We start from the raw sequence: 55,508 nt of genomic DNA, 5'->3' as shown, positions 1-55,508 counted from the left end.
AAATTCGCGATCGATATCAAGGGCGGTGGCCAAGAAAGGGCCGCGCGCATCGTCCTGGCGACCGGCATCAGAGACACGCTGCCCGAGATCCCCGGCCTGCGGGACCGATGGGGCCGTTCCGTGCTGCACTGCCCCTATTGCCATGGTTATGAGGTGAGCGGCGGCAAGCTCGGTGTTCTCGCAAGCCATCCGCATTCGGCACATGCGGCCATGCTGATTCCCGACTGGGGAGAGACAACCTATTTTACCCAAGCGCTGTTCGAGCCCGACGAAGAGCAACTCACACGGCTGACCGCTCGCGGTGTACGGATCGAACGCAGCCCTGTCGTGGAATTGTTGGGCGATAGTCCCAGGCTCGAGGCCGTTCGCCTCGCCGATGGCCGGGTCGTGCGGCTGGATGCCGTGTTCATCGCTCCGAAAACCGCGATGGCCAGTCCGATCGCCGAACAACTCGGCTGTGTCTTCGACGATGGCCCGTTTGGCCCTGTCATCCGAACCTGCGATAACAAGGAAACGTCCGTCAAGGGCGTCTTTGCTGCCGGTGATGCGGCGAGCGCCATGCATAATGCCACGCTTGCCTCTGCCTCAGGCGTGCTTGCTGGCGTGCACTGCCATCAATCGCTGGCGATGCAGTCAGCCGGATAGCACTTTTTCGGTCTAAGGCAGGAATAGCACGTCATACTGATTGAATTCGCCCGGCAGATCACGGACTTTCATCTCCTTCTCGTGGTCCTCGAAGATCACGAGGCAATCCTCGTAGAAGCCGGCGAGCGTGCGAATGAAGGCTTTCGTGCCCTCGGGGCCGTAAAAGAGCGGCGTGAATTCCATATAGAGAGGCGCGCGGCGGGCAAGCAAAGGCAGCATCGAGCGGCAGGCAACCGGCTCGTAACCCTCGATATCCATCCAGACGAGGCCGATGGCCGCTTGGTCGATGCCGAGACCATCGAGGATGCCGATCACAGACCGCACCGGAACGCTGATCTTCTGATCGCTGGCGCTTTGACGAATGGCGCTGCTCTTGCCATGATTGGCGCTGTTTAGAAAGAAATCGATCTTGCCTTCGCCTTCGCCGGCGGCGCAGTTGACGAGGCGCACGGCATCCGTAAGTCCATTCTGACGTATATTCTGTTCCAGAAGGCGGAAATTGCGCGGGTCCGGTTCGACGCTGACGATCCCGGCAAAGGCCCGGGCGAGCGCAAAATAGACGGTCTGCGTGCCGATATTGCCGCCGATCTCCAGCAGCATGCTGTCCTTCTTCAGCAGGCCGCGCTGGCGCAGGATCACGAGCAGCCGGTCGACGGCCTCGCGTTCGAAATGGCCCTTCCGGAAGATCTTGCGGCCGATATAGTCGGCCGGCGAAAAACTCATCAGGTGATCGCCGGCATCGACCGTCATGGAGGTGACGCGCGGCCCGATATTTTCGATCAGCAGCCGGCGGCCAAAGCGGGTATCGAAGAAACGCGTGGCCAGCGCATTGCGCGCCTTGCGCAAACGGCGCTTCCAATATTTGCCAGTAAGCCATGCTTGGCCGGACATTATTGTTTTTCCTTGAGCGGTTCGGCCGCTTTCTCTCTCGGAACGACATAGACTTTCAAGGGGAGTGCCCGGCCGCGCACATTGATTTCGCAGCTTTCGACCGTTTCCGCATCGATGCCAGCGCGCATCGCGACCGGCTCGGAAATGACGATAGCGGCATTGAGTTCCTTGGCCGCGGTTTCCAGGCGGCTTGCCACATTGACCGTATCGCCGACGGCAGTCAGGCTGCGCACGCGCCCATAGCCCATCGTGCCGACGACGGCCGGGCCGGCATGGATGCCGATGACGATCTGCAGCGGCAGAGGCAGTTCGTCGGAAAGTTCGGCAGCGAGCTTCTCTACCTCGGCAACAATCGCGGTTGCGGCTGCTACCGCCTGCCGGCAGGCTTCCTCAGGCGTGGTGTTGAGGCCGAAGAGTGCCATGGCGCCGTCGCCGATGAATTTGTCGAGCCGTCCGCCGGCCTGTTCCACCGCCTTGCCGACGATCCCGAAATAGCGGTTGAGCAGGAAGACGACGTCGAAGGGCAGGCGGGTTTCGGTCAGCGTGGTGAAATGGCGCATGTCGCAGAAGAGCACGGCGATCTCGTGCTCGCGGCCGGGGCTGGTTTCCTGGCTGTTGGCGGGAAGGGAAGCCTCTGTCTGCGGCACGAGCAGCGGCGCGACGGTCAAGTCCTTATCCGGGCGGAGCTGACAGGCGAGGCGCACGTCGGATGCCGCATTGATACGCTTCAGCGTCGTCTGCTCCAGCTTGTCGGGTGGCGGCAGGGTCCAATAATCGTCGAGGATCTGCACACGGCAGGTGGAGCACTGGCCCTTGCCGCCGCAGACCGAATAATGCGGCAGGCCGCCAAGCCTGCTTGCTTCGAGCACAGTGAAGCCGCGTGGCACGCGCACCGTCTCGCCGCCGGGATAGTGAACCGCAACCTGGTTCGCCCGCTCTTTCAGCCTGCGGCGCGCCCGTGCCAGAATGACGAGGGCCAGCGTTGCCGAGAAGCTGCCGTACAGCACGGCGCGAATCGTCGCGATTTGCTCGCGCGCCTCGGGATCATCGTAATAGCGGGTATTGATCGTTTCTTCGTAGTGGCCGGATTCTTGCTCGATATAGGAGGGATCGGACAGCGTGCGGCCCATCTCGACGAAACCGAGCAGCGCCAGCACCGGCAGAAGGATTGCGATCGCCAGAAGCAGCGATGAGGAATTGTCGTACCAGGGCCGATAGCGCAGCCAGAAATGTATGCCGATACAGCCGTGGATCCAGACGGCGAGCAGCGCGAAAGTCTGGCGCACGCCGTTATCAGGTGCGTTGATCCAGAGCGTGCGAACGATCGTCTCGTAATTGTCGGTATAGTTGTAAAGTGCATGGACGATACGCGTGCCGACGACATGGTCGATGAGCAGCAGCGGGATCAAAAGGCCGAGAACGATCTGCGCCATCTCGTTCTTCGGCATGACGAGGCTGCGGCGCATATAGAGCCCGCGCAGCACCAGCGTCATATGGACAAGGACTGAGCCATAGAAGAGGATCGTGCCGACCGGATTGCGCCAGATCACCAGAAACAACCGACGTGCATCATCGGCTGCCGTCAGCGAAACGAGCCCCAATGCATGGTTCGACATATGCAGGATGATGAAGACGAACATGACGAGGCCGGAACCGAGCCTGGCCTTCCTGATCATCCGCTCCGAAAAAATCCCTGTGGCCCAGACCGTCGTCATCAATTCCTGTTCTTGAAGCTCAAATCGCAAATGCACTAGAGAAGACGAAAAAGGGCGGAATTATCGTCTCGTCTAATCACGATCGCTTCGGTATGCCTGCCTGTATCGTTCAAGGATAGTGACAATAGCGGAAATTTTCGCTTACGGCGCGAGCGCCGATGGGAAACACACTGTCGTCAGCGGAGTGTCGCGATGCGGATCGCTTTTTACGCGCCGATGAAATCGCCTGATCATCCGGTGCCCTCGGGCGACCGGCTGATGGCGCGGCTGTTGATCCGGGCGCTGCAGATGGCTGGCCATTCTGTCGAGGTCGTGTCCGAATTCCGTGTCCATGCCGGCTCGCCGGAGGCGGCGGCTGAGGTTCTGGCGAAGGCGGATGGCGAACTCGAGCGGCTGCGGCGCAAATGGCGGGCGGAGCCGAGGCCGGAACTCTGGTTCTGCTATCATCCTTATTACAAATCCCCCGATCTCCTCGGCGCCGCGATCGCGGAGCAATTCGCCATTCCCTATGTCACGGCCGAAGCCTCCTACTCGCGCAAACGTGATGGGCTGGGCTGGGCGTTCTTCCAGAAACCGGTGGGGGACGCGATCCGTCAGGCGGCGGTCAATATCGCTTTCACCGAACGCGACCGGAAAGGACTGGAAGACGTCTTTCCCGAAGCGCGTATCGCCGGAATAAAGCCCTTCATCGACACAGCGCTCTTCGAGGCGATAACGCCCGCCCCCGATCCGCAACGCTTGATGACCGTGGCCATGATGCGGGCCGGCGACAAGATGGAGAGCTACAAGATGCTCGCCACGGCACTCTCCATGATCGCGGAGCGTCCATGGACACTCGGCATCATCGGTGACGGTCCGCTGCGGGCTGAGGTGGAGGCGCTGTTTGCCGGTTTTGCGCCCGGCCGTATCGACTGGCTCGGCCAAAGGGAGCCGGACGAGATTGCCGTACTGTTGGCGAAGGGCAGCATCTATGTCTGGCCGGGTTGCGGCGAAGCCTATGGACTTGCCTATCTCGAAGCGCAGGCGGCGGGCCTTCCTGTTGTGGCGCAGAAGACCGCCGGCGTGCCTGCCGTGGTGGAGGCCGATATGACCGGCCTATTGACGCCTGATGGCGATATGAAAGCCTATGCGCGGGCCGTTGCCGGACTGCTGGATGACCGGGGGCTCCGTGACGCTATGGCATCCGCGGCCCGCCGCTTCGTCATCGATGAGCGTTCGCTTGCCGGCGCGGCGAAAGAACTGGATTTGATCCTATGCAATCATGCGGGAGCAGCAGATGATCGATAGCACCATCCACGAGCCGTTGTATCGGGAACTGGAGCGCTGGCGCGCCGCTGGCCGCGTGGCGCGGCTTTGGCTGCGGGATGACGATGCGACCGAGCCGACGGCGGCGCTGGAGCGGCTGCTCTCCGAAACGAAAAGCCACGGCATCCCCGTCACGCTTGCGGTCATCCCGGCTTTTACCGGCGCGCCGCTGGCTCAGCGGCTAGCGGGCGAGGCGCATGTCAGCGTGGCGGTTCACGGCTGGTCGCATCACAATCATGCTGGACCCCACGACAAGAAGCAGGAGCTCGGCGGAGCGCGTCTGGAAGAAACCATTCTCGGTGAGCTCTACGAAGGCCTCCTGAAGCTGAAGGGCCTTTACCCGACGCGCTTTCTGGCCATGCTGGTTCCGCCCTGGAACCGCATCGACAAGGGTCTCATACCCAAGCTGCCGGCGCTCGGTTTCGAATCCCTTTCGACTTACGGACGCGTCAAGGGGGAAAGCCCGCTTGCCATCGTCAATTCCCATGTCGACCTCATGGACTGGCACGGTACACGCGGCGGCCGGCCGATGGCAGACCTGATCGGTGAACTGGTCGCCGAATTGCAGGACAGGTTCGCGGGCAGCAGCGAACCGATAGGCGTGCTCGCGCATCACCTGGTGCATGATGCGGCGGCGTGGGATTTCCTTGCCGAGCTCTTCGAGGCGACGTCCGGCCATCCCGCGGTGGAATGGGTCTCGGCAGCCGCACTCGTACAGGATCAGATGTCGATGACCTGATTGTCACGGGCGGCGAAGGCGCCGGCAAAGGCGGCCTGCGCCTGGCTTTCCATGACAGCGAGCTGTTCATCGGTGCGCGAGGGCGCATGATGGAACAGGGCGAAGCGCTTCGCGCCCGCCATTTTTGCAAGTTCGGTACCGTGCTGCCACGTGGAATGGCCAAACCCTTTGAAGCGCTGCATCTCGTCTTCATTATAGGTGCAGTCATAGACGACGAGATCGGCGTTCTTCATCATCTCCAGCGCCACCGGATCGTAGCTACCCGGCGTGTGCTCGATGTCGTAGATCAGCGATATGATGCGCCCTTTCCAATGGATGCGATAGCCGATCGCACCACCGGGATGGTTCAGCATATAGGTCTGCATCTCCACGCCATCATGCGGGGTCAGCGTCTGGCCGGCATGGAAATCACGGAAATTCATCGTCGCCTGACAGATGTCGGTCTTCACAGGGAACCAGGGCGGGCTGATGAACTGCTCGACCATCTCGCGCGTGCTCATCTTGCCGTCCAGATGGCCGGACCAGATGTTGACGTTGATCGACGGGTAGTAGATCGCCTTGAAGAAGGGCAGGCCGATGATGTGATCATAGTGGCAGTGGCTGAAGAAGAGATCGACATCGTGGACATCATCAGCGATGAGCGACAGGCCGGCTTCACGCAGGCCCGAGCCCGCGTCAAACAGCATCCGGTGCTCGCCGCAGCGGATTTCAATGCAGGAGGTGTTGCCTCCATAGCGGTCGAATTCCGGGCCTGACACGGGAATGCTTCCCCGTACGCCCCAAAATTTTACCTGAAACAGATCGTTACTCATCTTCCTTCAAACCAGCTTTCCCGCTCCGCCATCGTAGTCACCATCGATCCCGATTCGAAGCTGCAGAATTCCACGGGTTTGCCTATATCCCCTCGCACTCTTCCAACGGCTAGCCGAAGAAGAAGTAGATTTTCCTAAGCAATCGGCTTTTGGCTCAGAATGCAAGCCGGTATGGTTCGTTTTCTGTAAACGTTCCGGCATGAGCGAGGTCGCGACATTTCCGCGGATCATGCATCCTAAATGGTTGCGCGCGACCGAAAATGCAAATCTCCCTGCTTTTGACGGTGCTCAAGGCGAGGCGGCAAGAAAAACGTGTCGGAAATAGCCGGCGGCGAAGCACGCGCCGGGAGCGCATGCTTATCTTCGTCATAGATCACAATAGGAAACACCAGCGTCTTCGTGCGTGTGCGGTTTTGTCACAAAACTGAAATATATGTGTCGCAATCCTGTCATCCAGGATGCCTAAATGTCGCCATACTTTCTTTAAAGCGACATTTGGTCTGCCCATGAACGCCCCCTCGATCCGTTCGTCCTCTGCCGTTGCCGCGGCGGGTCCGGAATTGAGTTACGGGTCGACACGGATCCTCAAGGGCATTGATTTTTCTCTGCAAAGGGGCAAGACGCTGGCGCTGCTTGGTCCTTCGGGCTGTGGCAAGACCACGCTTCTGCGGCTGGTTGCCGGCCTGCTTGCGCCGACCAAGGGTTCCGTATCGATCGCCGGCACGACAGTTGCCGACGGTGCGACCGGCGCTTTCGTGCCGCCCGAGCGGCGCGCGCTCGGCATGGTGTTTCAGGACTACGCGCTGTGGCCGCATCTGCCGGTCGGTGGCAATGTCTCTTTCCCGCTCGAAATGCGTGGGGTCGGCAAGGCTGAGCGCCAGGCCCGGACGATGCGCGCCCTGGAGCGCGTCGGTCTTTCAGCCTATGCCGATCGGCGTGCGAGCGATCTCTCTGGCGGCCAGCAGCAGCGTGTGGCGATTGCCCGCGCGATCGTCGCCGAACCACAGCTTATCCTTTTCGATGAGCCGCTTTCCAACCTCGACCGTGAACTGCGCGAAAACATGGTGGGCGAGCTCGCCGAGCTTATCTCCACGCTCGGCCTGACCGCGATCTACGTGACGCATGACCATAGCGAAGCTTTGACGCTTGCCGATGAAGTCGCGGTTATGCGTTCCGGTCTGATCGAGCAGCTTGCCTCGCCCGACGATCTGATCGAGCGGCCGGCGACCCCCGAGGTTGCCGACTTCCTGCGGCTTGGTTGCCTTGCCGATATCGAGCGGCGCGGCCCGGCCTGGCATTTCAAGGGCAGCAATATCGTGCTCACTGAAGCCGACGGCATAGCCGGTGACCGCGCCCGCGTGCTGATCCCCGTCGGCTCCATCTCGGCCGGCGAAACCTCACCTGATCGGCTCGCAGCCACCGTCCTGCGTTCGCAGTTCCGCGGCGATGGGCATCTGGCAAGTGTTTCGCTGTCCGGCTTGCCGGGCATGCAATTGCAGCTTCTGAGCCACACGAGGCTGCGTCCCGGCGAAACGATCGGCCTTGCGATCGACGCTGCACAGATCCGCTGGTTTCAAGAGAAAAGACCCCAAGTCATAGAGGAGAAATTGGAACATGTTTAAGTCATTGAAGAGCATCACTTTTGGCGTTATCGCCACCGCCCTTATGGCCGGCGTCGCCCATGCCGACGTCACCGTTTACACCGCCGGCCCGCAGAGTCTGATCGACAAACTGTCGACCGGCTTCACCAAGCAGAGCGGCATCAAGGTCAATGTTTTCCAGGCAACGACCGGAAAGGTCATGGCCCGTATCGAAGCAGAGGCCGCCAATCCGGTCGTCGACGTCGTCATCTCGGCGTCCTGGGATACGGCAAACGACTTCGCCAAGCGCGGCTGGCTCGTCAATTATGCGAGCCCGAACGCAGCCAAGGTTCCGGACTTCCTCAAGTCCGAAGGCGCCGTTGCACAGGGCATCTCGGCTCTCGGCATCGTCTGGAACAGCAAGAGCGGCACGCCGAAGCCGGCGGAATGGGCCGACCTGACGAAGCCGGAATACAAGGACCTCGTCAATATTCCAGACCCGGCGCAGTCCGGCTCCTCCTTCGAACTGACCGCCGCTCTCGCCGTCCAGGACGACTGGAAGCTCTTCAAGGGCCTGCAGGCCAACGGCGCCATCATCGCCGGCGCCAATGCTGACGCCTTGAACCCGGTTCTGCAGGGTGCAAAGGCTGTCGTCTTCGGTGCTGTCGATTACATCGCTCTCGCGGCCCAGAAGAAGGGCGAGACCGTCGAAGTCGTGTTCCCGAAGTCCGGTACGGTTATCGCGCCGCGCCCGGCCATGATCATGAGCTGGTCCAAGAACCAGGACGACGCCAAGAAGTTCATCGACTACATGCTCTCCGACGAAGGTCAGGCGCTGGTTGCCGGTGAAATGCTGATGCCGTCGCGCACCGACGTTGCCGCCAGCCGTCCGGTGATCAGCGACCTGACGCTGTTGAAGTATGACACGGCTGCGGTCTACGGTAAGCGCAAGGAAACGCTGAAGACCTTCGCCGAGCTCTTCGGCGGCAAGTAAGGTCTAGCCATATGAGAAGAAACGGCATCGGCGGCACGGCTCCGGCCGCATGGCTGGCAACAGCAGGTCTTGTTGTCGTCGTTGCCGTTCCCTTCATCGCAGTGGTGCTACAAGGCATCTTCCCAGAACTCGGACAGGGCTCTTTCGCGAGCCCTTTCTCCTCGCTCTACGCGACGCTCGCCGACAGCTCGCTGATCCGCATGGGCGGCAATACGATCCTGCTCGGCTGCTGCGTGGTGCTCGCTTCGGCCCTGGTCGCCGTGCCGCTGGGCGTCTTCCGCGCCCTTTACAGAATTCCCTTTGCGCCGCTCTGGGACGTGCTGCTGCTCGTGCCCTTCATGATCCCGCCCTATATCGCCACACTCGGCTGGATCATGACCCTGCAGCCGCGCGGTTATCTGCAGCAACTCGCGGGCTTCAATCTGGCGCCCTTCCTGTTTTCGATTTTTGGCATGACGCTGGTCATGGCCTTCAACACCTTCCCGGTCGTCTATTTCGCCGTATCGCGAACGGTCGAGGCCGTCGGCGCACGTTATGCCGATGTCGGCCGCGTCTTCGGTGCCTCGCCGGTCCGCGCCTTCTGGCGCATCACGCTGCCGCTCTCGGCGCCGGGCCTGACGGCAAGCCTGATGCTGGTCTTTGCCGCTGCCATCGAGGAATACGGCACGCCGGCAGCGCTCGGCCGTCGAGCTGGCTTCCAGGTGCTGGTGACGGGCATCGACCTTCGCGTCACCGACTGGCCGATCGATCTGCCGGGTGCGGCCATTCTGTCGCTGGTGCTGGTCGCCATGTCGCTCGGCACTTTCCTGCTGCAGCGTTGGATTCTCGCGCGCCGCTCCTACCAGACGGTGGGTGGCAAGCCGACGGCCAAGGACAAGCGACCGCTCGGCGCGTTGAAGGTTCCGGTGATGATCGCGTTTACCGTCGTCGCCTTCCTTGCGACCGGTGTACCGCTGCTTGCAATCCTCGCAACAGCGCTGGCGCGCACGATCTCCGGCGGCCTCGCCTTCGACAATGTCAGCCTCGACAATTTCATGGCTGTCTTCGGCAACAGCGCCGGCGCCGTAACGGCGCTGGTCAACAGCTTCTCGCTTGGCATCGGCACGGCGCTGATAACAGGCCTGATCGGCGTGACGGCCGCCTACACTGTGGTGAAGACGAAGATGTCCGGCCGCACGGCGATCGATGTCATGACCATCCTGCCGAACGCCCTGCCGGGCATCGTCGTTGCCGTTGGCCTCATCCTCGCCTGGAACATGCCGGGTCTGCCCATCACGCCCTACAACACCGCTTTCATCCTGCTGCTTGCCTATTGCTGCATCCTGCTGCCGCAGCCGGTGCGCTATACCACCGCAGCTTTCCAACAGATCGGCGACAATCTGGAGGCGGCTGCCCGCGTTTGCGGTGCCAATGGCATCACCGCCTTCCGCCGCATCCTGCTGCCGCTCATCTTTCCCAGCCTCGCCTCTTCCATGCTGCTTGTTTTCGCGCTTGCTTCGCGTGAGCTTGTCGCTTCCGTCGTCGTTGCACCCGTCGGCATGCAGACGATCGCGACCTTCATCTGGCGGCAGTTCGAGCAGGGTTCGATCGGCCTTGGCATGGCAATGGCCTTCATCGCCATCTGCATCACGACCTTGCTGCCACTGATTCTGATGGGGCTGATGCGACGTGGCAATATCGTTGCGGATTGAGGCGTGCGCGATATTGAGATGTTCTTGTTTCTCGCGGAAATCGCTGAGATTATTTCCTTGCGCAACCTTTGGAGTGAACATGTCTCCAGTCACGGAGATCCTGATAGGCCTCGCGGTCGTTTCCATCCTCATCGTCGCATTTGCCGCAGGGCGTCTCGTTCCCGGCCAAGCTGACGGTGGCCTCGAAGCGAGTGTTGATTGCGACGATGGAGGTGACGGCGGTGGTGACGGTGGAGGCGATTAACCTCAGAGCGACGCCGTAATCCCTCCGTCGACCATCAGCATATGGCCGTTGACGAAGGACGATGCATCCGACGCCAGGAAGACGGCCGCACCCACCAATTCTTCCACATTGCCCCAGCGGCCAGCCGGTGTCCGGGTTTCAAGCCACGCGGAGAATTTCGGATCGTCGACAAGCGCCTGATTGAGCGGCGTCTTGAAATAGCCGGGCGCAATGGCGTTGACCTGTAGGCCGTGTTTCGCCCAGTCGGTTGCCATGCCGCGGGTGAGATTGCGGATGGCACCCTTGGTTGCCGTATAGGGCGCGATACCCGGCCGGGCGAGCTCGGCCTGCACCGAGGCGATGTTGACGATCTTGCCGCGGCCGCGGCTGATCATCGCCTGCGCGACCGGTTGGCTAACGTAGAAGACGCTGGAGACATTGGTGCGAAAGAGTTCGTCCCACTTCTCGACCGGAAAATTCTCCAGAGGCGTGCGGAACTGCATGCCGGCATTGTTGATGAGGATATCGATCGGGCCAATCTCGGCCTCGATATAGGTAATCGCCGAGCGACAGGCATCGGCATCGGTCACGTCGAAGGCAGCGCTGACGGCGTGGCGCTTCTGCTCGCGGATCGTCTCGGCAGCAGCCTCCGCCTTCTGGGCGTTGCGGCCGTTGATGATGATGCAGGCGCCGTGTTCGGCAAGACCGAGTGCCAGCGCATAACCAATGCCCTGGCTGGAGCCCGTCACGAGCGCGCGGCGGCCGGAAAGATCGAAGAGGGGAAAGGTCACGGGATCACTCCTGAAATCGACGCCTCTGCATAGCCGGTTTTACCGCGTTCATGCAAAGGCGATCAGCCTGTCCCCAGACGCTTGATATTGCCGACAAGCTCCGCCGCCAGCCGCAGCGAGACGGCGGTTGCCATGACCATCTGTGGCAGCACCAGCCATTCGAGTGTCCAGGCCGCCCCGGAGCGCTCCTGTTCATGAACGAGGGAATGATGGATGGCCGAGAGCTGCGTTGCGTTGAAGCGGGCGAGCGCAACCAGCGTTTCGGCGGCGACCGGATTCTGCTTATGGGCCATGGCCGAGGAAGCGCCGCCACCCGCAAGCTCGATCTCGCCGCCGGCTTCGGCGAGCAATGCGATATCCTGCCCGAATTTACCGAGGCTGCCGGAGATCAGCGAATAGAGATTGGCGAGATCGGCAATGCGGCTGCGGCGGCTCTGCCATTGCGGCTCATCGCTCAATCCCAGCTCCTGCGCCAGCGAGGCGCGCACGACGGATGCCTCGGCCCCGAGCTTTTCGAGTGTACCGGCAGCACCGCCGAATTGCACGGGGAAGGTCTGCTCCGTCAGCCGGTCGCGATAGGTCGTGAGTGGCATCCGCCAGGCGGCGATGCGGTCGGCGACGGTAATCGGGATTGCGGCCTGCATGCGGGTATGACCCATCAGGCGGCTGGCGCCGAACTGCCGTTCGAGCGCTGCCAGTTTCGTCGCGACGGCATGCAGCCTTCCGCCGAACAGGAAGGTGATGGACTTCAGCCGCAGCATCAGGCTGGTGTCGATGGCATCCTGACTGGTCGCACCGAAATGAACATGTTCGGCGGCCTCGCTGCCGACCGCCTTCCTGAGCTGTTTGACGAGGTCCGGAATGACGACACCGTCGCGAGCCGTTGCAGCCTTCAGGCTTTGCACATCTGCGGTAAAGCCAGCGCAGATCTCGCCGATCGTTCGCGCGGCTTCCGCCGGAATGATGCCATGCCTCGCTTCTGCGCGTGCAAGTGCCGCTTCGAAGGAGAGCATCGCCCTGATATCAGCCTCGGCTGAGAAGTAGGCGGCGATTTCAGTGTCTCCGAGCAGGCCGGAAAGGAAGGGATGGTCGAAAGGGGATGTCGTCATGTGGCAGCTCGTTTCATCGCAATCCCGGTCTGCCTGTCGGCTTATCTCGACCCAGATAGGGCAGGGCGAAGCCGACGCTACTTGCCCGACGGATCGCGGGCAAGTAGCCAGTCGAGATAGCTTAAATGTCCAGGAACACCGTTTCCTTCGGACCCTGCAGATAGATGTCGAAGCTCAGCTTCGCGCCATCGCGGGAAGCAATCAGCGTTGCCACGCGCTCGCGGTGCTCGATACGCGCCAGAATCGGGTCCGCCGCATTGGCATCCTGCTCTTCCGGGAAATACATGCGCGTGTGCAAGCCGATGTTGATGCCGCGGGCGACGATCCAGAACGTAATGTGCGGGGCCATCTTGCGGCCATCCTTGAAGGGCACCTTGCCGGGCTTGATGGTGTCGAAACTATAGACGCCGTCTTCGGCGCGGGTGGGGCAGCGGCCCCAGCCGGTGAAGTTCGGGTCTGCCGTGCCACGCATTTCCGAGGGGCTGTTGTAGAGGCCGGCGCTGTCTGCCTGCCAGATTTCAATGACGGCGTCGCGAACGAGTGCTCCGCCACCGTCGAAGATGCGGCCGCTGACGGTGATACGCTCGCCGAGCGTCTTGTCATTGACCATCTGCGTGCCGAGGTCACTGTCGAAAACGCCGGTGATATCGCAGAAGTTCGGCGTCAGGCCGATATGCACATAGGGGCCGGCGGTCTGGGACGGGGTTTCCTTGAGATAGCCGAGTTCCTGCATGTCAGTTCCCCTCCAGCTTGTTTTCGAACATGGTCGAACGGCGGCCACGCAGCACGATATCGAACTTGTAGGCGCGGCTGTCCATCGGGATCGTATTGCCCCAATCCATCGGGGCGATGAGTTGTTCGATCGCCGCCTTGTCCGGGATGGTGCCGACGATCGGACATTTCCAGATCATCGGATCGCCTTCGAAATACATCTGCGTGATCAAGCGTTGCGAGAAGCCGTGGCCGAAGATCGAAAAATGGATATGTGCCGGGCGCCAGTCGTTGACGCCGTTCGGCCAGGGATAGGCGCCGGGACGCACGGTGCGGAAGAAATAACGGCCTTCCTCGTCGGTGACGAACCGGCCGCAGCCGCCGAAATTCGGGTCGATGGCGGCGAGATAGGTTTCTTTTTTATGACGGTAGCGGCCGCCGGCATTGGCCTGCCAGAACTCCACGAGAACACCAGCCTGCGGACGACCGCGTTCATCGAGCACCCGGCCGTGGACGATGATGCGTTCGCCGATGGCGCTCTCGCCGGGTCGCGCGAAATTATGGATCAGGTCGTTATCCATCTCGCCGATCATCGAATGGCCGAAGACCGGGCCGGTGATTTCCGAAATCGTGCCATCGAGAGAAAGCAGCGCGCGTTGCGGTGAACGGAGGAGCGAGGTCTTGTAGCCCGGCGCATAGGCCGGCGGATGCCAGGCACGGTCGCGGGCGAAGAAGGCTCCGGTTTCTGGCTTGCGGTTCGGTAAGTCGGACATTCTCTCCCCCTCAGGCTGCCTTGCCGGCGTCCATCTGCTCGAAAACCTGTTTTGCGATCTTGATCGCATGATTAGCCGCCGGCACACCGGCATAGATTGCCACATGCAGCAGCGCCTCGCGAATATCCTCCCGGGAGGCACCGGTATTGGCGGTGGCGCGGACATGCATCGCCACCTCTTCATCCTGGCCAAGGGCTGCAAGCAGCGCGATCGTGATCATCGAGCGCTCGCGTTTCGTCAGCTCCGGCCGGGACCAGACATGGCCCCAGGCGGCTTCCGTGATCAGTTCCTGGAACGGCTTGTCGAATTCCGTCGCAGTGGCTTGCGCACGGTCGACATGGGCATCGCCGAGAACGGAACGGCGGGTCGCCATGCCCTGATGATAGCGTTCGGACGCGATGTCGCTCATGGGCTCTTGTCTCCAATGGATCAGAGGAACGCGCGGATGATTGCGGTGAGCGCCTCCGGCTGCTCGACCGGCGGAATATGGGCGCAGTCCTTGATGACCTCGTAGCGCGCGTTAGGGATCAGCTTTGCTGTCGAGAGCACCAGATCCGGCGGCGTCGAACCATCCTGATCACCAACGACGCAAATGGTTGGTGCTTTGATCTTGGCCGCAGCCTCGGTAAAATCGGCGTCACGGATCGCAGCGCATGTGGCGACATAACCTTCCACCGGCTGGCGGATCAGCATGTTGCAGTAGCCGGCATAGGCGATGTTTTCAGGTCGGCGGAACGCCGGCGTGAACCAGCGCTCCATGACCATGTCGACGATGCTGGCAATGCCGCTCTTCTCGACGGCGGCGATACGGCTGTCCCAGCTCTCGGCCGTGCCGATCTTGTGGGCGGTATCGCAAAGGATCAGCGCCTTCACCAGATCCGGGCGGCGCTGGTAGAGCGACTGGGCGATCAGGCCACCGACCGAGAGACCGCAGATGACGGCATCCTTGACCGAAAGCAGATCAAGCAGGCCGGCGAGATCGGTGGCATGGTCCTCCATGGCGTAGGGCACCTGGCCGACATCGGAAAGCCCATGGCCGCGCATGTCATAGAGGATGATGGCAAAATCGCCGGCAAGACGCACGACCACATCGCGCCAGATGCGGAAGTCCGTGCCGAGCGAATTGGCAAAGACGATAACCGGCCTGTCAGCCGGCGCGCCGATGAGCTGGTAATGGATCGTGACGTCGTTGATACTGGCGAACTGCACTTTAAATCTCCTCCATGTTCAATTTGATGAGTTGAACCGGTTAAGTAAAATGATATTTTCCAGCTTTCCGATAACCCGTGAGTTATGAAAGCAATGATCGATAGCCGCATCAAGTTTCGTCATCTGCAGACTTTTGTCGAGGTGGCGCGGCAGAAGAGCGTCATGAAGGCGGCCGAACTTCTGCATGTCAGTCAGCCGGCAGTGACGAAGACGATCCGCGAGCTGGAGCAGGCGCTCGGCGTCGGGGTCTTCGAGCGGGAAGGACGCGGCATCCGCATCACCCGGTACGGCGAGGTCTTCCTGCGCCATGCAGGTGCTGCGCTGACAGCACTCCGGCAGGGGTTCGATTCCGTCTCGCAGGAGCAGTTCGGCGATGCCCCGCCGATCCGTATCGGCGCTCTGCCGACGGTCTCGACACGCATCATGCCGCGGGCGATGGACCTGTTTCTGAAGGAAAATACCTGGAGCCGGGTGAAGATCGTCACCGGCGACAATACCGTGCTTCTGGAGCAGCTGCGTGTTGGTGATCTCGATCTTGTCGTCGGTCGTCTCGCGGGAGCGGAAAGGATGGCAGGCTTTTCCTTCGAGCATCTCTATTCCGAACAGGTGGTCTTTGCCGTACGCCCCGGCCACCCTCTGCTCGGCACCAGAAAATCGCTCTTTGCCGAACTCGGCCGCTATACGCTGCTAATGCCGACCCGCGGTTCGATCATCCGGCCGGTGGTCGAGAATTTCCTGATCACCAACGGTGTCGCCAGTCTGCCGAACCAGATCGAAACGGTTTCCGATGCCTTCGGCCGTGCCTTCGTGCGCGACAGCGACGCGATCTGGATCATTTCCAATGGTGTGGTGGCGCGCGATATCGCCGATGGCGTGCTGGCCGCCCTGCCGATCGAAACGGGCGAGACGAAGGGACCGGTGGGACTGACGATGCGTACCGACTCCATTCCTTCGCTTCCGCTGTCGATCCTCATGCAGACGATCCGCGAGGCGGCACTGGAGATTTCCGGCCAGCCTGCGCCTGAGCACTAACCTTCAAGACAAACATCTCGTTTGCTCGTAAACTTCCCGCTTCGGACACCCAGAGAGGCGGCGACAATGAAAACGGGCTTCATCGGTCTCGGCGTGATGGGCACGCCGATGGCACTCAATCTCGTACGGGCAGGCACCAATCTCATCGTCTGGAACCGTTCGCCGAAAAGCGCGGAGACGCTGCGAGCGGGCGGCGCCGAGGTGGCAGCCGATGTCGACGAGGTGTTCGGCAAGGCAAGCACCGTGATCCTCATGCTTGCGACGGACGTGGTGATCGATACGGTTCTCGGGCGCGGCACGCCAGCCTTTGCGGAACGGGTTTCCAGGCATGTCGTCATCCATATGGGTACGACGACACCGGCCTATTCGAAAGCGCTGGAAGCGGATATCCAAGCGGCGGGCGGTCGTTATGTCGAGGCGCCCGTTTCGGGTTCGCGCCGACCGGCGGAGGAGGGGCAGCTCGTGGCAATGCTGGCGGGAGAGGCGGATATTGTCGAAAAGGTCCGTCCACTGTTGGCGCCCATGTGCCGGGAGGCGGTCGTCTGCGGTGCGGTGCCGAATGCGCTTCTGATGAAGCTTGCCGTCAATATCTTCCTGATCACTTCGGTGACGGGGCTTGTGGAGGCCGCCCATTTCGCAGATCGGCAAGGGCTGGACATGGCGCTTTTCAAGGCCGTGGTCGATGCCGGCCAGATGGCGAGCGGCATATCGCGCATCAAGAGCGGCAAGTTGGTGGAACGCGATTTCTCCGTTCAGGCGGCGATATCGGACGTGTTGAAAAACAACCGGCTGGTGGCCGAAGCGGCCCGTCAGGCGGGCATCGCCTCGCCGCTGCTCGATGCTTGCCACGCGCTTTATGCCGAAACCGAAAGCCTGGGTTTCGGCCGTGAAGACATGGCGGCTGTCACCCGTGCTCTTGAAGCGCGGACCGAGGCGCTTGGCCTGCCTTTCGGCGATTGAACGTCAGGGCGCTCTGGCAATTTTCGTCATGCTGACGCAATCTTGCCTGTGCAGAGAGCGGCTTTTGAAGTTGGACGGTTAGATGCGCGTCTTGCTGGCGGAAGATGAACCGGAAATGGCCGCTGTGCTTGTCGCGGCGCTTCGCAACAACAATATCATCACGGACCACGTTTCTACCATCGAGGCGGCCGAGGAGGCCGTGCGGTTGAACAGTTATGATGCCCTGCTGCTCGACCGCAGCCTGCCTGACGGCGACGGGCTGGAACTGATCGCCGGAGCCCGCCGCATCCAGCCGGCCGTTCCCGTCATCATGCTGACGGCGCGCGGCGATCTGAAAGACCGGATCGAGGGGCTCGATCTCGGCGCCGACGATTATCTCGCCAAGCCCTTCGCCGTCGAGGAACTGATGGCGCGTTTGAGAGCGATCCTGCGCCGTCCGGGCAATATCGAGATCGAAAGCCTATGCCTCGGCCGGCTGCATTTCGACTTGCGCAATCGCGAGGCACGTGTCGGCGATGTGGCGCTCGAATTGCCGCGCCGCGAATTGCTGGTGCTGGAAGCGCTGATGCGCCGCGCCGGCCGCACCGTGGAGCGCTCCAGCCTCGAGGAGGCGGTCTACGGCATGGATGACGAGATCCAGTCCAATGCGCTCGATGCGCATGTCTCGCGCGTGCGTCGCAAGCTTGATGCGGCATGTGCCGGGGTCGAGATCCATACGATCCGTGGGGTGGGTTATCTGATCCGGCAGGCCCGGCCATGAAGAAGATGAAGTTCTATTCGCTGAAATGGCGGCTGATCCGTCGGCTGGTGGCGCTGCAGGCAGCAACCCTGGTGCTGATCGCGATCGCCTTTGCCTTCGTCTTCTGGATCTCGGGCATGAGCGGGATTTTCGCTCCCGACGAGCATGCAATCGATGCGGTGACGGACTCGATCGCCTGGAATCCCGATGGTTCGATGCGCATCGCCAGCACGGACGCACTGGACTACCAGCGCGATAAGGCAGCCGATTTCTGGTTCCTGGTGCGTGATCAGCAGGGACACATGCTGACCGACGGGAATGTGCCGGCGCAATATTTCGCCATTGCGAACTCGGGTACGGATATCGCCGAGGCGCGTTTCAACGGGGATGAGGACAACCCGGCGACAATTGCCGCACGCCTGCAAAAGGTGAAGACCAGTCACGGTGATCTCCTCGTTATCGTCGGACGTCAGGGCAGTCTTTCGGCCGGCAAACTTCTGGTCGTCTTCGTGGCGATCGCCTCCGGCGTCGTGCTGCCGGTCATCTTGCTGACAGGCCTGATAACACTGGCGGTCACGCCCTTCGTTGCGCGCGGCATCCACCGCGGATTGAATGAGGTGGCGCAGGCTGCACAGGGCATCGATGGCACCACACGAGGCTATCGCCTGCCGCTCGAGAACGTGCCGGAGGAAGTCGCGCCACTGGTGATCGCCATGAACGAGACCCTGCAGCGCCTCGACGACGATCACAACAAGCAGCGGCGTTTCATGCTGGCCGCCGCCCATGAATTGCGCACGCCAATCGCCATATTGCAGAACCGGCTGGAAACCATGCCGCCGACCGAAGCAACCAACCGGCTGCTGGAGGATGTCGCACGTCTTTCGACGCTGGCCCAGCAGTTGCTCGACCTGCAGCGGCTCAATCAGGAGCCGGTGCCGGATCGCTCCGTCGACCTTGCGACGGTCGCCAGACGGCAGGCCGCAGAACTTGCGCCGCTGATCATCGCCGCCGGCTATCAGGCCAATTTCGAGCTGCGCTCGATGCCCGAACGCATTCTCGGCGACGAGACCGCGCTGGAGCGGGCACTCGCCAATCTGGTGCAGAATGCCATCCAGCATGGCGGCAGGAGCGGCACGATCACCATCGCCGTGGAGCGCCCCGCACAGATTTCCGTCAGCGATGAAGGCCGCGGTATCGCGCCTGAGGACCGGGAGCGGATTTTCGAGCCCTTCCAGCGCGCCAACGGGCGCAGCCAGGGCATCGGGCTCGGCCTCCACCTCGTGCGCGAGATCGTCAAGCTGCACCGCGGGCGCGTATGGGTGTCGGATGCGGAGGGTGGCGGCGCGAGCTTCAACATGAGCTTCGAGCCGACGGTCCAGACTGCATGAATCTTTCCGATGCTGCGAGTGCACGTCATGCTCGCATCATTTGAAAGGGGAATACCGGAATTGGATAATCGATGCCGGAGACCCGCATGCAACAGCCGCCACTGGCCGCCTTCTTTGGTGCGCTTCTCGCCGAGCCCAGGAAAATCGGCGCGATCGTGCCCTCGGGAGGGCGGCTGGCGCGGTTGATGACCAGCGAGATCGGGCCTTCGGCCGGCAAGGTGCTGGAGCTTGGCCCCGGCACCGGGGTTTTCACCGAGGCGCTTCTCAAACGCGGCCTACCGGCGCGAGACCTGACCCTGGTGGAGCTCGAAACCCGCTTCATCGCTCCACTGCGGCAGCGCTATCCTGACGTGACGATCCTCCAGCGAGACGCGTGCGAGCTTTCTGCCTGCAGGGCCGAGCTCGGGCCGCAGGCGGCAATCGTCAGCGGCCTGCCTTTTCGCAACATGCCCATCGAGGTCATCACCGCCATCGTCGTCGGCGGCTTCAGCCTGCTGGGACGTGGCGGCGCCTTCTACCAGTTCACCTACGGCCAATCCTGTTCCGTTCCACCAGATGTGCTTGCGGAATTGGGCCTGCGGGCGGAGAGGCTCGGCCGGGTGCGCCTGAATATTCCGCCCGCCAGCGTCTTTCGCATTTCGCGCCGGCCGGAGTGACGGCTCACCGCTTTGCCGAATTTCGTAAGCGCTGCCCTGCATCTGCAAAATTCGTAAGCGCGCTTGCCGAACAAAATCAGCACCTTAACGACCGCGCTTACGAACTTACGAAATTTCGGCCTGTCTCAAACTCTCATGGGTATGGCCAACAGCCCCGGAATACCGGCTGTCGCCTCACCTGAGTTCACCATTGTCTTCGTAAGTCCGTAAGTGAAGAAACAAGTCATTGAAACCATTATTGAAATGCGCTTACGAAATTTGCGTAGGCAATCGTAAGCGCCGTAAGCAACTCCGCAGGCCGGCCAGCAACCCGAGCCGGCGCTTTCTTTTTCTCACGAGAAGCGGGGATAGTCGTGAGACGAGCGTGTCGCAATCTCTCAATTGCGCTCGCCACGCCTTCGGTTTTGTTCGACGCATGTCATTATCGCGAAACTGCTGCGCACTTTTGCGCGACATGCTTTAGCGCAGCACGGTGCGCAGTGTCGTTTGCGTTTCCTTGAGTAGCGGCAGGTAGCGCGCGACCATCTCGGCCGCCGGCACATGGGCGGCCGGTGCGCCGATATTGATCGCGGCTACGGTCTGACCGCGATCGTTCTCGACCGGTACGGCGATGGAGCAGAGGCCGATTTCAAGCTCCTGGTCGATGAGAGCATAGCCCTGTGCGCGAACCTTGCGGAACTCGGCCATCAGTTCCCCAGGATCGGTCTTCGTGTTCGGCGTGTTCGCCTTCAGCTCGCTTCGCGAAAGAACCGTCCGTGCCTCGGCTTCAGGGAGGGCGGCAAGCAGCACGCGGCCCATCGAGGCGCAATAGGCGGGAAGTCGGCTGCCCGGCGTCAAGTTGATCGACATGACGCGACGCTGCGAGGCGCGGGCGATATAGACGATCTCGCTGCCGTCGAGCACCGAAGCGGATGCGCTCTGGCCCGCCTTCTCTGAGAGGGCATCGAGATGCGGTTGAATGAGCACCGGTAGCGGTGTCGCCTCCAGATAGGCATGCCCGAGCCGCAAGATCTTCGGTGTCAGCGTGAAGAACTTGCCATCGTAATCGGCGTAGCCGAGTTCGGCGAGCGTCAGCAGCGAGCGGCGCACTGTGGCGCGGTCGAGGCCGGTGCGCTTCGCCGCATCGGTGATGGATAGGCGGCGATGCAATTCACCGAAAGCTTCGATCACCTTGAGGCCGCGGGCAAAGCCGCTGACGAAATCGCTTTCGCGCATGGACTTGTGTGGCTCCTTGATAGTGGCTCAGAAGTTCTGTTGTCGGATCGATGATGGGTGAGGTCCCGATCGCAGCCCTTGTGCGGCCGGCAATTGCTCAGCGCGCCGGAAGCCATTTCTTCGCAACCCGGCAGGCGACCGTATAGGCGGGATCGAAGACGTTGCCGATATCGTAGCGGACCACCTGGCCGAGCAGATGGCTGGCCGCCACCTTCGTCAGACGGTAGTCCGCTACGAGCACGTTCAGCATCTCGGTCGTCGCATGCTGCAGAGCCTGATCCAGCGGTCTCGCGTTGCCGATGGTGATGATGTCATCGGCAATCTCGGCTCTCGGCCAGGACATTGACCTTGCCTTTTCTACGGTCAGCCGGACCGTGACCTCGAATGTCGTTTCGACGCCGGTGCCGACGATTTCGCCGTCACCCTGGACCGCATGGCAATCGCCGAGAAAGAACAACGCGCCGGGGGCAAAGACCGGAAACCAGATCGTCGCGCCTGGACCGAGCAAGCGATAGTCCATGTTTCCACCATACGCGCCGCTGGTCGCCGTTGAGATCGCCTGGCCGTGGCTCGGCGCAACGCCGAAACATCCGATCATCGGCGATAGCGGTAGGACGAGGTCTTCGATGCCGGCAACCTGCTCCTTCAGCTTCACCGTCATGGCTTGCCGGTCGATGTCCCACAACGTCTTTTCGGATCTCGGAAGATCGCGAGCCGCCTCGGGGTCGATGACATTTGCCGCCAGCACACTGCGAGTGAAGCCCATGTCCCGCGTCGGTTTCATGTCCATAATCTCGACCTTGAGGGCATCTCCGGGTTCGGCACCTTCAACCAAGATCGGCCCATTCATAGGATTTGGACCATGCGCCCGCTGGACCTCATTCTCGTCGTGGCCCCCTGCATCGAGCGTGCGGGTTACGACCGTATCGCCGCTCATGATTTTCAAAGCAGGAGGCAAGGTGCCGATAACGTTGTAAAAGGCAGTCGCGACGAAATCGTGGGTCGTCATGGTAGAGGTTCCGCTCAGATGTTTGGAATGTGTTGCGCAAGGTGGTCGTGTGGTTCGGCGAACTTACGCGTCAGCTGGGCAACCGTCGACGCCTAAATTGATGCTTCCGCGAATGGATGGCGAACAGGGCTTCGATTATTTCGGGGTCTGACGACCCGACAGGAGTGTGTGAATTGAGTGCTACGCCAGGTCCATCGCGCCCTTCGTTCCGACGGGCTGTCTACCTTTGCCTTGGTCTGTTGATGGTTGGCCTTGGAATTGTCGGCGCCATTCTGCCGCTCATGCCGACGACGATCTTCCTGATCCTGGCCGCATGGTTCTTCAGCCGGTCATCTCCGCGCCTGGAGGCCTATCTGATGAACAGTCGATTTGGCGGCCCGCTGCGTGACTGGCGCGAGAGTGGCGCGATTTCCCGGAAGTCCAAGAGCTTAGCCTTGATGGGGATGGCGGCGGGATACGCAATATTCCTCGTTACCTCCAAGCCATCTGTCCCGCTCGTAATCATTGTCGGTGCGCTGATCCTGGCCTGCGCCGCCTATGTCGCTTCGCGTCCGGGTTCTGCCACTCGCAACGAGCCGGATGAACGTAATGGTTAATCTGCTTTGCCGACAAGAGGCCTTTACAACGAATGCAAAGTCAAATTATACGGCCCGCTCACTATCGCTCCGACACCCCAGCATTCCCACTCGAGCACCATGCCAAAAACCCATAAGCACAAGTTCCTGCGGGAACAGTATCGACGCATGCTTGCGTCCGATCACCACATCGATCCACGCTGGCGCGACAGTTTTGACGCGTTCCTGACAGATATCGACCATCTTGCGCCGAACACCGGAAGCCGTCGAATTATTGGTCGAAGGAACCTAAAGCTCGGATTTGTACCCGGAAATGTGGAGTGGCATTGGGAAAGCACGACACTGCCGGCATCGCGGGAAAGCAAAGGACGTTAAGCCTGACAGTGCAAAGCGGTGAAAACAGCCGAACCATGGGCTTCACATGGCAAGCGTGTCCGGCATTTTCTTGAGCGCTTTCTTTTCTGCTGTTCCCCCGTCTACACCGGGATCGCGTTATTGGGCATTTGAGATTTTCGCCGGGAAGGTGTAAAATGAAGCTGTGCGCCATTGGAAGTGGAGTGAGAAGTGCAGGTGCGTTTCTCCTCCCCGAACCGTACGGACACCTTTCAGCTGACCCTTTCCTTGGGTATCGTCATTACGGCGGACATGCGTCCGTGCGCCCCTCACTTGCGAATGATCCGATGCCCAAGAAAGACAAAGCCAGCGGGATTGCGCACAATACGCGCTCTTGTTAGCCGCGTGGACGGGTCCTCGGCTTTCGGGATTTGGCGAGTTCATGGGAGGCGCAAATAGCCGAGCGGCGAATGCTATCAATGGCGTCCAGGATTTTAAGCATCTGGCTGGCCTCGTGACGGGGCATGCCTGACAGTTCGACGCCGTCGAGATTCGCCACGATCTGCGTCTCTTCGTCAATAACGGACCAGGTTTCGTCTTCGGTTTGCATGCTGTGATGGGCCATAACCGCCTCACGGGAGGTGCACATTATTGGCATGAAACAGTCAATCCGAGGGAACCGCAATTCGGCAAAACGAGGTACCGGTGTCGGCGCTTTCCGATCCCCCTTTGTCGGTACGCTATATCCGAAGACAACGTTCTCGCTGCCAAAAGTGCTACGAGGCATCCTCCAAGCCTGATCGAGGCTGCGGATCGTAGGTAGCTGCGGTAATGAATTTGCCGTGCGGTTGTATCAACGGCAGGTTAGAATGTGGTTTCCTGCACCAACCACCAAACTGGGAGAAATCCGAGAGCAATAGCCGCCAACCATACGGACGCGAACTTGATCAGGTAGCGCCTGCGTGCCTTGGCCTCGTCCCATTCGTAATACATCGCTGCCTACTCCCCTCCCAGCCGCGGAAATTGAACCATTGAGCGCTCCATGAGTCGAGTGCGGAAATGCAACACTGAAATAGCGAAAGACTTGGATGAAGGGCACTCTCGTCTGACCGCTGTCTAGCCTCCAGTTACCTGGGCAAGCGCACCGGAGACCTCCTACAGCTTGCTTCCGCTTCGCTGCCAAGGTTTTTGCCATTTCTTCCGCCCGTTCCATTTGATCAATTTTCACCAATACTGCGCATTCGAACATAGGCTCATTTGTGCGGTATGTAAACAAATATAAAATAACGCACAAAATTCTTGCCGTCCGGGTGGCTCTCGCTTTATGCCTTGCTCATTGGGGCACGAGGAAGCCCCAGCCGGCAAGGAGAGATCCAGCATGGACAAGACAATCGGGAGGGCGGCGGATGCCGTCTCCGAAATCGGCGATGGCGCCACCGTGATGATCGGTGGCTTCGGTGGCTCGGGTGCGCCGATCGAGCTCATTCACGCCCTGATCGACAAAGGGCCGAAAAATCTCACGGTCATCAACAACAATGCCGGCAATGGCCGCATCGGCATCGCCGCAATGATCGATGCCGGCATGGTCAGGAAGATGGTCTGCTCCTTCCCGCGCTCGTCCGATCCACGTGCCTTCACCGACAGGTATCTTGCAGGGCAAATCGAACTGGAGCTGGTGCCGCAGGGCACGCTCGCCGAACGAATCCGCGCCGGCGGAGCCGGCATCCCGGCCTTCTATACGCCGACGGGTTACGGGACCGAGCTTGCCGAAGGCAAGGCCATCGCCGAATTCGATGGCCGCCACTACGTGCAGGAACGCTGGCTGAAGGCCGACTTCGCGATCGTCAAGGCGCAGGTCGGTGATGTCCACGGCAACCTCACCTACAACAAGGCCGGCCGCAACTTTAACCCATTGATGTGCATGGCAGCTGCCAAGACGATCGCGCAGGTCTCGACGATCGTGCCGGCCGGTGGCATCGATCCCGAACATGTCGTCACACCCGGCATCTTCGTCGATCGCGTCGTCGAGATCGCCAATCCGCAACAGGAAGAAGAGCTTATTCGAGCCGGGGTGGCCTACATATGACCGTCGACACCAGAGAAGATATCAAGCTCTCCAACGCACAGATCGCCTGGCGGGCAGCGCAGGACATCGCCGACGGTGCCTATGTGAACCTCGGCATCGGCTTTCCGGAGATGGTTGCGCGCTATCAGCCGCCGGGCCGACAGGCGATCTTCCACACGGAAAACGGCATCCTCAATTTCGGCGAGGCGCCGCCTTCAGGTGAGGAGGACTGGGATCTCATCAATGCCGGCAAGAAGGCGGTGACGCTGAAGCCGGGTGCGGCTTTCTTCCACCACGCAGACAGTTTTGCCATGGTACGCGGCGGTCATCTCGATGTCGCGATCCTCGGTGCCTATCAGGTTGCCCAGAACGGCGATCTCGCCAACTGGCGCGTCGGCGCCAAGGGCGTGCCGGCGGTCGGTGGTGCGATGGATCTGGTGCACGGCGCCAAACAGGTCTGCGTCATCACCGAGCATGTCACCAAGAACGGCGAGCCGAAGCTGGTCGATAAATGCAGCTTCCCGCTGACGGGAGTGGCTTGCATCACCCGCATCTATACGAGCCACGCAGTCATCGACATCGAGGACGGGCGTTTCGTGCTGCGCGAGAAGCTTGCCGGGATGTCCGTCGAAGAACTGCAGGCCATGACCGGCGCGCAGCTTCATATCGAGGGGCCGGTTGGCGACCTCGTCGTTCCCGAACTTTGAGGACAAGTCCATGACCGAAGCCTTTATCTGCGATTATATCCGCACGCCGATCGGCCGTTATGGCGGCTCGCTCTCCTCCGTGCGTGCCGACGATCTCGGCGCCATTCCGCTAAAGGCGCTGATGGCGAAGAATGCGTCCGTCGATTGGCAGGCCGTCGATGACGTGATCTTCGGCTGCGCCAATCAGGCGGGCGAGGACAACAGAAACGTCGCGCGCATGTCGCTGCTGCTCGCCGGCCTGCCGGTCTCTGTGCCGGGCACGACGATCAACCGGCTCTGCGGATCGGGCATGGACGCCGTCATTACCGCAGCGCGCGCCGTCCGATCAGGCGAGGCCGAACTGATGATCGCCGGCGGCGTGGAAAGCATGTCGCGCGCGCCTTTCGTGATGCCGAAGGCGGATACTGCTTTTTCGCGTGCTGCCGAAATCCATGACACGACGATCGGCTGGCGTTTCGTCAATCCGCTGATGAAGAAGCAGTACGGCGTCGATTCCATGCCGGAAACAGGTGAGAACGTTGCCGAGGATTACAAGGTCAGCCGTGAGGACCAGGACGCCTTTGCCGTGCGTTCGCAGGCGAAGGCTGCGGCCTCTCAGGCAAGCGGCAGACTGGCCAAGGAAATCACGTCGGTGACCATCCCCCAACGCAAGGGCGATCCTATCATCGTCGAGAAAGACGAACATCCACGTGCGACCAGCATGGAAGCGCTCGCCAAGCTGCCGACACCTTTCCGTCAGGGCGGTACGGTGACAGCCGGTAATGCCTCGGGCGTCAATGACGGAGCGGCTGCCCTCATCATCGCGTCGGAAGCGGCTGCCAAAAAATACGGCCTGACGCCGATTGCACGTATTCTCGGCGGTGCGGCCGGGGCCGTCCCGCCGCGCGTCATGGGCATTGGACCTGTCCCGGCTTCCCGCAAGCTGATGGCGCGGCTTGCCATGAAGCAGGAACAGTTCGATGTGATCGAGCTCAACGAGGCCTTCGCCAGCCAGGGACTTGCTGTTCTGCGCGAACTCGGCATTGCCGATGACGATCAGCGCGTAAACCGCAATGGCGGCGCAATCGCGCTCGGCCATCCGCTCGGCATGTCGGGTGCCCGCATCACCGGCACCGCGGCACTGGAGCTTGTTGAAACCGGCGGTCGCTATTCGCTGTCGACAATGTGCATCGGCGTCGGCCAGGGGATTGCTGTGGCGCTCGAACGGGTCTGAGAGCGGCCTATTCGACGATCGACTGCATCCTGATTGCGCTGCGTCGGGCCGAGACTACGGCCTGCCGGTCATGTGTCAACGGCGGCACTGGTACCGCAATCGTACCGATCTCGCTCTTTCGTGCATTGCCCTTCGCCAATCTCCCCTGCTAAGACTGGTGCATATCACGTCATCACCTATGTTCTTGGTTTTTCGGGAGGCTATCGTCGCCATGGCAGATCTTGCTCAATTGCTTGCATCCATCAAAATTCCCGATCTTGCCGGCAAGGCCGTGCTGATTACGGGCGCTTCCACCGGCATCGGTGCGGCCGTTGCGCGCGCCTTTGCTGCGCAGGGCGCCAAGGTCGGCGTACACTACAATTCAAGCCGTGAACCGGCCGAAAAGCTTGCCGAGGAAATCAAGGCTGCCGGCGGCACGGTGCATCTGGTGCATGGTGACGTATCGAAGGAGGGCGAAACGGAACGCGTCGTCGAAGAGACGGCCAAGACCTTCGGCCATCTGGACGGTCTCATCAACAATGCCGGCGGCATGCTCGGCCGCAAGCCGACCGCAGAATATACCGACGAGCATTATGAGAAGGTCATGAACCTCAATGCCCGCTCGGTGCTGGCGGCTACACGTGCTGCTCATCCCTGGCTGAAGAAGCAGGGCGGCTTCATCATCAACACGACTTCGATTGCAGCGCGCAACGGCGGCGGCAACGGCGCCATCCTCTATGCGGCGTCCAAGGGTTTCGTCTCGACGATGACCCATGGCCATGCCAAGGAATTCGTTGCCGACAAGATCCGCGTCAATGCAGTTGCGCCTGGGGTCATCGCGACACCCTTCCATGAGCGCTATACGAATGACGAGCAGATGGAAATACAGCGCAAATCGATCCCGATGGGTTTCGTCGGCACGCCGGAGGACTGTGTGGGTGCCTATCTTTTCCTCGCCTCGCCGACGCTTTCCGGCTACATCACGGGTCAGATCATCGAGGTCAATGGTGGCCAGCTGATGCCCTGATGGGGCCGGAAAGATCGTAGTATACGGAACTTTCGCACTGCAACGACGTTTCCCGCTTGCCATTCATCAAGTGGGGGCGTCATGAGCTTTTCCTTTTCCGAACTCGACTTCCTGAAACCGGAGCTGGGGGCGGAATATACCGGCACAGGCACGCATTTCGCGGTTTTTTCCGCTCATGCCGAGCAGATTGAACTCTGCCTCTTTTCTCCCGACGGTAAGAAGGAAGTCGCCCGGCTGCCGCTGCCGAAGCGAGAAGGCGACATCTGGTCGGGCTATATTGCCGGCATCGGCCCGGGTACGGTCTATGGGTATCGCGCCCATGGCCCTTACGATCCGAAGAATGGGCATCGGTTCAATCCGAACAAGCTGCTGCTTGATCCCTATGCCAAGCAGGTGCTCGGCGATCTCCAATGGGACGATGCGCTCTATGGCTATACGATTGGCAAGGACGACCTTTCCTTCGATGAGCGTGACAGCGCGCCTTACATGGTCAAGGGCGTCGTTCAGGATCCGGATTTCGACTGGGCGGGTGAAGAAGCAATACGGCGGCCTTGGCCGGAGACGATTATCTACGAGGCGCACGTTCGCGGACTGACGATGCTGCATCCCAAAGTGCCCGACAGGCTGCGTGGCACCTTTCTCGGCATGTGTAGCGATCCAATCATCGATCATCTCGTCAAACTCGGCATTTCCGCGATCGAGCTGTTGCCGATCCAGTTCTTCCCCAACGACCGCTATCTCGAAGAGAAGAAGCTGACGAATTACTGGGGTTATCAGACGCTCGGTTTCTTCGCACCGCAGGCGCGCTATCTCTCGGGCGACAAGATCACCGAGATCAAGACCATGGTGAAGAGGTTTCATGCGGCCGGCATCGAAGTCATCATGGACGTCGTCTATAACCACACGGCCGAGGGCAGCGAGAAGGGGCCGACGATGTCTTTCCGCGGTCTCGACAATGCCAGCTACTACATCCTTTCGCCTGACGATCCGCGCCACACATTCGATACGACGGGTACCGGCAATACGCTGAACGTCGCCAACCCGATGGTGATGCGCATGGTGCTCGACAGCCTGCGCTATTGGGTCGGCGTCATGCATATCGACGGTTTCCGCTTCGATCTCGCCAGCACGCTTGGCCGCCAGGATCTGGAATTCGACCGGCAGGGCCTGTTCTTCGGCGCGATCCGCCAGGATCCGATCCTTGCCGGCGTGAAGCTGATTGCCGAGCCTTGGGATGTCGGTGCCGGCGGCTATCAGGTCGGCGGTTTCCCGCATCCCTTCCGGGAATGGAACGACAAGTTTCGCGATGATGTACGCCGCTTCTGGAAGGGCGACGGCGGCATGGTGTCGGAACTCGCCCAGCGCATTACCGGCTCCGCAGTGCAGTTCAACCATTCGGATCGCGGCGCGACGTCGTCGGTCAACCTCCTGTCGGCCCATGACGGGTTCACGTTGATGGACACGGTTTCCTTCAACGACAAGCACAATGAGGCAAACGGCGAGGATAACAGAGACGGCCATTCGGACAATCATTCCGACAATATGGGTGCCGAAGGCGCGAGTGATAACGAAGACATCAATAGGCTGCGTGCGCGCCGACGCCGCAACATGATGGCAACATTGATGCTCTCTCAGGGCGTGCCGATGATCCTTGCCGGCGATGAGGTTGGCAACAGTCAGGGCGGCAACAACAACGCCTACTGTCAGGACAATGAGATCGGCTGGACGAAATGGGACGGTCTCGATGATCCGTTCCTCGACTTTTGCCGCAAAGCGGTTGCCTTCCGTAAGGCGCATCCGGTGCTGAGGCAGGAGCGCTTTCTGACCGGCGACAGTTCCGAGGACGGCCGCATCGAAATCGCCTGGTACAAGCCGGATGCCAATTTCATGGACGATGGCGCCTGGAACGATGATGGGCTGCAAGTGCTCGGCGTCTATCTTTCGAAGAGTGCGCATTCCCCCGATACCGAGGAGATGGACGATCTCTATCTGGTCTTCAACGCCGGCGGCGATTGCGAGGTACGTTTGCCGGAGGTCAACGGCCTGAAGCACTGGGCGCGTGTCCTCGATACCGGCGCAGAGGAGGATGCTTTCAAGCTCCATGAGCAGGAGGGTCCCGTCATGGTTTATGCCCAAAGCATTGCAGTCTTTGCGCCGAAGGGGCAGACCAAACCGCCAAAAGACGCAAGCAAGGCGGAGCGCCGCAGATGGTTCCACTTCGGTCGGCGGAGCAGGTGACGGATTCATAACAAGCAATGAATGCCGACGTCATCACCGAGCTTGGCCTGATCTATGTCAGCGATACCGAACCGGGTATTCGCAGACGACGAAAGGGCAAGGGCTTCAGCTATACGTTGCCGGACGGGAAAACACTGGCCGACGAAATCCAGCGGGCGCGCATCCGCGCGCTCGGCTTGCCACCAGCCTACGAAAATGTGTGGATCTGCATTGACGAGAACGGTCATCTGCAGGCGACGGGCTATGATGCGCGTGGCCGCAAACAGTACCGCTACCACAAGGATTGGCAATCTTTCCGAAGTGCCGGCAAGTTTTATCAGCTGATCGAGTTCGGCCGGGCGCTCCCGAAGATCCGGCGAACGGTCCTGCATCATCTCGATACCGGCGCGGAAGATATCAACGGCGTGCTTGCGGCGCTGACGATACTGCTGGACGAAGCGCATCTGCGCGTCGGCAACCAGGCCTATGTCAAGGAAAACGGCACCTATGGTGCAACGACGCTGCTCAAGCGCCATCTGAAGATCGTCGATGGCCGTATAGAGCTGAAGTTCCGCGCCAAGGGCGGCAAGCGCGTACAACGCAGCCTTAAACATCCACGCCTGCAGAAAATCCTGGAGGAGATATCGGACCTTCCAGGCAGGCAGCTCTTCGTCTGGAAGGATGAGACCGGCGCGCTGAAGCCGATCGATTCCGGTCGGCTGAATGCCTATCTTGCTGATATCTCGGGTATTGCAATCTCTGCCAAGACCTTCCGGACATGGGCAGGTTCGCTCGCCGCCTTCGATGCGGTCCGAAGTGCCGTGTCGGAAGGACGACGGCCGACCGTCAAGGAAATGTCGGAAGCGGCGGCCGAAGTCCTGCATAATACGCCGGCGATCTCGCGCTCCAGCTACATCCATCCGGAGATTATCGCACTTTCGGCTACAGACGAGACGCTGGAGGAGGGGAATACCGAGCCCTTGCGGGGGCTTCGGGCGAATGAGAACCGCATGCTGGATTTCCTGACGCGTCGCGCCGTTCCCGAGTGAAAAAAGAGCCCGCGGTTTGATACCGCGGGCTCAGACCGCTGACAAACCCGTCGATTTTGTCGGCGGTTTTTTGTCGGAACGCCCGGTGAAGTGACGTTTTGCCGATGAGGTTGGTCTGATGAGAATTACGGCTGTCTGGCCTTATCCCCAGGCTGGCTTTGGGGTCTTGGTCAGCGCTATGGTGATCTTCTTGATGTTCTGGGCGGCAGCGGCCAGCAGGCATTGGCAGCGGACTCTGACGAGGCCTCGGAAGCGGGCGTAGCGGTGGCCGTGAAGTTGTTTGGCGTCGGCAAAGGAACGTTCGACGGTCTCTTTTCGCCGCTTATAGATTGCCTTGCCCCAGGGTGTCTTTCTGTTGGCATCTGTTCGTTCTCGGGCGTCTTGCCAGACATGGCGGGTGATGGTGCGCTCAGCCTTGGCATTGGACGTGCAGGAGGCAAGCAGCGGGCAGTTTCGGCAGATGGCAGGATCGGAGCGGTAGTGCTTGTAGCCGTTGCGGTCGGTGGTGGCATAGGTCAGCAACTGGCCCTCGGGGCAGCGATAGCCGTCCGTCTCGGGCTCGAACACGAACTTCGATTTGCGCATCATCCCGTCCTTGGGTGGGGTGGGATTGCGATAGCCGGTGACGCCGAGGATTTTTCTGTCCTCCAGTCCCTTGGCGATGCCTGATGTCGCATAGCCGGCATCGAGCCCGACCGCGCCGACATGCAAGTCGAAGCGGTCGCGCTGCCGGTCCAGCCGCTCCAGGTAGACGATCGAGTCATGCACATTGGCCGGCGTCACATGCGTGTCGGTGATGATGGCATGGCGACCATCGACGGTCCGATGATCGAGATAAAAGAAGCCCTTGGGCTTGCCGTCGCGCACCATGTAGCCGCTTTCAGGGTCGGTGCGGCTGACCTTGGTTTCCTTCACCTCGGGCTCGCGCGCCTTCTCCTTCAGCGGCTTCTGGCCATGCGCGGCCCGTTCGGCCTCGATCGCCCGGTCAAGATCGGCCCAGTAATCGGCCCGCGATTTCTGGAGCATCTCAAGATCATATTTGCCCTTGTTGGCATTGGCCTTCAGATGCGTGGAATCCGTATACAGTACCGTGCCGTCGACCAGGCCGTGCCGGATCGCCTGCTTCACGATCGCATCGAAGATGTCCTGGACCACGGACGTATCGTTGAAGCGGCGGCGACGGTTTTGCGACAGCGTCGAGGCATCGAAGACCGGCTCAGTCAGCTTCATCCGAAGGAACCAGCGATAGGCGACATTGACCTCGATCTCGCGCACCAACTGCCGCTCCGAGCGAACCCCGAACAGGTAGCCGATGAACAGAGCCTTGAACATTAAGGTAGGATCGAGCGGCGGACGCCCGTTGTCGGCGCAGTAGAGCCCGGCAACACGATCATGGATGAAGGAAAAGTCGATCACCGCATCGATCTTGCGAAGCAGGTGATCCTTCGGCACCAGGCTGTCGAGCGTCACCATCTCGAGAGCCGTTTGTTCGGGAGCAGGTTTCTTCAACATGTCCCAGTGAATCACAAACCCCTGGCTGTGGCCAGGGGTTTGTCAGCAGTCTGAAGCCCGCGGTTTGATACCGCGGGCTTCAAGTTTAACGGGAGGGTATGCGTCAGGCGGCACGCTTCTCGTGGCGCCCTTCCTCGACCTCTTCGACAATCTTGGCGACGAAAGCCTCAAGATCGTCAGGCGAGCGGGACGTGATAATCCCCTCGTCCGTGACGACTTTCTCATCCTTCCAGATAGCCCCGGCATTTATTAGATCGGTCTTGATCGACCAATAGGAGGTCGCTTGACGGCCGCGAAGGGCGTCCACCTCCACCAGGAGCCAGGGTGCATGACAGATCGCAGCAACGACTTTGCCTGATTTGAAGAATTCGCTGACGACTGTCAGGGCGCTGTCGTCAATGCGCAGTTTGTCCGGATTGATCTGCCCGCCCGGCAGCACCAGGGCATCAAAATCCTCGACCCTGACGTCCTTGGCCTGAAGGTCGACGGGAACGGTATCGCCCCAGTCGGTCTTGTTCCAGCTCTTGATCTCGCCCTCTTTGATGGACGCGATCTTCACGGTGGCGCCACGTTTTTTCAGTTCTTCGAACGGTACACGCAATTCAGAGCGCTCATAGCCATCAGTTGCTAGGATCAGGATTTTTGCGGATTTGATGGAAGGCATGGCCTCAACTTCCTTCGGTTCGAATTCGGGGTGCTTACAAAGAACAGGTGTCACGATTAAACGTTCCCGAAAAATCGAAACGAAAACAGGTTCAGGACACATCCATGTCGAGTTCCGGATAATGGCGAAAAATTCCCTGCGTGTTGAAAGGCAGGCGCCGGTCGGATTTCAGGTAGCGGGCTATGTTGGGGCGCTCCTCGACGCTGTCATGGAGGGCGGCAAGCAGCGGGTATTTGCTGCGATAGCGGCTCATCGCTTTTGGGAAGGCATAGACGAGACCTTCGATAATCTGGAAAAGCGACAGATCTACATAAGTCAGCGCGTCGCCGACAATATATTGGCTGCTCTTTGGATTCTGTTGCCGCACACGTTCGAAATAACCGAGAAATTTCGGGATACGTTCTTTGATGAAACTGGCCGAACGGGCCTTCGCTTCTTCCTTCTGATCCTCGTAATAGAGCGAGGTGGCGATCGGGTGATGCGTGTCATGCACCTCGGCCACGAAATCGGTAATGGTGAGCTGCAACCCGTTTACGACATAGCGCATCCCTTCGTCATCAGGCGCCAGTCGGAGTTTAGGGCCGAGGTAGAGAAGAATGTTGGCGACATGCGGAATAATGAGATCGCCATCCTTCAGGAAGGGTGGGGCGAAGGGAATATGCGCTTCGCTGCTGCTCTGCATGATGGCTAACATTGCGCCGGTGCCGCGTCCGCGGTCGGACTGGCGGGTGATGTCAATATAGTCGGCACCGGCTTCCTCAAGCGCCAGCCGCACGAATTCTCCACGGCCCTGGATGCCGTCCCAATAATAAAGCTCGTAAGTCATTTACCCTCGTGATTCAGTGCCTGGTTTCTCGGCCGAAATCCTTACGAAGCTCGTCCTTCGCCTTTTCAAGTGTGCCCTTTTGCTTCTTCGTCAACTGGTCTCCGGCGCGGTTGATGTAGAAATTCAGCATCGACATGGCCGAGCGAAAGGGGCTCGATTTGCGGCGATCGCTGCCCTCGGCCGAATGCTTGAGGGAACTGGCGATCTTCTTCGGATTGTGGGATTTGAAGACGCCTCCCTCAATGTCCATGGCGTCGCTGTTTTCGGTCACATCCTGCGACCACTTTTTCTTCTTCTTCGCCATTGCAAGTTCCTTTCCAGAACGTTGCAGGCCTAACGCCTGCAAAGATTGGTGACAAACCGTCAGTGATGGGCGTGATGTTCGTTGCGCTTGCGGGTTGCAGCCGCCTTCTTGGCCGATGCCGAGCGCTCTTCCTTCGACCGGGATGCAGAGGCGCGCCCGCCGACCCGGCCACCCTTCTCCGAGGATTCATGGCTATCCTTCTTGCCGCGTCCCGATCCCGATTTATTGCCGCCGCCGCTCTCCTTGTTGACCGTTGCCCAGGCCCGACGTTCGGCCTCCTGATGGGAAACGCCGCGATCCTCATAGCCTTCCTCAATGTGTTCGGCTTTTCTCTTCTGTTTGTTGGAATATGCGGATTTGTCGCCTCTTGGCATGGCTGCCTCCTTTGTTTCGATTGAGGTTCAACCGCCGGCTTTTCTAAAAGTTCCTGGATTTTCGGCTTGACGGCGAAAAACAGAAATTCGGAACAAAAGCGGCAATTGCCCGGTTTCGATACCACCCCTGCGGACCCCGAAAAGGAGCAGAGAGATGGAAAAGTACCTTCTGAAAGCAGATGCTCAGGGCAAGATCGATGTAAACGGGCAGCTTTCGCCTGTCGGCTACAGCCTTAGTGTCAAAGAGGGGATGGACCATTCGTTTGAGATCAGCATCCGGTTGCTGGCGCCACGCGACTGGCTGTTGAGGAGGGGCTTTGAAAAGGACGCCGTGCTGATCAGTCAGAGCGGCACGCGCATTCCGATCTATCATGATGGCGAGCGACTTCATGTTGGTGACAATCTGTCGATCGAACTTTCGGCGCGTGATGACAGCTGCCTAAGTCGCGAGCATCTATTTCGAAAATATCCCGAACTTGATGGTTCCCAGGTGGCTCGGGTTTAGGCGATAGGGCGCTGTTGCGCGGCGGTTTTCACCGCGTGATCGAGCGCTACGCTGGTGAACGGTTTCGGTAGGAGAACGGAGCCGGAAAAACGGTTTGCATCCGGCGGGTTGCTGTTACCGGTCGCAAAGACAAGGCCGACAGAAGGGAATGCCTCGCGTGCGAGGGCTGCGAAGGCTGGGCCGGACATGCCCGGCAGGCCGACATCGGCAACGATGATGTCTATATCCGTCGTGCGCAGGAGTTCGACGCCCTGTTCGCCGCTGTCGGCTGCGATCACGTCATAGCCGAGATCCTGTAGGATTTCTGCAGTATCCATGCGGATGAAGGCATCATCCTCGACCAGCAAAAGCTTCAGCCTGGCCTGGACGATATCACGCGGCTGTGGGCTGCCCGGCAGCGGCACCGGATTGGTCTGGCGGCGTTGCGCCTGATTGACGAGGACGTGGCGGACTTTCCGCGCCAAGGCCTCCCGCGTATAGGGCTTGGAGAGGAGCTCCAGGCCAGGATCGAGCCGGCCGCCATGAACGATCGAATTTTCGGTATAGCCTGACGTATAAAGTACGGCGACATTGGGCAGGCGCTCGCGGGCCATGCGGGCGAGCTCCGGGCTCTTCAGCGGACCGGGCATGACGACGTCTGTAAAGAGCAGGTCGATATGCGCGCCACTCTCGATCACGGTCAACGCGCTCTGAGCGTCCTTGGCCTTCAGCACGTAATAGCCGAGATCGGTCAGCATCTCGACGACCGTCGAGCGCACACCTTCATCATCCTCGGCGACTAGAATCGTCTCGGTGCCGCCGGTTGTGGGAATATTGTCGCCAGTTGCGATTCGATCCTCGCTCCGGAGTGAGCGGGGGAGATAAAGCTTCACCGTCGTTCCTTCGCCGGTCTCGCTGTAGATCTTCACATGGCCACCAGACTGCTTGACGAAACCGTAGACCATGGAAAGGCCGAGCCCGGTGCCCTTGCCCTCCGGTTTGGTGGAGAAGAACGGTTCGAAAGCCTGCTCGATGATCTCGGGTGCCATGCCTGACCCGGTGTCGGTAACGGCGAGCACCACATATTGGCCGGCTGCGACCTCCGGATGAGTGCGGCTGTAGGAATCGTCGAGAAAGGCATTGCCAACTTCGATCGTGAGCTTGCCGGCGCCATCCATCGCATCGCGTGAATTGATGGCAAGGTTGAGCAGCGCATTCTCGATCTGGATCGGATCGGCGAAGGTGTTCCAGAGACCGCCGGAGACCATGGTCTCCACGTCGATCTCCTCGCCGAGCGCGCGGCGCAGCATGTCGTCCATCGCCGAGACGAGGCGGCCGATATTGATCACCTTCGGCTCCAGCGGTTGGCGGCGCCCGAAGGCGAGAAGCTGACTGGCGAGACGCGATCCACGCTCGACGGCGGAGAGCGCATTGGAGATGCGTTCCTTGGCCCGGCCGTTATTCGTCACGTCCTTGCCGAGAAGCTGCAGGTTGCCGGATATGACCTGCAGCAGATTGTTGAAGTCGTGCGCCACCCCGCCGGTCAATTTGCCGATCGATTCCATCTTTTGCGCCTGCTGCAAGGCTGCTTCGGCCTGCTGGCGTTCGAGGATTTCGGCGGCGACACGTACCTCAAGCGTTTCGTTCAGCTTGCGGAGCTTATCCTCTGCCTCGCGCCGCTGAGCGATTTCGACCTCGGCGGCGCGAATGAGCCGGGCGTTATCGATCGCGACGGCAGACTGGCCCGCAAGGCTGACGAGGCTTGCTTCCACCGCTTCCGAAAAGCGGGCGGGCTCGCTATGGCCGAAGAACAGCCCGCCAATCACACTGCCGTCGCGTGACTTGACCGGCACGGCGAGATAGCTGCGCACCGGAAGGTGGCCTTCCGGCATGCCGGAATGCGGTATATTCTGTCCGTAACGCGGATCGAGCAGGATATTGTCGGAGCGTACTACGCCCTCGCCATTGAAGGTCGGCGCAAAGACTTTGGTGTTGCGCGGCATCGGGAACCGGTCGAAATGTTTGCGATCGACACCCGACAGCGCATAGAGCATGTAACTGCCGCCTTCGCCATCGTCGACATTGTAGAAGAAGGCGCCGAATTCGGCGCCAGCCAGCGCCACGCCGGCATCGACGGCGATCTGCGTCAGGCGGTCGACATTGAGTTCTGCGGTGATCGCCGCGCCGGCGCGGTTGACGACGGCCAGTGTGGCGGATTTCTCCCGTGACTCGTCCAGCGCAGCGCGTTCGCGCCGCTTGGCGAGCACCTGATCCGTCACTTCCATGGTGGCGCAGAGAATGCCGGCGACCTTGCCGTCGTCGTCCCGCAACGGGGTGTAGGAGAAGGTGAACCAGGTATCTTCCGTCCGGCCCTCGCGTTGCATCGGAACGAGAAGTTCCTTGTAGAGCTGCGACTGGCCGTCAAGTGTTGCCTGCACGATTGGTTCGAACTGCGGCCAGATATCAGACCAGACCTGCTGGAAAGGTTTTCCAAGGGCATCAGGGTGCCGTTCTGGGAAGATCGCCACATAGGCGTCGTTATAGATGAAAGCGAGTTCGGGACCCCAGGCGACGAATTTCGGCTGGCGTGAATTGACGACCATTTCCGCGATATGTCGGAGTGAACTCGGCCATGCTTCAACTGACCCGATGCCGGCTGCGTTCAAACCTTTCCGGCGCAGCAAATTTCCGATTTCGCTGTTGCCTTCCGGCCAGCGGCCTCCAACCCGTCCCATTAAAAATCGCTTTCATTCCTTATGCGGCATCATCCGCGCCGGGTCTGCCGGTCCAGTCCACAAAATAGAGGCATCGGACATAAGGGAAAGGGCGTGCTGCAAATATCGTTAACCGGGCAAAGTGTCCGATTACTCGCAATGAGGCTGTTTATATTCGTTATTCCTGGTCCAGCTTCGGAGCAAAGGAACGAAGCTGGATCGGTTTGCGCGGATCACGAAAAAATACGCCGACTATATTATCGACGAAAAGAATAAGCCCCAGCGCGAAACCGATGTAGAGCAAAGCGGCGATTACAAGAAGCGACATCTCCATCCCTTACACCGACGCCGCGAAATCCCGGCCGGGGGGCGCGGGAACTGGGATGCTGATGGCATGAGCAAAACGACCGTTCACAGCGACTTCCCCTGTTTGCCCATTAACAGACGGAAGACGTTCTTGTTCCCCGTCTCGAGGGGCGGACGCGGCTTTTTACAAGTCTGTCCAGACGGACGTTTCATTCGATTTGTGGTCACCCCCGCACAGAAGCTGGCGCTTCACGAAATTCATAGCGCGCAACTAATTCAAACTTGTGACACAAAACCTTAAGGGACGCGGATTAAGCGCCCTTTTTCATTAAAATCTGAATATTTCTCGTCAGGGAGCCGACTTACGAGCAACCGCGCGTTTCGGCGCCGGTTTGACGATGTCGCTGGCTTTGGTGCTTGTCGCTGGCCGTTTGGCCTTCGTCTTGGCTTCGCCACCACCGTTGGTGGGCTCTGCTACCTTCGGCGCATCAGCCTTGGCGGCGGTCGCCCGTTTCGCTCGAGGCTTTACTTCCTTCCCGTTTCCAGACTTCGAGGCCCCCTTGAGCGCATCATGCTCGGCCCTTGCCTGTTCCCAATGGATGGAGTCTCGCCCCGTCGGGTGCCCTTCTTCTTCCCAAAGGGCATATGCACGTTTTTTTATCCACTCTTCCCGAGCTTCTGCCATCGCTGATCTCCAGTCACAACATGCCGTCGTTCGAACGCGATACTGTTGAAAAGGTTCCAGACTATGGGGCCGGTTTCAAGTGGATTTGCCAAGTAAACCGGGAATATTTTTGCGTTGCAACATTTATAGGCAATAACTCGTTCCAGTTGCCCTGAAATTGGACAGCGCGGTGTAGGTCCTCGATGAAATTCGCACGCTGGCGCGCGGCATCCTCTTCCTCGCGAATCCGCAGGAGGAAGGAAGGGTGGATGGTCACGAGAACCGGCGGGTGATCCTTTGGCGTGAGGACGTGACCGCGCTCGGGTGTCAGTTTCACCTTCGCGCCGAGGAGGGAATAAAGTGCCGTCGCGCCAAGCGCAACGACGAGTTTGGGATCTATGATCTCGATTTCGGCACCGAGCCACCAGGCGCAGCGCCGGATCTCCCCGGCATTGGGTTTCGAATGCAGGCGGCGCTTCCCGCGGGGCTGGAACTTGAAGTGCTTGACCGCATTGGTGACATAGCATCGCGAGCGGTCGAGCCCGGCCTCTTCCAGACAGATGTCGAGCAGGCGACCGGCAGGGCCGACAAAGGGGCGTCCTGCAATATCTTCCTTGTCGCCCGGCTGTTCTCCGACAAGCATGATATCGGCCTCTTGAGATCCCTCGCCAAAGACGAGCTGGGTGGCGTCCTTGTAGAGCTCACAGCGCGTGCAGCCTTCCGCCTGATGTCTGAGTTGATCGAGGCTGGCAGCGTCAGCGCTTTCAAGCGTGAAGGCAGGGCCAAATTTCTGTGCAACGTTCATGACGGCAATCTCTTGGTTCTCACCTTCAACCGATCGCGTCGCGGATTGTTCCTGCCCGTTCGGAACAACCCGCAGCTTCAAGAATTTGATCGTGATTGGAAGCCACACGGAGTGAGGGATGAACCAGATTTCAAAGACTGGCACGGTCACGGAACGCACAGGGCGGTGGGGTGCAGAGCTGCTTGCGGGCGGAAGGGCGCGTTTTCGTCTCTGGGCGCCTGGCGCGGATGCGATCTCGCTGCGGCATCGCGGCCACGATGCTCGCATGGAGAACATCGGCGGCGGCTGGTTCGAGCTGACAGGGGCCGAAGCGTCCGCAGGCGATGAGTACATGTTCGTCCTCCCAGATGGAAAAACCGTGCCGGATCCGGCGTCGCGACGGCAGGCCGGGGATGTGCATGGTCCGTCGCTGATCGTCGATCGCAGTTATCAATGGCAGAACTCACGCTGGCGCGGCCGTCCTTGGGAAGAGGCGGTCATCAGCGAAATCCATATCGGTACCTTTACGCCTGACGGTACGTTTCGGGCTGCGGCGGAGAAGCTGAAACATCTTGCGGAAATCGGCATCACGGCTATCGAAGTGATGCCGGTTGCGCAATTTGCCGGTAACCGCGGCTGGGGTTACGACGGCGTTCTACACTATGCGCCGCATTCCGCTTATGGCACGCCGGACGATTTCAAGGCCTTCATCGATACGGCGCATGGCCTCGGCATCATGGTGCTGCTCGACGTCGTCTACAATCATTTCGGACCTGAAGGCAATTATCTCCACGGCTATGCGCCCGGCTTCTTTCGCAAAGACCGGGAGACGCCCTGGGGGGCGGCGATTGATTTCGAGCGCGAACCGGTGCGGCGCTTTTTCATCGAGAACGCGCTCTATTGGATCGACGAGTTCCGGCTGGATGGGCTCCGGCTTGATGCCGTGGAGCAAATCTACGATACTTCAGAAAAGCATGTGCTTTCGGCGATAGCCGACGAAGTGAAAACTGCCTTTGTCGATAGACAGGTCCATCTCGTCGTCGAAGACCAGCGTAATCTCGTGGAGCTGCTTGTCCGTGACGAGAATGGCGTTCCAAATGCCTATGAAGCCGAATGGAACGATGATTTCCATCATGTCGCGCACATCATTGCGACCGCCGAAACCATCGGCCATTACAAGCCTTTCGCCGATCAGCTCTGGCACAAGCTTCGCCTGGCGCTTCAGCACGGCTTCATCTATCCTGACCGAACCGATCCGCCGGAATTGCCTGTCGGCGAGCGTCGTTACCTGCCGCCGACCGCCTTTGTCGATTTCCTGCAGAACCACGACCAGATCGGCAACCGCGCCTTCGGCGAGCGGCTGATAAGCCTTGCCGATCCTGATATGCTGGATGCGTTGACGGCGATACTCCTGCTCTCGCCGCATATCCCCTTCCTCTTCATGGGAGAGGAGTATGGGGAGAGGCAGCCCTTCTATTTCTTCACCGATTACACGGGCGAGCTCGCCAAGATAGTTCGCGAGGGTCGCATGGCGGAAGCTGAGGGGTTCGGCGGATTGAAGGCCGGCAGGACCGTGGCCGATCTGCCCGATCCCAATACCCTTTCGACCTTCGAGAATTCGAAACTCGACTGGCAATGGCGGGAGAACGAGGAGGGCCGGAAAAGCCTGGCTTTCGTCGCATCGCTCCTGCAGTTGCGCAAGACCTATATCGTACCGCTGCTGAAGCAGAGCTCTGCCATCGGGAGCGGCGCGTTGGAAGCGCCTGAAGGAGCGGTCGCCGTCTGGTGGAAGTTCGCCAATCTGACGCTGGCGCTGCGCGCCAATTTGTCAGGGCAGGCACTGGTCATGCCGTCGGTCGCCGGGACGGTGATCTATGAGCGCTACGGTAAGGAAGCAAAGCCCGCCGAGAATGGCGCGCTGCCGCCGCATTCGGTCATCTTTGCCATCGATATTGAGCCGGCAGATTAAGCATCTGAAAATTTCGCGTTGAGAGCGAGCCGCTGACTGATTGAACGCAGACGATTCGCGGTTATATCCTGTGGCGATGTTTCAACTGCTGTCGACCTACTGGCCGCATATCCTCTTCGTCATCTCCATTGCCATGGGGGCAGCGGCGGCGATCCACGCCACCATGACCAAGGAAGAGGTGCGGGCTGCGACAGGCTGGGTGGGCGTCATCATCCTCTCGCCGATTATCGGCGCGTTGCTTTACATGATTGCCGGCATCAACCGCATCCGCCGCAAGTCGCTGAGCCTTCGCCGCGACGCGTTGCTGCCTGCTGCCGATCTGGATGAGCTCGAAAAGTTCGACGCGGAGACCGATGCCGTCATCAGCCAGTTCGGCCGGCGTTTTGCCGCTCTGCAGACGCTTGGTGATCGCATCACGCGCTACCCGCTGACAACAGGCAATACGATCGACATGCTGGAAAACGGCGACGAGGCCTATGCGGCGATGAAGACCGCAATCGATGGCGCCGAGCGCAGTATCCTGCTGGAAACCTATATCTTCGACCGGGACAGGATCGGGCTGCGCGTCGCCGATGCGCTGATCGCAGCCATCAAGCGCGGCGTGGAAGTGCGCGTGCTGATCGATGCAGTCGGCGCGCGTTATTCGGTGCCGAGCATTCTCGGATACCTGAAGGACGGCGGCGTGACCGTCGATGTCTTCAACGGCAATGTCATCATGGGCCTGAGATTGCCCTATGCGAACCTGCGCACACACCGCAAAATCCTGATCGCGGATGGAAAGATCGCACTGACAGGTGGCATGAATATCCGCGAAGGTTTCAGCGAGGAGGCGGTCGGCGAGAGTTTTGCCCATGACACGCATTTCAGCCTCAGCGGCCCGGCAGTGGCCGATCTCTTCGATGTCGCGGCCGAAGACTGGCGTTTTACGACAGGCGAAGTCCTGAACGGCGAGGCCTGGCGCATCGACCGACTGGATCGCAAGCGCGGCGACCCGGTCTTCTTGCGCGTCGTGGCTTCCGGACCGGACCGGAGCGTGGAAACGAACCACAAGATGCTGATGGGTGCCTTTTCAGTCGCGCGCCAGTCGATCCGGATCATGTCGCCTTATTTTCTGCCGGATCGGGAGCTGATCAGTGCGCTGACGACGGCGGCCCGGCGTGGCGTGGAGGTTGATATCGTAGTGCCTGCGGCCAACAATCTCGTTCTGGTCGACCGGGCGATGACGGCGCAGTTCGACCAGATCGTCAAGAACTATTGCCGCATCTGGCGTTCGACCGGCAGCTTCAGCCATTCCAAGCTTCTCTCTATCGACGGAACCTGGGCCTATGTCGGTTCCTCCAATCTCGATCCGCGCTCGCTTCGGCTGAATTTCGAGGTTGATCTCGAAGTGCTGAATGCCGGCTTTGCTGCCGAAATCGATGAGCGCATCGACGATGCCATTAAGTCCGCCACGCCGGTTACGCTCGAGGGCCTGTGGTCACGGCCCTTCCTGGTGCGGCTGCTTGAAAAGGTGCTGTGGCTGGGTTCCCCATATCTTTGACCGCGTTTCGTGATTGCAGCATGGCAAGTTTTGCTGCGCTGCCTATAATCCTGACAAAGAGCCTTTCGAGCAATGGAGCCGGCGTTCCTTCCGATGCAAGTCAAGAAGAAAGACAGTCTGCCCGCCAGTATCATCGCTTCCATCAAGAATAGGAAGAAGCGCGTCGAGACCTGGCGTGCGGGACCAAAGCCGCGCAATGACGGCACTCTTATCGCCTCCTACAATGTCCATAAATGCGTCGGCACTGACCGACGTTTTGATCCGGAACGCACGAGCCGTGTCATCCATGAGATCGATGCCGACGTCATCGCGCTCCAGGAGGCCGATACGCGTTTCGGCGAGCGTACGGGCATTCTCGATCTCGCCCGGCTGGAGCGCGAAACCGGACTCGTCCCGGTTCCGATCTCAGGGGCGGTGAAGGCGCATGGCTGGCACGGCAATGTCGTGCTCGTCCGCAAGGGTCTCGTGCATGATGTGCACCAGGTGAAGCTGCCGGGGCTGGAGCCGCGCGGCGCGCTGGTTGCGGAAATAGAGCTCGAAGCCGGCGGCAAGTTGCGCATCATCGCCGCGCATTTCGGCCTGCTGCGCCACTCGCGGGCGCAACAGGCAAAGACGCTGGTCGATCTCATCAGCGACCGCCATGAGATGCCGACCATCCTGCTTGGCGATCTCAACGAATGGCGGCTCGGCGACCGCTCGTCCCTCAGTACCTTTCAGATGGCGTTCGGTCCGCTGCCCCCTGCCGTTCCGAGCTTTCCGGCCGGCTTGCCGGTTCTGGCGCTCGACCGCATCATTGCCAACCGGAAAGGCATCATCTCCGCCGTGGAGGTGCATGACACTCCGCTTGCCCGCATGGCATCCGACCATTTGCCGATCAAGGCGGTGGTCGATCTGCAGCAGGAGGTGGCAGGCGCCTAAAGCCGTTCGGGCTCTCAGGCCCGGACGGGAGCGGGAAGAAGCTTGCCTCTCACCAGCAGCCAGAGCGTTCCGACTGCAATGATCGCAAGCGCGATGTTGACGAGCAAGAAGATAACGGGCGCAAGCTCGCTGATCGCGCCCGTGTCGCCGCGCGCCGTCATGCGCAGTGCTGTTGTCGAAAGCGCAGTAAGGCCGAAGGTAAAGGCCCAATAGGAGCCGGCGAAGGGTTGTTGCATGATCCAGGGCAGCTGGCGGCCGATGATCAAGACCTGGAGGATGGCGTAGCCGAACATGGCATGCGCGAGCATATCGGGTGTGCCGGTCGTCACACTCAGATAGGCGGCGCTGCCGACGGCTGGCGGGGCAAGCTGGATGCCCAGAGTCGGGCGCAGCGGTGCGGCTAGCTCCGGCGCCATCAGCAGCCGGTGCAACAAGACGGATTCGATCGCCAGCCAGGAAAAGAAACCGGCGCCGAAGGCGAGCTGGCCCCAGTCGGCATAACCAAGCGTGCCTGCCGCAATGGCGGTGACGAAAGAGCCGGCAACAGTCGGCAGATAAAGGACCGGCGTGTTGGTTGCCGGTTCACGCCCACCGCGCCAGAGCAGGCCGGTTCGCCAGAGCAGGAAAAACAAGGTAATGGCGAACCCCGCCAGAGCCAGCACTTCCGTTGCGATGCGCGAATAAGGAAGGATTGCAAGTCCCGCCAGCATGGTTGCGACGCCAATCAGTCCGACGAAGCAGCACTGGATGGGATGCTCAAGTTCCGCCATCACCTCCTTCGGCGCGATAAACCATTTCGCGGCGTAGAGTAGGATGAGGACGAGCCAGGTCGCAAAGCCAAGAAGGATGATGGCTTCGCCCACGCTGGCCGGAACAGGCCAGATGGCAGCGGCGGCGCGCCAGCTGTTGCCGAGCCCGACAACGCCAAGAACAATGCCAAAGAATGCAGCGGGTATGCGGGGGAGCGACATGTTCGGTTCTCCGAATTGGTCCGGCAGGATCATTTACCCTGCCGAGGCGGCAAGCGGTTCACGTTGGACGTTCTACTTTGCAACGGCATCGGCAGCGTCCATCACGCGGGCCGAATAGACAAGAGCAGCGCCGGCATTAACGGAGATCGCGACACCGAGGGCCTCGGCAATTTCCTCCTTGGTGGCGCCTACCTTCTGGGCTTCGGTCGTATGTACGGCAATACAGCCATCGCAACGGACGGTGACGGCCACGGCAAGGGCGATCAGCTCGCGCTGCTTGGCGTCGAGATAGTTGGTCTTCTGTCCGGCGGTCGAAAGGGTTTGATAGCCTCTGATCGTCTCTGGCACGATCTTGGCGATTTCGCCGATCCGACCCAGGAGTTCGCCGCGATATTCCTTCCAGTCCAACATGAAGATCATTCCTTCTCATACCAGCGACGGCGTAATTGCCTCGGCTGTTGGACGTGACTATGACCTTCAGAGACGATAATTTGAATGCTCAAAAATGTCATTTTCTAGCGCGATCGTCTCATGGATGTTTTAAGCCGCCTTATCGAACTTGCCCGCCTGCAGCCAACGCTCGACATTCGCTGCCGGCTGCAGGGTGCGTTTCATATCGACCACGAACCTGTTACTGCAGGTACGTTGCCGTTTCATCTGATCCTCGGTGGCGATTGTCTCATTCGCCTCGGCTCCGGTCGTGAAATCATCTTGCGCTCCGGCGATTTCCTGCTCCTGCCGCGCGGGGATGCGCATGCGATCGACGGTCTGCGACCACGCGGCAAAGCACAGCCTCTGCGCATCGCCGTGGGTGGCATGCTGCCCTTGCGCGAAAACGGCGAAGGTGAGGCCGATGTCGACTTGCTCTGTGGTCATTTCGACTGCGCGCCGGGATCGGCCGCCTTGCTGCTCGATAGCCTGCCCGACGTCTTTCACGTATCGCTCGCCGAGGAGCAGGAGGAACTGCTGAAGACGCTGGTCGCCATGCTCTATAGGGAAACGGCTGAAGAAAAGCCGGGAGCATTGGCGATCATCACCGCGACCTGTCTTTCGCTTTTCGTCATGGCGGTGAGGGCAGGCAAGGTCTCGCCCGTCGCATCTTCGGGACTGCTGCAATTGCTTGACGATGCCAGGCTCGGCAAATCCGTCGTGGCAATGATGTCCTCGCCGGCCTTTGCCTGGACGATTGATGCTCTTGCCCGTCATTCGGCCATGTCGCGGGCTACCTATGCCCGGCAATTTCGCGAGCGCGCCGGAATGACGGTCGGCGCGTTCCTGACCGATATCAGGATGATGCTGGCGAGCGACCTGCTGCTCGGGACACGCCGGACTGTTGCAGATATCGCTGCAGGGGTCGGCTATGAGTCTGAAGCCGCCTTCGGCAAGGCTTTCAAGGCAAGACGCGGCATAACGCCGGCGCGCTTCCGCGCTGCAGAAAAGGCGAGACAGAATGGGCAGGGGTGATGCGCGCGGGGGGCTAAGCACCTTGCCGCTCGACTTCCGTCAGCACGGATATGAAGGCTCTGAGGCTTTGCGGCACATGCCTGTGACCGGGATAATAGAGGCAGAGCCCGGGGATTGACGGGCACCAGTCGTCAAGAACAGAGATAACCTCGCCGCTGGCAAGATAGGGCCGCGCGACCCTTTCCGGCACATAGGCGATGCCGAGGCCTTTGACTGCGGCTTCCGCCATCAGCTCTACATGATCGAGGGTCAGGGCGCCCGATACCTCGATGGTCACTTCCTGGCCGTGTTTCTCAAACTCCCAGCGGTAGAGCTTGCCGCTCGGCATACGCAGGCGGATGCAGCGGTGGCGCTTAAGGTCTTCAGGCGTCTTCGGCCGCCTGTGGTCTTTCAAGTAAGCTGGTGAGGCAACCGCGAGGAAACGTGCCTCGCCACCGAATTCGACCGCTATCATATCGAGCGGCACGGATTCCCGCAGGCGGATGCCGGCATCGAAGCCTTCGCCGACAATATCGACCAGCCGGTTTTCGGTGACGATATCGAGCGATATCCCGGGATAGCGTTCGAGAAAGAGAGGAACGGTGGCACTCAACAGCACGCGCGCGGCAATTTCGCTGGCGTTGATGCGCAGCGTACCGCTCGGCTGGCCGCCGAATTCGCCGACGGCATCGAGCGCCAGATCGAGATCGCGCAAGACCGGTTTCAGCCTGTCGAGAAGCATTTCGCCGGCCTCCGTGACCGCAACACTGCGTGTCGTGCGATGCAGCAGGCGCACGCCCATGCGCGCTTCCATATTGCGCATCATGTGGCTGAGCGTCGACGGTGACAGTCCGAGTTCGCCGGCCGCCTTGCGGAAGCTGCGGTGGGCGACGATTGCCGAGAAGGCATTGAGGTCATCAAGTGTCGGCCGATAACTCATGGGTATTTTTCAACAGATCATGCGGATTTGAACGGATTATCACATCAATAAACCTCTCTATCTTTGCTGTCATCAAGCCGCGATCCGGCGGCATCAGAAAGGTAGAGACGATGACAAAGACATGGTTCATTACAGGCACATCCTCCGGTTTCGGTCGGATCATGACCGAGAAGCTGCTGGCGCGCGGCGATCGCGTCGCCGCAACCTTGCGCAAGCGCCAAGCCCTGACTGATCTTGAAGCGCAGTATGGCGACCGGCTCTGGGTCGCGACCCTCGACGTCACCGATGATCGGGCCGTTCATGCAGTCGTCAACGCCGCTTTCGAAGAGATGGGACGCATCGATGTCGTCGTCAGCAATGCCGGTTATGGCCTGTTCGGCGCCTCAGAAGAGGCGAGCGATGCGCAGATACGCCATCAGATCGATACCAATCTGATCGGCTCCATCCAGGTGATCCGGGCGGCCTTGCCGCATCTGCGTCAGCAGGGCGGTGGTCGCATCCTGCAGGTCGCTTCGGAAGGCGGCCAGATCGCCTATCCGAATTTCAGCCTCTATCACGCTACCAAATGGGGGATCGAAGGTTTCATCGAAGCTGTGGCACAAGAAGTCGCCCCTTTCGGCATCGACATCACCATTGCCGAGCCGGGGCCTGCGGGCACGGATTTCGGCGCCGGCCTCGTCAGGCCGCCGCAGATGGATATCTATGAGGACACACCAGCCGGCCAGGTGCGCAAGGCAATCGCCGATGGCTCGTTCAAGATTCTGGGCGATCCCGTGAAGATGACCGACGCGATGATCGCGGCGGCCGAAAAACAACCGGCGCCCAAAAGGCTGGCGCTTGGCAGCATGACCTATCAATCGATCCGCAAGGCCCTGAACGAGCGGCTCGCCGAGCTGGAAGCGCAGAAGGAGATCACGCTGTCGACCGATATCGACGCGTGAGCCACCCTCAGCGATCGATCGTCGACATGATTGTGTCGTTGTAACGCTTGCCCGAGACCTTGCCGGGGGCAAGCGCTTCATCGAGCGCCTTCATCTGCTCGGCATTGAGCGCAATGGAGGCGGCAGCGATATTGTCTTCCAGGTAGGTGCGGCGCTTGGTACCGGGGATCGGCACGAAGTCGCTGCCCTTGTGCAGGATCCAGGCGAGCGCGATCTGGCCAGGCTTGACGCCGAGCGAGGATGCGAGCGAGCGAACGGCATCGGCCGCGCGAATATTGGCGTCGTAGTTCTCGCCCTGATAGCGCGGATCGCCGCGGCGGAAATCACCTTCCGGATAATCTTCGGCGCGCTTGACCTCCCCGGCCAGGAAGCCGCGACCAAGTGGGCTGAAGGGCACGAGGCCGATGCCGAGCTCCTTCAAAGCAGGGATGATGTCGGCTTCCAGATTGCGCTCCCACAGCGAATATTCGCTCTGCACGGCCGACACTGGAAAGACGGCGTGTGCGCGGCGGATATTGGCGACACCGGCTTCGGAGAGGCCGAAGTAACGAACCTTGCCCTCCTTGACGAGTTCGGCGACCGTGCCGGCGACGTCTTCCATCGGCACAGCCGGATCGACGCGATGCTGGTAGATGAGGTCGATGTGGTCGGTGGCTAGACGCCTGAGCGAGCCTTCGATGGCGCTGCGAATGGTATCGGGCCGGCTGTCGCGCTCCGTGCCCACCTGTTTGCCGTCCTTCAGGCGGAAACCGAACTTGGTGGCCAGCGTCACCTCATTGCGGCGCCCCTTCAGCGCACGGCCGAGCAGTTCCTCGTTCTTGTAGGGGCCGTAAACCTCGGCCGTATCGAGAAACGTGCAGCCAAGCTCGATGGCACGGTGAAGGGTTGCGATGGATTCCGTCTCATCTGCCGGCCCGTAGGACTGGCTCATGCCCATGCATCCGAGACCGATGGCCGATACGTCAAGTCCCTGGTTGCCGAGTTTGCGCTTCTGCATCGTGATGCTCCTGCTTCTCAAGTAAGAAGAGGTCTTTATAGACCCCGGTGCAGGATTATGAATGCGCGAAAATCCCGATAAGCTGCGTGAGCGTTCAACAGTCCGTGTGCCACCGGTTGTCTCTGTCATCAGATGTGAAGGTGACGCGACGAATGGCATCCATCAGGATGGAGACGATCTGCTTCCACACGGCTTTTCTCCTTTTCCCGTGGTTCTCCTCCCGTTGCGCACGGTCTTCAAACGAGCTTATCATCGACTTCGGATGACTTGAGGTTATGGAATGAAGCGTGGTCGACTGCCATTGACGGCATTGCGAAGCTTCGAGGTTGCGGGCCGTCTCGAGAGCTTCACGCTTGCGGCCGAGGAACTGTTCATTTCGCAGGCGGCCGTCAGCCGGCAGATCCGCGACCTGGAACAGCTATTGGGTGAACCGCTGTTCGAGCGGCGCCACCGAAGTGTCGTTCTGACAGGCAGTGGCCGGAAGCTGCTTGCCATCCTGACGCGCTCCTTCGATCGGATCGACGAATGCCTGGAGGATATCCGCGGGGTTTCAGCATCCTCGGATCTGAAGATCAGCGTCGAACCTTCCTTTGCCGCCTGCTGGCTGGTGCCGCGCCTGCCGGAATTCCGCAGACTTCATCCAGAGGTCGAGATATCGCTCGATGCAGATCCGCGGACGATCGAATTTCGCACCGGCCAGGCGCAGATCGCGATCAGGCACAGCGCCACCGTTACCGCATGGCCACGGACGGAAAGCCGGCACCTGATCGATGTCCGCGTGGCGCCGGTGATCGCCTCCGATCTTCTGGAGCGTGGCTCACCGATCTCCTCTCCGCATGACATTTTTACTTACGGGCTTTTGCATGAGGAGACCCGCGACGCCTGGAGCCGGTGGTTCGAGGCCGCCGGCATCGCCATGCCCGAGACGGCGAGGGGGCCTGTCTATGCCGATGACGGTCTCGTGCTGCAGGCGGCGCTGCGCGGCCAGGGCGTTGCACTCCTGGATGAAGCCTTTGCAGAGGAGGAAATCCGGGCTGGCCGCTTGCGCCAGCTCTTCGACCTCACGGTTCCGAACGGCGCCTACTGGCTGGTTACCCGCAGCTTCGACCGCCTTGCGCCCCCGGCCGCGGATTTTGCACGCTGGGTAACCGAGAGCCTTCACAAGCGCTGACCTCTACCTCTCTGTCGCCATCCGCTTCCTGGCCGCGTCGCGGACAAGCTTCCATCGGGTAAGCTCAAGCGTGGCGTCAGCCAATGCGCGATGCGCCGGGACTGCCGCCTTGCTTTCCTCGACAATGCCGTCGATGAGCTTGGATAGCTCTGTCTCCGTGATCGCCGCTCCTGTTAGTTCACGCGCCGCGGCCATAAAGGCATCACGTGACTTGCCGAGCCGGAGGGCATGCCGAGGAAATCCGCCGGCGCGCAGGAGAACGCTCAGCCATTTTCCATCCCACGAAGGAGCGCTCGCATAGAGCTCGTGCCCCGTCAAAACCTCGACCATTTCACGAGCGACCTGCTCTACCGGCACGCCCTCCGATGCCAGTAACTCCCGCGAAATCCCATGGATTGCTTCCGCATCGGCCGCCCAATCGTCCCAGTCGGCAGCGGGGCGGATCAGAAGCGAGCGCGAGCGGCCGTCTTCGAACACCCAGGCAACTTCGATCGGAACGCTTTTCTTGCCGAGGGACGAGGCCTCGAAATCCAGGAAAACGATCAATGCAACGCGACAGGCGAGTGCTGTCCTCCAGCCAGAGTTCTGCTGCCGATCGGCCGGTGCCGCAGGCCCGCGACCGAAGAACAGGAACTCAGCCTACAGCCGGCCGAGTTTATTTGTCGAGCCGCATGCCGTCTGCGTCGAAGATGTGCAAATAACCGGGATCGCAGGTGAAGGCGAGTTGGCTGCCGGTCGCGATGTCAGACGAGCCCCTATACTCCACGGTCAGCGGCTGGCCGTCGCCAAGCTGGCAATAGAGGAACTGAGTGCCGCCGAGATATTCATCAAAATCGACCGTGGCCCGCAGTGCCTCATCCTGTGACCCCGAGGCGATCCTCAGATGCTCCGGGCGCATGCCAAGGGTAATTTTCTGCCCTTGGCTCAAACCAGCCCCGCCGATCGGCGAACGGATTCGATTGCCGGCTACCATGATATTGCCGTCGCCAGTCCAACTTGCGTCGAGAAGGTTCATGCGCGGCGAACCGATGAAGCCTGCGACGAAGACATTGTTCGGCCGCTCATAGATCTCGCGCGGCGTTCCTGCCTGTTCGATATACCCATCCCGCAGCACGACGATCTTGTCGGCGAGCGTCATTGCTTCGGTCTGGTCGTGCGTGACATAGATCATCGTATTGCCAAGCTCACGATGGAGCCTGGCAATTTCGATGCGCATCGAGACGCGCAACTCCGCGTCGAGGTTCGACAGCGGTTCGTCGAAGAGGAAGACATCCGGCTTGCGGACGATCGCGCGACCGATCGCCACGCGTTGCCGCTGGCCGCCCGAGAGCTGTCCCGGCCGGCGATCGAGCAGATGGTCGATCTTCAGGATTGCCGAGGCCGCCTTGACGCGGGCCTCGATCTCTAAGGCCTGCGTCCGGGCCATCTTCAGGCCGAAGGCGAGATTGTCGCGCACACTCATATGCGGATAGAGCGCATAGGACTGGAAGACCATGGCGATGCCGCGATCGGAAGGGTCGAGATCGGTGACATTGCGTCCCTTGATCTCGATCTCACCGTCGGTGACATCCTCCAGCCCTGCGATCATGCGCAGGAGGGTCGATTTTCCGCATCCCGAGGGTCCGACGAAGACGACGAAGGATCCCTCAGCGATGGTCAAGTCGATGCCATGGATGACTTCCAGATTGCCGAAACTCTTGCGAATTTCGGTCAGCACAACGCCCGTATCCGCCATGTTATTCACCGCGCGCCTCGCCGGCTCTAACCCAGACGACCATCTCGCCCGGTTCGCGATTGTCCCAGAAAGGATAGGGCACGAAACGCGCGCTCGCCTGCTTTGCCGCTGGCGGCGAGGTACGGTAGAGCGTAGAACCCCAGTCGGCCATATCACGGCTGACGGGCAGTTCTAGGGCGACCGCGCCGCGAAGCCCTGATATCTCTGATGTCTTGGCCTGGGAGATATCAGCTGAGAGCGTGATGCCATTCAGTCCAGCGCCATTGTCGGTTTCCTCGACGCAATAGACCATCGGACCACGCATCAGTGCCGTGCGGCCGGCGTCCTGACGGACCAGCGGATTGGCGAAGAGCTTGCGGGCCGTCAGCGGGATCGACAGATCGACCGTGTCGCCGCTCTTCCAGTCGCGCTCGATACGGGCATAACCATCCATCAGCACGGATGCGAGATCGAGCTTTTCGCCATTGATGGAAAGCGTCGCACCGTCAGCCCATTCCGGGATACGCAGCGACAGTGCGAAGTGAGCCGGGCGATCGAGCGTCAGGTCGAAATGGATCGCGCCATCCCAAGGGTAGCGCGTCTGCTGCGCAAGCTCGACCTTGGCACCGGCGAGATCGAAGCGCGCCTTGCTTTCCCCGTAGAGGTGGACGGCAATCTCGTCCTCAGCGATCGCATACATGTAGGAGCCGACCGAGGCGAGCAGGCGGGCGATGTTCGGCGGGCAGCAGGGGCAATGGTGCCAGATCCAGCGATGATGCTTTCCAGCGCTTTCCAGTGGATTTTCGTAGAAAAAGCGCGTGCCGTCGAGCGACAGGCCGGCCATGGCGCCATTATAGAGCGCCTGCTCCATGATATCGGCATAACGACGGTTCGGGCCACGGCCGAGCATGCGGTTTGCCCAGAAGACGAGGCCGACCGAGGCGCAGGTTTCTGCATAGGCGCTTTCGTTCGGCAGGTCGTAATAGTCGGTGAAGCCTTCGTTTGCAGCTGCCGGACCGATGCCTCCGGTGACATACATCTGCTTGGTCGTCAGATCGTCCCAAAGGGTTTCGAGTGCAGCCGTCAGCGTGTCGTCATTATATTCGGTGGCAATATCGGCCATGCCGGCATAGAGGTACATGGCGCGCACTGCGTGGCCGACGACCTTCCTCTGTTCGCGTACCGGCATATGCGCCTGGCCATATTCATAGGTCTTCTGGTGGAAGTCGGCAGCACTCCGGCCATCGCGGATCGCTTCGTCGGTGAAGAAATGCGGTTCGGTGCCGCGCTCGTCGATGAAGAACTTCGACAGGTCGAGATATTTCTTCTCGCCGGTGACCCGCGCCAGCTTGACCAGTGCGAGCTCGATTTCCTCGTGGCCGCAATAGCCGGGGATCTGGCCGGGACCGTGGCCGAAGACCGTGATCAGGTAATCGGCATAGCGGCACATGATGTCGAGTAGCTTCTTTTTGCCGGTCGCCTGGTAATAGGCGACGGCGCCTTCGATCAGGTGTCCGGCGCAATAGAGCTCGTGATGGTCGCGCAGGTTCGTCCAGCGTCGGCCGGGCTGGACGCGCTGGAACCAGGCGTTCAGATAGCCGTCCTTGTCCTGCAGCTTCTCATACATGTCGATAATCTCATCGACGCGGGCTTCGAGCTGCGGATTGGGCCGGCGGTAGAGCGAATAGGCGACAGTTTCGATCGACTTGCCGAGATCGCTGTCCCAGAACATCTGCGTCGTGCCGCCCCAGGGTCCGATCGGAATGACGACGCCCGGGCTTGGCTGGGTCACGTCGATCGCCTGCAGCATGCCGGCCTCGACGCAGCGGTCGAGCAGCGTTTCGGCGGTGGAATCGCAGATCGCATCCTGGCGATCGCCAAACAGGCCGTGCAGTTCGACGCTCGGCACGGGCAGGGGACGGAACTGGCGGTCTCTCTTCAGCTTGTTCATGGCTTCATCCATTTCGTTGAAAGATCATCATTTCACCGCGCCGGCCATCAGCCCGCGCATGTAGTAGCGTTGCAGGAGCAGGAAGACGATCAGGCAGGGGATCGTCATGACGACGACACCGGCCTGAACCGCGCCCCAGTTGATGGCGCCGAGGCGGCCGGCGCGCACCGCCGTCATCAGAACGGGAAGCGTGTATTTCTCGTTGCTGGAGAGCAGCACGAGGGCGGCCAGAAATTCGTTCCAGGCATTGAGGAAAGCAAAGATCGCGACTGTCGCAATACCCGGCAGCACCAGGGGCAGAAGTACGCGGATCAGCAGTCTCAGGTCCCGCGCACCATCGATGCGCGCCGCTTCCTCGATCTCCTTCGGCACGGCATCAAAGGCATTGCGCATCATGAAGACGGAGAAGGGAAGTTGCAGCGTCACGTAGACGAGGGTGAGCCCCAGCAGCGAATTGTTGAGGCCGAGCTTCGCCAGAATGATGAAGAGCGGCGTCAGGATCGATTGGAAGGGGATCATCAGCGTCGCGATGATCAGCACGAAGAGGGCATTCTTCAGCGGGAAACGATAGCGCGAGAAGCCGTAGCCGGCGAGCAGGCTCACAGTGACCGTCAGCAACACCGTCGCCAGCGAGACGAAGAGCGAGTTGATCATGTGCCGCCAGATGCCGGCGCCGAAGGTATCGAGCAGTGCATAGGCATCGAAGCTGACACCTGTCGTCGGCCAGGGCGGCAGCGGCGGCAGGCTCGCCTCCGTGCCATGCCGGAAGGAGGCGAGCAGCGTGATGACGAAGGGTGCCAGGAAGAAGATCGAAATGGCGATGCCGGCGACATGATAGGCCGATTGCGATCTGAAGCGTTTGCGGGCGCGGCGTTCACGGGAGGAAATCATCAGCGTTCCTCTCCGACACGCAGCAGCCAGAGCTGGACGATGGAGATCGCAACGAGGATCGCCAGAAGGACGATCGAA

Annotated in this window: 56 protein-coding genes (2 of these 56 cut by a window edge); 26 read left to right on the top strand and 30 right to left on the bottom strand. The window is 60.4% G+C overall.

Features of this window, described 5'->3' with window-relative positions:
• Positions 1–645, top strand: partial view of an NAD(P)/FAD-dependent oxidoreductase gene (locus KQ933_RS27860; RefSeq protein ID WP_216759228.1) — the 3' portion only. The gene continues 261 nt to the left of window position 1, outside the view; only the last 645 of its 906 coding nucleotides appear in the window; the start codon falls outside the window, past its left edge; it ends in the stop codon at positions 643–645.
• A gap of 12 nt (positions 646–657) precedes the next feature.
• On the opposite strand, the gene KQ933_RS27855 is transcribed toward KQ933_RS27860, so the two are convergent.
• On the bottom strand, positions 658–1,536 hold the full coding sequence (locus tag KQ933_RS27855; protein ID WP_216759227.1) for an FkbM family methyltransferase: 879 nt from the start codon (positions 1,534–1,536) through the stop codon (positions 658–660).
• Positions 1,536–3,251, bottom strand: coding sequence for an adenylate/guanylate cyclase domain-containing protein (locus tag KQ933_RS27850; protein ID WP_216759226.1), 1,716 nt, complete (start codon positions 3,249–3,251; stop codon positions 1,536–1,538). The genes KQ933_RS27855 and KQ933_RS27850 overlap by 1 nt, the downstream gene beginning before the upstream one ends.
• 192 nt (positions 3,252–3,443) lie before the next feature.
• On the opposite strand from KQ933_RS27850, the gene KQ933_RS27845 reads away from it, so the two are divergent.
• Both KQ933_RS27845 and KQ933_RS27840 read left to right on the top strand, forming a co-directional pair.
• Positions 3,444–4,538, top strand: coding sequence for a glycosyltransferase family 4 protein (locus KQ933_RS27845; RefSeq protein WP_216759225.1), 1,095 nt, complete (start codon positions 3,444–3,446; stop codon positions 4,536–4,538).
• On the top strand, positions 4,528–5,295 hold the full coding sequence (locus KQ933_RS27840; RefSeq protein WP_216759224.1) for a polysaccharide deacetylase family protein: 768 nt from the start codon (positions 4,528–4,530) through the stop codon (positions 5,293–5,295). Before KQ933_RS27845 ends, KQ933_RS27840 begins: the two co-directional genes overlap by 11 nt.
• Here KQ933_RS27840 and KQ933_RS27835 read toward each other — a convergent pair.
• A complete protein-coding gene (locus KQ933_RS27835; protein WP_216759223.1) occupies positions 5,277–6,107 on the bottom strand; it encodes an MBL fold metallo-hydrolase in 831 nt (276 codons plus the stop codon). The genes KQ933_RS27840 and KQ933_RS27835 overlap by 19 nt on opposite strands.
• A 506-nt stretch (positions 6,108–6,613) precedes the next feature.
• Between KQ933_RS27835 and KQ933_RS27830 the strand changes: the two genes are divergently transcribed.
• The 4 genes from KQ933_RS27830 to KQ933_RS27815 all read left to right on the top strand — a co-directional run bounded on the left by KQ933_RS27830 (position 6,614) and on the right by KQ933_RS27815 (position 10,616).
• Positions 6,614–7,729, top strand: coding sequence for an ABC transporter ATP-binding protein (locus KQ933_RS27830; RefSeq protein WP_216759222.1), 1,116 nt, complete (start codon positions 6,614–6,616; stop codon positions 7,727–7,729).
• Positions 7,722–8,681, top strand: coding sequence for an ABC transporter substrate-binding protein (locus KQ933_RS27825; RefSeq protein WP_216759221.1), 960 nt, complete (start codon positions 7,722–7,724; stop codon positions 8,679–8,681). Before KQ933_RS27830 ends, KQ933_RS27825 begins: the two co-directional genes overlap by 8 nt.
• An 11-nt stretch (positions 8,682–8,692) precedes the next feature.
• The gene (locus tag KQ933_RS27820; protein ID WP_216759220.1) at positions 8,693–10,372 is read left to right on the top strand and encodes an iron ABC transporter permease; all 1,680 of its coding nucleotides are present in this window, start codon (positions 8,693–8,695) and stop codon (positions 10,370–10,372) included.
• A gap of 79 nt (positions 10,373–10,451) precedes the next feature.
• Positions 10,452–10,616: a hypothetical protein gene (locus KQ933_RS27815; RefSeq protein ID WP_216759219.1), complete on the top strand. Its 165-nt coding sequence runs from the start codon at positions 10,452–10,454 to the stop codon at positions 10,614–10,616.
• A 2-nt stretch (positions 10,617–10,618) separates the two neighbouring features.
• Here KQ933_RS27815 and KQ933_RS27810 read toward each other — a convergent pair whose 3' ends face one another.
• From KQ933_RS27810 to pcaD, 6 genes are all read right to left on the bottom strand, one after another.
• Positions 10,619–11,386: an SDR family oxidoreductase gene (locus KQ933_RS27810; RefSeq protein ID WP_216759218.1), complete on the bottom strand. Its 768-nt coding sequence runs from the start codon at positions 11,384–11,386 to the stop codon at positions 10,619–10,621.
• Between the two features lie 62 nt (positions 11,387–11,448).
• On the bottom strand, positions 11,449–12,495 hold the full coding sequence (locus tag KQ933_RS27805; RefSeq protein ID WP_216759217.1) for a 3-carboxy-cis,cis-muconate cycloisomerase: 1,047 nt from the start codon (positions 12,493–12,495) through the stop codon (positions 11,449–11,451).
• Positions 12,496–12,616: 121 nt separating this feature from the next.
• Complete coding sequence (pcaG, locus tag KQ933_RS27800) at positions 12,617–13,228, bottom strand: protocatechuate 3,4-dioxygenase subunit alpha (RefSeq protein ID WP_216759216.1); 612 nt, start codon at positions 13,226–13,228, stop codon at positions 12,617–12,619.
• 1 nt (position 13,229) lies between these two features.
• Positions 13,230–13,979, bottom strand: coding sequence for a protocatechuate 3,4-dioxygenase subunit beta (pcaH, locus tag KQ933_RS27795; protein ID WP_216759215.1), 750 nt, complete (start codon positions 13,977–13,979; stop codon positions 13,230–13,232).
• A 10-nt stretch (positions 13,980–13,989) separates the two neighbouring features.
• Positions 13,990–14,388 (bottom strand): 4-carboxymuconolactone decarboxylase, encoded by a 399-nt coding sequence (gene pcaC / locus KQ933_RS27790; RefSeq protein ID WP_216759214.1) that lies wholly within the window; start codon positions 14,386–14,388, stop codon positions 13,990–13,992.
• Between the two features lie 20 nt (positions 14,389–14,408).
• Positions 14,409–15,188, bottom strand: coding sequence for a 3-oxoadipate enol-lactonase (pcaD, locus tag KQ933_RS27785; RefSeq protein ID WP_216759213.1), 780 nt, complete (start codon positions 15,186–15,188; stop codon positions 14,409–14,411).
• Positions 15,189–15,281: 93 nt separating this feature from the next.
• Between pcaD and pcaQ the strand changes: the two genes are divergently transcribed.
• The 5 genes from pcaQ (at position 15,282) to KQ933_RS27760 (ending at position 19,963) form a co-directional block, all read left to right on the top strand.
• Entirely contained in the window at positions 15,282–16,220 is a 939-nt protein-coding gene (pcaQ, locus tag KQ933_RS27780; RefSeq protein ID WP_216759212.1) for a pca operon transcription factor PcaQ, read from the top strand.
• A 66-nt stretch (positions 16,221–16,286) separates the two neighbouring features.
• Positions 16,287–17,180, top strand: coding sequence for an NAD(P)-dependent oxidoreductase (locus tag KQ933_RS27775; RefSeq protein ID WP_216759211.1), 894 nt, complete (start codon positions 16,287–16,289; stop codon positions 17,178–17,180).
• Positions 17,181–17,262: 82 nt separating this feature from the next.
• A complete protein-coding gene (locus KQ933_RS27770) occupies positions 17,263–17,940 on the top strand; it encodes a response regulator transcription factor (protein WP_216759210.1) in 678 nt (225 codons plus the stop codon).
• Positions 17,937–19,307: a HAMP domain-containing sensor histidine kinase gene (locus tag KQ933_RS27765; protein WP_216759209.1), complete on the top strand. Its 1,371-nt coding sequence runs from the start codon at positions 17,937–17,939 to the stop codon at positions 19,305–19,307. Before KQ933_RS27770 ends, KQ933_RS27765 begins: the two co-directional genes overlap by 4 nt.
• A gap of 86 nt (positions 19,308–19,393) precedes the next feature.
• Positions 19,394–19,963: a class I SAM-dependent methyltransferase gene (locus tag KQ933_RS27760; protein WP_216759208.1), complete on the top strand. Its 570-nt coding sequence runs from the start codon at positions 19,394–19,396 to the stop codon at positions 19,961–19,963.
• 459 nt (positions 19,964–20,422) lie between these two features.
• Here KQ933_RS27760 and KQ933_RS27755 read toward each other — a convergent pair whose 3' ends face one another.
• Positions 20,423–21,178: an IclR family transcriptional regulator gene (locus KQ933_RS27755; protein ID WP_216759207.1), complete on the bottom strand. Its 756-nt coding sequence runs from the start codon at positions 21,176–21,178 to the stop codon at positions 20,423–20,425.
• A 97-nt stretch (positions 21,179–21,275) separates the two neighbouring features.
• A complete protein-coding gene (locus KQ933_RS27750) occupies positions 21,276–22,187 on the bottom strand; it encodes an acetamidase/formamidase family protein (protein ID WP_216759206.1) in 912 nt (303 codons plus the stop codon).
• Between the two features lie 173 nt (positions 22,188–22,360).
• Between KQ933_RS27750 and KQ933_RS27745 the strand changes: the two genes are divergently transcribed.
• A complete protein-coding gene (locus KQ933_RS27745) occupies positions 22,361–22,783 on the top strand; it encodes a YbaN family protein (RefSeq protein WP_253958354.1) in 423 nt (140 codons plus the stop codon).
• Positions 22,784–23,492: 709 nt separating this feature from the next.
• On the opposite strand, the gene KQ933_RS27740 is transcribed toward KQ933_RS27745, so the two are convergent.
• Positions 23,493–23,720 carry a hypothetical protein gene (locus tag KQ933_RS27740; protein WP_216759204.1) on the bottom strand — a complete coding sequence of 76 codons (228 nt, stop codon included), beginning with the start codon at positions 23,718–23,720 and terminating at the stop codon, positions 23,493–23,495.
• 753 nt (positions 23,721–24,473) lie between these two features.
• Here KQ933_RS27740 and KQ933_RS27735 point away from each other — a divergent pair.
• The 6 genes from KQ933_RS27735 to KQ933_RS27710 all read left to right on the top strand — a co-directional run bounded on the left by KQ933_RS27735 (position 24,474) and on the right by KQ933_RS27710 (position 31,352).
• Entirely contained in the window at positions 24,474–25,181 is a 708-nt protein-coding gene (locus KQ933_RS27735) for a 3-oxoacid CoA-transferase subunit A (protein WP_216759203.1), read from the top strand.
• Entirely contained in the window at positions 25,178–25,867 is a 690-nt protein-coding gene (locus KQ933_RS27730) for a CoA transferase subunit B (RefSeq protein ID WP_216759202.1), read from the top strand. The genes KQ933_RS27735 and KQ933_RS27730 overlap by 4 nt, the downstream gene beginning before the upstream one ends.
• A 10-nt stretch (positions 25,868–25,877) precedes the next feature.
• Entirely contained in the window at positions 25,878–27,080 is a 1,203-nt protein-coding gene (gene pcaF / locus KQ933_RS27725; RefSeq protein WP_216759201.1) for a 3-oxoadipyl-CoA thiolase, read from the top strand.
• A 211-nt stretch (positions 27,081–27,291) separates the two neighbouring features.
• Positions 27,292–28,086, top strand: a complete 795-nt coding sequence (locus KQ933_RS27720) for an SDR family NAD(P)-dependent oxidoreductase (RefSeq protein WP_216759200.1) — start codon at positions 27,292–27,294, stop codon at positions 28,084–28,086.
• An 81-nt stretch (positions 28,087–28,167) separates the two neighbouring features.
• A complete protein-coding gene (gene glgX, locus KQ933_RS27715) occupies positions 28,168–30,324 on the top strand; it encodes a glycogen debranching protein GlgX (protein ID WP_216759199.1) in 2,157 nt (718 codons plus the stop codon).
• 17 nt (positions 30,325–30,341) lie between these two features.
• Positions 30,342–31,352: a DNA topoisomerase IB gene (locus KQ933_RS27710; protein ID WP_216759198.1), complete on the top strand. Its 1,011-nt coding sequence runs from the start codon at positions 30,342–30,344 to the stop codon at positions 31,350–31,352.
• Between the two features lie 141 nt (positions 31,353–31,493).
• Here KQ933_RS27710 and KQ933_RS27705 read toward each other — a convergent pair whose 3' ends face one another.
• From KQ933_RS27705 to KQ933_RS27685, 5 genes are all read right to left on the bottom strand, one after another.
• On the bottom strand, positions 31,494–32,864 hold the full coding sequence (locus KQ933_RS27705) for an IS1182 family transposase (RefSeq protein WP_216755122.1): 1,371 nt from the start codon (positions 32,862–32,864) through the stop codon (positions 31,494–31,496).
• A gap of 103 nt (positions 32,865–32,967) precedes the next feature.
• The gene (locus KQ933_RS27700) at positions 32,968–33,528 is read right to left on the bottom strand and encodes a type 1 glutamine amidotransferase domain-containing protein (protein ID WP_216759197.1); all 561 of its coding nucleotides are present in this window, start codon (positions 33,526–33,528) and stop codon (positions 32,968–32,970) included.
• A 91-nt stretch (positions 33,529–33,619) separates the two neighbouring features.
• Positions 33,620–34,354, bottom strand: coding sequence for a glutathione S-transferase (locus tag KQ933_RS27695; RefSeq protein WP_216759196.1), 735 nt, complete (start codon positions 34,352–34,354; stop codon positions 33,620–33,622).
• 13 nt (positions 34,355–34,367) lie between these two features.
• Complete coding sequence (locus tag KQ933_RS27690) at positions 34,368–34,658, bottom strand: DUF3175 domain-containing protein (RefSeq protein ID WP_216759195.1); 291 nt, start codon at positions 34,656–34,658, stop codon at positions 34,368–34,370.
• A gap of 59 nt (positions 34,659–34,717) precedes the next feature.
• Positions 34,718–35,032, bottom strand: a complete 315-nt coding sequence (locus tag KQ933_RS27685; protein ID WP_216759194.1) for a plasmid stabilization protein — start codon at positions 35,030–35,032, stop codon at positions 34,718–34,720.
• Between the two features lie 154 nt (positions 35,033–35,186).
• Between KQ933_RS27685 and KQ933_RS27680 the strand changes: the two genes are divergently transcribed.
• Positions 35,187–35,537: a hypothetical protein gene (locus KQ933_RS27680; RefSeq protein ID WP_216759193.1), complete on the top strand. Its 351-nt coding sequence runs from the start codon at positions 35,187–35,189 to the stop codon at positions 35,535–35,537.
• Here KQ933_RS27680 and KQ933_RS27675 read toward each other — a convergent pair.
• From KQ933_RS27675 to KQ933_RS27660, 4 genes are all read right to left on the bottom strand, one after another.
• Positions 35,534–38,251, bottom strand: coding sequence for a response regulator (locus KQ933_RS27675; RefSeq protein ID WP_216759192.1), 2,718 nt, complete (start codon positions 38,249–38,251; stop codon positions 35,534–35,536). The genes KQ933_RS27680 and KQ933_RS27675 overlap by 4 nt on opposite strands.
• Positions 38,252–38,408: 157 nt before the next feature.
• Positions 38,409–38,558, bottom strand: coding sequence for a hypothetical protein (locus tag KQ933_RS27670; RefSeq protein ID WP_216759191.1), 150 nt, complete (start codon positions 38,556–38,558; stop codon positions 38,409–38,411).
• A 327-nt stretch (positions 38,559–38,885) separates the two neighbouring features.
• Positions 38,886–39,221, bottom strand: a complete 336-nt coding sequence (locus KQ933_RS27665; RefSeq protein WP_216759190.1) for a DUF2934 domain-containing protein — start codon at positions 39,219–39,221, stop codon at positions 38,886–38,888.
• Between the two features lie 61 nt (positions 39,222–39,282).
• The gene (locus KQ933_RS27660; RefSeq protein WP_216759189.1) at positions 39,283–40,005 is read right to left on the bottom strand and encodes a UdgX family uracil-DNA binding protein; all 723 of its coding nucleotides are present in this window, start codon (positions 40,003–40,005) and stop codon (positions 39,283–39,285) included.
• A gap of 118 nt (positions 40,006–40,123) precedes the next feature.
• On the opposite strand from KQ933_RS27660, the gene treZ reads away from it, so the two are divergent.
• The 3 genes from treZ to KQ933_RS27645 all read left to right on the top strand — a co-directional run bounded on the left by treZ (position 40,124) and on the right by KQ933_RS27645 (position 44,411).
• A complete protein-coding gene (gene treZ, locus KQ933_RS27655) occupies positions 40,124–41,953 on the top strand; it encodes a malto-oligosyltrehalose trehalohydrolase (RefSeq protein ID WP_216759188.1) in 1,830 nt (609 codons plus the stop codon).
• Positions 41,954–42,029: 76 nt separating this feature from the next.
• On the top strand, positions 42,030–43,493 hold the full coding sequence (locus tag KQ933_RS27650) for a phosphatidylserine/phosphatidylglycerophosphate/cardiolipin synthase family protein (protein WP_216760841.1): 1,464 nt from the start codon (positions 42,030–42,032) through the stop codon (positions 43,491–43,493).
• Positions 43,494–43,586: 93 nt separating this feature from the next.
• On the top strand, positions 43,587–44,411 hold the full coding sequence (locus KQ933_RS27645; RefSeq protein ID WP_253958353.1) for an endonuclease/exonuclease/phosphatase family protein: 825 nt from the start codon (positions 43,587–43,589) through the stop codon (positions 44,409–44,411).
• A 14-nt stretch (positions 44,412–44,425) separates the two neighbouring features.
• Here KQ933_RS27645 and tehA read toward each other — a convergent pair whose 3' ends face one another.
• Complete coding sequence (gene tehA, locus KQ933_RS27640; RefSeq protein ID WP_216759186.1) at positions 44,426–45,382, bottom strand: dicarboxylate transporter/tellurite-resistance protein TehA; 957 nt, start codon at positions 45,380–45,382, stop codon at positions 44,426–44,428.
• A 72-nt stretch (positions 45,383–45,454) separates the two neighbouring features.
• The gene (locus KQ933_RS27635) at positions 45,455–45,793 is read right to left on the bottom strand and encodes a carboxymuconolactone decarboxylase family protein (RefSeq protein ID WP_216760839.1); all 339 of its coding nucleotides are present in this window, start codon (positions 45,791–45,793) and stop codon (positions 45,455–45,457) included.
• Positions 45,794–45,913: 120 nt separating this feature from the next.
• Between KQ933_RS27635 and KQ933_RS27630 the strand changes: the two genes are divergently transcribed.
• A complete protein-coding gene (locus tag KQ933_RS27630; RefSeq protein ID WP_216759185.1) occupies positions 45,914–46,846 on the top strand; it encodes an AraC family transcriptional regulator in 933 nt (310 codons plus the stop codon).
• A gap of 13 nt (positions 46,847–46,859) precedes the next feature.
• Here KQ933_RS27630 and KQ933_RS27625 read toward each other — a convergent pair whose 3' ends face one another.
• Entirely contained in the window at positions 46,860–47,765 is a 906-nt protein-coding gene (locus KQ933_RS27625) for a LysR family transcriptional regulator (protein ID WP_216759184.1), read from the bottom strand.
• Between the two features lie 110 nt (positions 47,766–47,875).
• Between KQ933_RS27625 and KQ933_RS27620 the strand changes: the two genes are divergently transcribed.
• Complete coding sequence (locus KQ933_RS27620; protein WP_216759183.1) at positions 47,876–48,706, top strand: SDR family oxidoreductase; 831 nt, start codon at positions 47,876–47,878, stop codon at positions 48,704–48,706.
• A gap of 7 nt (positions 48,707–48,713) precedes the next feature.
• On the opposite strand, the gene KQ933_RS27615 is transcribed toward KQ933_RS27620, so the two are convergent.
• Positions 48,714–49,709 carry an aldo/keto reductase gene (locus KQ933_RS27615; protein WP_216760837.1) on the bottom strand — a complete coding sequence of 332 codons (996 nt, stop codon included), beginning with the start codon at positions 49,707–49,709 and terminating at the stop codon, positions 48,714–48,716.
• 274 nt (positions 49,710–49,983) lie between these two features.
• On the opposite strand from KQ933_RS27615, the gene KQ933_RS27610 reads away from it, so the two are divergent.
• Positions 49,984–50,874, top strand: a complete 891-nt coding sequence (locus KQ933_RS27610) for a LysR substrate-binding domain-containing protein (RefSeq protein ID WP_216759182.1) — start codon at positions 49,984–49,986, stop codon at positions 50,872–50,874.
• A gap of 3 nt (positions 50,875–50,877) precedes the next feature.
• On the opposite strand, the gene KQ933_RS27605 is transcribed toward KQ933_RS27610, so the two are convergent.
• From KQ933_RS27605 to KQ933_RS27585, 5 genes are all read right to left on the bottom strand, one after another.
• Positions 50,878–51,420: a transcriptional regulator gene (locus tag KQ933_RS27605; protein WP_216759181.1), complete on the bottom strand. Its 543-nt coding sequence runs from the start codon at positions 51,418–51,420 to the stop codon at positions 50,878–50,880.
• A 109-nt stretch (positions 51,421–51,529) separates the two neighbouring features.
• Positions 51,530–52,609, bottom strand: a complete 1,080-nt coding sequence (locus KQ933_RS27600) for an ABC transporter ATP-binding protein (protein WP_216759180.1) — start codon at positions 52,607–52,609, stop codon at positions 51,530–51,532.
• Position 52,610: 1 nt separating this feature from the next.
• Positions 52,611–54,539: a glycoside hydrolase family 127 protein gene (locus tag KQ933_RS27595; RefSeq protein ID WP_216759179.1), complete on the bottom strand. Its 1,929-nt coding sequence runs from the start codon at positions 54,537–54,539 to the stop codon at positions 52,611–52,613.
• Positions 54,540–54,566: 27 nt separating this feature from the next.
• On the bottom strand, positions 54,567–55,430 hold the full coding sequence (locus KQ933_RS27590; protein WP_183742685.1) for a carbohydrate ABC transporter permease: 864 nt from the start codon (positions 55,428–55,430) through the stop codon (positions 54,567–54,569).
• Positions 55,430–55,508: the final stretch of a carbohydrate ABC transporter permease gene (locus KQ933_RS27585; protein WP_216759178.1), read on the bottom strand. It continues 833 nt past the right edge of the window; only the last 79 of its 912 coding nucleotides appear in the window; the start codon falls outside the window, past its right edge; the stop codon is at positions 55,430–55,432. The genes KQ933_RS27590 and KQ933_RS27585 overlap by 1 nt, the downstream gene beginning before the upstream one ends.

Source organism: Rhizobium sp. WYJ-E13 (assembly GCF_018987265.1).
Lineage (GTDB): Bacteria > Pseudomonadota > Alphaproteobacteria > Rhizobiales > Rhizobiaceae > Rhizobium.
The sequence above is the reverse complement of the archived record's forward strand: the minus strand, read 5'-3'. Positions and strand labels throughout refer to the sequence as shown.

Excerpts from the sequence above, each read along its gene's own strand:
- KQ933_RS27855 (WP_216759227.1), bottom strand. The coding sequence starts at position 1,536 with ATGTCCGGCCAAGCATGGCTTACTGGCAAATATTGGAAGCGCCGTTTG.
- KQ933_RS27850 (WP_216759226.1), bottom strand. The coding sequence starts at position 3,251 with ATGACGACGGTCTGGGCCACAGGGATTTTTTCGGAGCGGATGATCAGG.
- KQ933_RS27845 (WP_216759225.1), top strand. The coding sequence starts at position 3,444 with ATGCGGATCGCTTTTTACGCGCCGATGAAATCGCCTGATCATCCGGTG.
- KQ933_RS27840 (WP_216759224.1), top strand. The coding sequence starts at position 4,528 with ATGATCGATAGCACCATCCACGAGCCGTTGTATCGGGAACTGGAGCGC.
- KQ933_RS27835 (WP_216759223.1), bottom strand. The coding sequence starts at position 6,107 with ATGAGTAACGATCTGTTTCAGGTAAAATTTTGGGGCGTACGGGGAAGC.
- KQ933_RS27830 (WP_216759222.1), top strand. The coding sequence starts at position 6,614 with ATGAACGCCCCCTCGATCCGTTCGTCCTCTGCCGTTGCCGCGGCGGGT.
- KQ933_RS27825 (WP_216759221.1), top strand. The coding sequence starts at position 7,722 with ATGTTTAAGTCATTGAAGAGCATCACTTTTGGCGTTATCGCCACCGCC.
- KQ933_RS27820 (WP_216759220.1), top strand. The coding sequence starts at position 8,693 with ATGAGAAGAAACGGCATCGGCGGCACGGCTCCGGCCGCATGGCTGGCA.
- KQ933_RS27815 (WP_216759219.1), top strand. The coding sequence starts at position 10,452 with ATGTCTCCAGTCACGGAGATCCTGATAGGCCTCGCGGTCGTTTCCATC.
- KQ933_RS27805 (WP_216759217.1), bottom strand. The coding sequence starts at position 12,495 with ATGACGACATCCCCTTTCGACCATCCCTTCCTTTCCGGCCTGCTCGGA.
- pcaG (WP_216759216.1), bottom strand. The coding sequence starts at position 13,228 with ATGCAGGAACTCGGCTATCTCAAGGAAACCCCGTCCCAGACCGCCGGC.
- pcaH (WP_216759215.1), bottom strand. The coding sequence starts at position 13,979 with ATGTCCGACTTACCGAACCGCAAGCCAGAAACCGGAGCCTTCTTCGCC.
- pcaC (WP_216759214.1), bottom strand. The coding sequence starts at position 14,388 with ATGAGCGACATCGCGTCCGAACGCTATCATCAGGGCATGGCGACCCGC.
- pcaQ (WP_216759212.1), top strand. The coding sequence starts at position 15,282 with ATGATCGATAGCCGCATCAAGTTTCGTCATCTGCAGACTTTTGTCGAG.
- KQ933_RS27775 (WP_216759211.1), top strand. The coding sequence starts at position 16,287 with ATGAAAACGGGCTTCATCGGTCTCGGCGTGATGGGCACGCCGATGGCA.
- KQ933_RS27770 (WP_216759210.1), top strand. The coding sequence starts at position 17,263 with ATGCGCGTCTTGCTGGCGGAAGATGAACCGGAAATGGCCGCTGTGCTT.
- KQ933_RS27765 (WP_216759209.1), top strand. The coding sequence starts at position 17,937 with ATGAAGAAGATGAAGTTCTATTCGCTGAAATGGCGGCTGATCCGTCGG.
- KQ933_RS27760 (WP_216759208.1), top strand. The coding sequence starts at position 19,394 with ATGCAACAGCCGCCACTGGCCGCCTTCTTTGGTGCGCTTCTCGCCGAG.
- KQ933_RS27755 (WP_216759207.1), bottom strand. The coding sequence starts at position 21,178 with ATGCGCGAAAGCGATTTCGTCAGCGGCTTTGCCCGCGGCCTCAAGGTG.
- KQ933_RS27750 (WP_216759206.1), bottom strand. The coding sequence starts at position 22,187 with ATGACGACCCACGATTTCGTCGCGACTGCCTTTTACAACGTTATCGGC.
- KQ933_RS27740 (WP_216759204.1), bottom strand. The coding sequence starts at position 23,720 with ATGGCCCATCACAGCATGCAAACCGAAGACGAAACCTGGTCCGTTATT.
- KQ933_RS27735 (WP_216759203.1), top strand. The coding sequence starts at position 24,474 with ATGGACAAGACAATCGGGAGGGCGGCGGATGCCGTCTCCGAAATCGGC.
- KQ933_RS27730 (WP_216759202.1), top strand. The coding sequence starts at position 25,178 with ATGACCGTCGACACCAGAGAAGATATCAAGCTCTCCAACGCACAGATC.
- pcaF (WP_216759201.1), top strand. The coding sequence starts at position 25,878 with ATGACCGAAGCCTTTATCTGCGATTATATCCGCACGCCGATCGGCCGT.
- KQ933_RS27720 (WP_216759200.1), top strand. The coding sequence starts at position 27,292 with ATGGCAGATCTTGCTCAATTGCTTGCATCCATCAAAATTCCCGATCTT.
- glgX (WP_216759199.1), top strand. The coding sequence starts at position 28,168 with ATGAGCTTTTCCTTTTCCGAACTCGACTTCCTGAAACCGGAGCTGGGG.
- KQ933_RS27710 (WP_216759198.1), top strand. The coding sequence starts at position 30,342 with ATGAATGCCGACGTCATCACCGAGCTTGGCCTGATCTATGTCAGCGAT.
- KQ933_RS27705 (WP_216755122.1), bottom strand. The coding sequence starts at position 32,864 with ATGTTGAAGAAACCTGCTCCCGAACAAACGGCTCTCGAGATGGTGACG.
- KQ933_RS27700 (WP_216759197.1), bottom strand. The coding sequence starts at position 33,528 with ATGCCTTCCATCAAATCCGCAAAAATCCTGATCCTAGCAACTGATGGC.
- KQ933_RS27695 (WP_216759196.1), bottom strand. The coding sequence starts at position 34,354 with ATGACTTACGAGCTTTATTATTGGGACGGCATCCAGGGCCGTGGAGAA.
- KQ933_RS27690 (WP_216759195.1), bottom strand. The coding sequence starts at position 34,658 with ATGGCGAAGAAGAAGAAAAAGTGGTCGCAGGATGTGACCGAAAACAGC.
- KQ933_RS27685 (WP_216759194.1), bottom strand. The coding sequence starts at position 35,032 with ATGCCAAGAGGCGACAAATCCGCATATTCCAACAAACAGAAGAGAAAA.
- KQ933_RS27680 (WP_216759193.1), top strand. The coding sequence starts at position 35,187 with ATGGAAAAGTACCTTCTGAAAGCAGATGCTCAGGGCAAGATCGATGTA.
- KQ933_RS27675 (WP_216759192.1), bottom strand. The coding sequence starts at position 38,251 with ATGGGACGGGTTGGAGGCCGCTGGCCGGAAGGCAACAGCGAAATCGGA.
- KQ933_RS27670 (WP_216759191.1), bottom strand. The coding sequence starts at position 38,558 with ATGTCGCTTCTTGTAATCGCCGCTTTGCTCTACATCGGTTTCGCGCTG.
- KQ933_RS27665 (WP_216759190.1), bottom strand. The coding sequence starts at position 39,221 with ATGGCAGAAGCTCGGGAAGAGTGGATAAAAAAACGTGCATATGCCCTT.
- KQ933_RS27660 (WP_216759189.1), bottom strand. The coding sequence starts at position 40,005 with ATGAACGTTGCACAGAAATTTGGCCCTGCCTTCACGCTTGAAAGCGCT.
- treZ (WP_216759188.1), top strand. The coding sequence starts at position 40,124 with ATGAACCAGATTTCAAAGACTGGCACGGTCACGGAACGCACAGGGCGG.
- KQ933_RS27650 (WP_216760841.1), top strand. The coding sequence starts at position 42,030 with ATGTTTCAACTGCTGTCGACCTACTGGCCGCATATCCTCTTCGTCATC.
- KQ933_RS27645 (WP_253958353.1), top strand. The coding sequence starts at position 43,587 with ATGCAAGTCAAGAAGAAAGACAGTCTGCCCGCCAGTATCATCGCTTCC.
- tehA (WP_216759186.1), bottom strand. The coding sequence starts at position 45,382 with ATGTCGCTCCCCCGCATACCCGCTGCATTCTTTGGCATTGTTCTTGGC.
- KQ933_RS27635 (WP_216760839.1), bottom strand. The coding sequence starts at position 45,793 with ATGTTGGACTGGAAGGAATATCGCGGCGAACTCCTGGGTCGGATCGGC.
- KQ933_RS27630 (WP_216759185.1), top strand. The coding sequence starts at position 45,914 with ATGGATGTTTTAAGCCGCCTTATCGAACTTGCCCGCCTGCAGCCAACG.
- KQ933_RS27625 (WP_216759184.1), bottom strand. The coding sequence starts at position 47,765 with ATGAGTTATCGGCCGACACTTGATGACCTCAATGCCTTCTCGGCAATC.
- KQ933_RS27620 (WP_216759183.1), top strand. The coding sequence starts at position 47,876 with ATGACAAAGACATGGTTCATTACAGGCACATCCTCCGGTTTCGGTCGG.
- KQ933_RS27610 (WP_216759182.1), top strand. The coding sequence starts at position 49,984 with ATGAAGCGTGGTCGACTGCCATTGACGGCATTGCGAAGCTTCGAGGTT.
- KQ933_RS27600 (WP_216759180.1), bottom strand. The coding sequence starts at position 52,609 with ATGGCGGATACGGGCGTTGTGCTGACCGAAATTCGCAAGAGTTTCGGC.
- KQ933_RS27595 (WP_216759179.1), bottom strand. The coding sequence starts at position 54,539 with ATGAACAAGCTGAAGAGAGACCGCCAGTTCCGTCCCCTGCCCGTGCCG.
- KQ933_RS27590 (WP_183742685.1), bottom strand. The coding sequence starts at position 55,430 with ATGATTTCCTCCCGTGAACGCCGCGCCCGCAAACGCTTCAGATCGCAA.